Source organism: Asanoa siamensis (assembly GCF_016862555.1).
In the GTDB taxonomy this organism is placed as follows: Bacteria; Actinomycetota; Actinomycetes; order Mycobacteriales; family Micromonosporaceae; genus Asanoa; species Asanoa siamensis.
On sequence record NZ_BONE01000069.1, the window covers coordinates 1 to 41,595 of the forward strand.

Here is a 41,595-nt window from a genome sequence, read left to right on the forward strand (position 1 = left end):
GCCGACCGGCCGCGGACGTCGGTGACCCGGATGCTGAACGGGCCGTCGCCGATGCCGCTGTCGATCAGCCAGTAGTTGTAGTCCTCGCGGTGCGCGGCGCGGAAGCTGCCGCCCGAACCCTTGGCCTCGACGGAACGCAACGCGTTGCCGGTGTTGTCGACGAGCACGGCGAACCAGTACGCGGACGCACCCTCCTTGACGCGGAACGTCAGGTTGGCGGTGCGCGGGCTGGCCACGGTCGTGTAGGTGACCGGGATGATCCCGTCGACCGGGTCACCGATCTTCGCGAACGCCTCGCGGCTCAGGTCGATGTGGCCGGCCTCGCACGGCGGGCAGCTGTCGACGACCTTCACGCGGACGCTGCCGCTGGGGCCTTTCACGTCGAGGTAACCCCCGCACTGCGCGCCGTCGGCGTACTCGGCGGGTGACAGGGCCACGAACAGCCGGTCGGCGGGTGGGCTCGGGTAGGAGCAGTTGCCGCCGTTGTCGGTGTAGAAGGTGGCCTTGCCGCTGCGGGCCTGGGCCTGGGCCTGCTCTGCCGCGCAGGCGCTGCCGGCACCGCGCAGCGCGAACACCGCCGTCACGGCGGCCGCCAGGGCGACCACCCCGGCCACCACCCACCACCGCCGTTGCCATGCTCCGGTCACGGCGACCGATCCTTCCCTACGCCGGTGCGACCCGCCAGCGCCGTGGTCAGCCTCCCGGCTTAGGCCGCGCGGGTGCGATCGTCGGGCCGGACGGCCGTCAACCGCGGGGCTTAGGCCGGCCGGCGCGATCGACCCCGGTCATGCGGACGTTTCCGGTCCGGATCCCGGCGCGCCTGCTTGCGGCGGGCAGGCGGTGCGGGGTGCGCGGAGACGCGTGACCACGGCGCGCACCGCACTGGACGGGGTGCACCCGGCCGCGCTGTCGAGCATCCGCGTCTCCGCCCGCACGAGCCGTTCGGCGTGCCCCGTGCCGTGACGCGGGGTGTGTGCCGCGACGGCGCAAGCGAAGAGGGGCCCGGCCGCCGGCCGAACCCCCCTCGTGCTTCATCGGTATCAGTGCATCGCGACCGGAACGGCGAGCGCCTCGTCCGGCGTGCCGCCCTCGGCCTTCTCGATCCGCCTGCGCGGCAGCAGCAGCGCCGGCACGAGGCAGAGCGCGAGCAGCACGACCGCGACCAGCCAGGTGTTGCCGAACGCGCCGGCCAGCGAGGACTGGCCCGCGGTGAGCACCTCGCGCGGCACGTCGCCGGCCTGCACGCGGCCCTGGGTCACCGCGCTGTAGGCGGTGGCCTCGGGGCTGTCGAGCACCTGGTTGGTGAGGATCACCGACATCACCGCGGTGCCGATCGAGCCGGCCGTCTGCTGGATGATGTTCATCATCGTCGAGCCGCGGGCGACCTGCTGGTGGGTCAGGGACGCGAGTGCCGCCGACATGATCGGCATCATCGTCATGCCCATGCCGAGACCGCTGACGAACAGGGCGCCGAGCAGCAGCGGGTAGTTCGACTCCGGCGTCACCATCGTGAACGGCGCCATGCCGAGCGCGATCAGCACGAGGCCGGGCAGCACCAGCTTGCCGGGGCCGATCTTGTCGGTGAGTCGGCCCGCGATGGGCATGGTGACCATGGCGCCCAGGCCCTGCGGCGCGAGCAGCAGGCCGGCGGTGAGCGTCGACTCGCCCCGTACCTGCAGGAAGTAGCTCGGGAACAGCAGCATCGCGCCCATGAACGCGACCGTGAACAGCGTCAGCGTGACCGTCGAGACGGTCAGGTTGCGGTTCTTGAACAGGCCCAGGTCGATCAGCGCGTGCTGCTTACGCAGCGCGTGCAGCACGAACGCGACGAGCAGCACCAGGCCGACGATCGCCGGGATCAGCACCCGGGTCGCGGCGACCGTGCCCTTCTCGGGGATCGAGGAGACGCCGAAGAGGAACAGCGCCAGGCCCGGCGAGAGCAGCAGCATGCCGAGGAAGTCGAACGACTCGGAGGGCTGCGGCTGGTCCTTGGGCAGGATCCGGGCGGAGAGGACGAAGGCGACGATGCCGATCGGCACGTTGATCAGGAAGATCCAGTGCCAGCTCTGCGCGTCGACCAGCCAGCCGCCGAGGATCGGGCCACCGATCGGGCCGAGCAGCATCGGCACGCCGAGCACGGCCATCACGCGGCCGACCCGGTCAGGCCCGGCGGCCCGCGTCATGATCGTCATGCCGAGCGGCATCAGCATGCCGCCACCGAGACCCTGCAGCGCGCGGAATACGATCAGCGGGCCGATGTCCCAGGCGACGGCGCACAGAGCCGAGCCGCCGACGAAGAGCACCAGCGATAGCAGGTAGAGCCGCTTGGTGCCGAACCGGTCGGCCGCCCACCCGGTGATCGGGATGACGGTCGCCAGGGCCAGCGTGTACGCGGTCATCGTCCAGGCGACGTCGGCGTAGCTGGCGTTGAACTCGCGCTGGAACGTAGGCAGCGCCACGCTCACCACGGTGATGTCGAGAATCGACATGATGGCGCCGAGCACCACCACGCCGGCGACCTTCAGCACACCGCTGTCGAGCTTGTCTGACCCAGCCGCGGGAGCGGCCTGCGTCGTCATGCGCGATCATCCCCCCTCGATCGACGCCCCCGGATCGAGGCGACGATGATGGTCCCAGACAGGCGTACGAATGCTGAAACGAATTTCACGTTGGGTGACGGTGCTCACGTTTGCGACGCCGGGTGCGTCCACAATTGACGGCATTGCCCTTGTTACTCACTGTCATCGATACGACGTCCGGGTGCGGACACGGCCCGCTGTGGTGCCGGTACCCTGTGTCGATGACCGACCTGATCCACATCCGGATCGACGTCTCCGCCGACGCGGACGACGACCGGCTGGCCCGGATGTCCCGCGACCTGCGCGCCGAACTCCTCGAGGGCGACGTCGAGTCGGTCACCCGCCCGTCGGGCCCGCCGCCGGCCGGGGCGAAGTCGGCGGAGGCGCTGACGGCGGGCGCGCTGCTGCTCGCGGTCGCGCCACCGTTCGTCGAGGGAGCGGTCGCGGTGGTGGCGTCGTGGCTGTCGCGGCAGGCCCGCGACGTGACTGTCGAGATCGACGGCCAGACGTTCTCGGGCCCGGTCACCCGCCAACAGCGCGACGCCCTGGTCCAGGCGTACCTGGCCCGGGTCGCGACGGAGCCGGCCGCCGACTAGCGACTGGTCGCGGCGGCCAGTTCCGGCTCGTGGGTGTCCGCGTCGAGGTGGCGGCGGAGCTTGGCGCCTTCCAGGTCGACGTCGGGCAGCGCGCGGTCCAGCCAGCGCGGTAGCCACCAGGCCGACCGCCCCAGCAGCGACATCACCGCCGGCACCAGCGTCATCCGGACCACGAACGCGTCGATCGCCACGCCGACCGCGAGCGCGAAGCCCATCGACTTGATCACCGGGTCGTCGAGCAGGATGAAGCCCGCGAACACGGCGGTCATGATCAGGGCCGCGGCGGTGACCACGCGGGCGCCGTGGCCCATGCCGTTGATCGTGGCGCGGGTCGGTGGGTCGCCGTGCACGAAGTCCTCGCGCATCCGCGACACCAGGAAGACCTCGTAGTCCATCGCCAGCCCGAACAGGATGCCGATCAGCAGGATCGGCAGGAAGCTGACCAGCGGCCCGGGCGTGTCGAGGCCGACCAGCCCGGCGAGGTGCCCCTGCTGGAACACCAGCGTCGTCAGCCCGAACGTCGCGCCGACGGTGAGCAGGAAGCCCAGCGCCGCCTTGACCGGCACCAGGATCGACCGGAACACCACCGCCAGGAGAAGGACCGAGAGACCGACGACCAGCAACAGGTACGTGGGCAGCGCGCGCGACAACTTCTCCGACACGTCGATACCGACCGCGGTCTGCCCGGTCAACGCGACGTCGGCCCCGGCCACGCCGTGCACCTTGTCGCGGACGTCGTGCACCAGCGTCTCGGTGGCGGGGTCCGTCGGCCCGGTCCGTGGCAGCACCCCGAGCAGAGCGGTCCGCCCGTCCTGGCTGAGGTTGGGCGGCGTCACGGCGAGCAGGTTCTCGGTGCCCGCCAGCCGATCCCTGACCTGCTCCACCGCGGCGCTGGTGGCGGCCTTGTCGTCGGTGCTGACGACCAGGGCCAGACGCCCGGTGAAGCCGGGCCCGAACCCTTCGGTGATCAGGTCATTGGCCGCCCGAACCGGACTCCCGACGGGCGCGGCACTCGCGTCGGGCAGGGCAAGCCGCATATCCAACGCGGGCGCGGCCAGGGCTCCGAGCCCGAGGACCCCGACCACCAGCAACAGCACCCGCCGCCGAACCACACCGCGAGCCCACCGAAACCCGAACGGCTCCCGCGCCGCCCCATCGCCCGCCCGGCGCAACATCCCCCGCCGGCCTGGCGCGGCGACGTGCCGGCCTCCGCCCATCAGCCCATGCCGACCCGACCCTGCCGCGTCCCGGCCCTCGCCCGACAGCCCCTGCCGACCCAGCCCAGCCGTCTCCCGGTCCTCGCCCAATAGCGCCGACCCCGGTCCGCCCGACCCCACCGCCTGCGGGGCGTCCTGCGGCAGCGGCCGCGCACCGAGCCTGGCCGCGAGGCGGGCCTTGCGGGGTAGCACCCGCCTGCCCGCGAAGCCGAGCAGCGCCGGCAGCAGCGTGACCGCGACCAGGACCGAGACCGCGACCGTGCCCGCGGCCGCCAGGCCCATCACCGTCAGGAACGGGATGCCTACCAGCGACAGGCCCGCCAGGGCGATGACCACCGTGCCGCCGGCGAAGAGGACCGCCGAGCCCGCGGTGCCCAGCGCGCGGCCCGCCGCGTCGTCGGGTGCGACGCCGTCCCGGACGTGCTGGCGGTACGCGACGTGATGAACAGCGAGTAGTCGATACCGACCGCCAGACCCAGCATCAGCGCCAGGATCGGGGCGGTGCTGGTCAACCCGACCACGCCGCTGAGGGCGAACAGGCCCGCCATGCCGGCGCCGACGCCGATCAGTGCGGTCGCCATCGTCATCCCGGCGGCGACCAGCGAGCCGAGCGTGACCACCAAGACGGCCAGCGCGACCAGCACGCCGATGCCCTCCGTGCCGCCCATCTCCGGCTCGTTGTGCATCACCTCGCCGCCGTGCTCGACCCGCAGGCCGGCCTGTTCGGCGGCGGTGCCCGAGTGCGCGTACGCCTCCCGTTGCGCGTCCGTGATCGCGTCGTCCCGGGCCGCGAACTGCACCTGGACCAGCGCGTGACGGCCATCCGGGGAGACTGCCCCACTTGCGTACGGGTCGACCGCGCCCACGGCGCCCGGCAGTGCGCCCGCCTCCCGGACGACCGCCGAGACCGCCGTGCGGGCGGCCGGTTCGGCCAGCGTGCGACCCGGCGGCGCGGCGATCACGATCGTCCCCGTCGACCCGCTCGCCTCGGGGAACTCCCGGGCCAGGGCGTCGATCGCCCGCTGCGACTCCGTACCCGGCATGGTGAAGTCGCTGGACGTCGGCTTCATGAAAGCCGCCGCCGCCCCACCGAGGGCGACCAGCGCGACCAGCCAGAGCGCGACCACGAGCCGGCGGCGCCGGAACGCGCCGCGGCCCAGGCGGTAGAGGACAGTTGCCATGTCTCCTCGATCAACGGGGTGGCATGCAACATGCCCGACGAAGCTGATTATCGGCTCCCAGCTTGTGTGGGTTGTGAGGAACGTCCTAATCGACCGGTGCCCGTACGTGATCATCTGAATACCGAAAGATCGCTCGGAAAACCGATAAATCATGCCAAACTGGCGCGGTGCGACCGGTGCCTTGGTGGGCCGTGATCTCGGCGATCCTGGCCCCGTTCTTCCTGCTCGGTGGCTTGCTCCTGGCCACCGCACGGCAGTCCGCCAGCTACAACTCGACCCGCGACACGATCAGCGCCCTGGGCGGCCTCGGCGCCACCGACCGATGGATCATGGTCATCGGCTTCACCTGCATGGGCATCAGCTTCATCGTGTTCGGCATCGGCCTGCGCCCGGCCCACATGGCCGGCCGCGTCGTGATCGTCTTCGGCGGCTTCGTCTCGTTGCTGTCCGCGTTCTTCCCGCAGCCGGTGGTCGGCCAGTCCCAGGCCCACGGCCTGGTCGCCGGCGCGGGCTTCGTCGCGCTCGCGATCTGGCCGGCGTTCGCCTTCCGTACGGAACGCGCCGCACCGTGGTCCTTACGCCCGACCGCGTCCCTGTTGGTGACCGCGCTGATGGTCGTGTTGATGTTCTGGTTCGCCACGGAGCTGTTCAACCGGGGAGACCAGATCGGCATCACCGAACGCTTCCTGGCCGCGGTGGAAGCACTCTGGCCCGCGGTCGTGGCCGTCAACGCCCGCCAACTCAACCCGGCCTTCGCGGCCCAGGCCCAGGCGATCGCCGACAAACCACACTGACCCCGCCGACGAGCCCACCTGATCGCCGAAGCACCTTCCGCGCCCGGCGGTTCCCCGTCGAAGCCGCACCGACCCACGCTCTAGCCGGCAAGCCGCACCGATTGGCGCCGGCAGCCGCGCCCAGGCCGGTAGCGTCAGGCGGCATGACGTTTCGCGACCTGCACGACGGCGCGCTCCCCCTCCTGCTCCCCAACGCCTGGGATGTCGCCTCGGCCATCGCGTTCGTCGAGGCCGGCTTTCCCGCCATCGGCACCACCAGCTTCGGCGTGGCGGCCGCCGCCGGCGTACCCGACGGTCACGGCAACACCCGGGACGCCACCCGCCTCCTCGCCCACGCCCTCGCGCCCCTGCCGGTCTTCGTCTCCGTCGACGTCGAGGACGGCTACTCGGCCGAGCCCGACGAGGTCGCCGACTACGTCGCGACGCTGGGCGTCGCCGGCATCAACCTGGAGGACAGCACCGACGGCCGCCTCGTCGAGCCGTCGGCCCACGCCGCCAAGATCGCTGCGGTCAAGACCCGCAACCCCGACGTGTACGTCAATGCCCGCGCCGACACCTACTGGCTCGGTCAGGACGCCACCCTCTCGGCGACGCTGGAGCGTGCGGCGGCCTACGTCGAGGCCGGCGCGGACGGCGTCTTCGTACCCGGCGTGACCAAGCCGCCCGAGCTGCGCGAGCTGGCCGTCAACCTGCCGGTCCCCGTCAACGTGCTGGTAATACCCGGGCTGTCCCTGCCGCACCTGGCCGATCTCGGTATCCGCCGCGTCAGCACGGGCTCGCTCCCCTACCGCGCCGCCCTGGACGCGGCCCTCGCGGTCGCCATCGCGGTCCGCGACGGGCAGGAGCCCCCGGCGGCCACGCCCTACGCGGTCCACCAGGAGCGCCTGCGGCGCCTGAAATCGGATAATTAGGACGGTCCGCACGGTACGTTCAGCGCCATGGGCATGTCGCGTCTGCTGCGGCGGAGGACGGCCGCGGACCTCGTCACGGCGTCAGCCGGTCTGGGACGAGCGCGATGACGGTCCGGGTGCTGGTCGGGTTCGACGACTCCCCCGCGGCCGGCGCGGCGATCCAGGCCGCCGCGCGGCTGTTCCCGCGGGCCCACGCGACGGTCGCCCACCTCTGGTCGCCACCGTTCGCCAGCGCGACCCTGCGGCAGCGCCTGTGGAGCAACACCCGCCGCGTCGACGATCTCGTCGAGGCGGTCGAGCGCGAGGGCGAACGCGAAGCCGCCTGGATCGCCGACCGCGGCGTCACCCTCGCCCGGGCCGCCGGATGGGACGCCGAGCCGCGCGTGGTGCGCGGCTACGGCGGCGAGGGACTCGTGCTCAGCGAGCTCGCGGAGCGGCTCGAGCCCGACGTGGTCGTGGTCGGCTCGCGCGGGCTCGGCGGCACCCGGGCGGTGCTCGGCAGCGTGTCCGACCTGGTCGCGCACTACTCGCCACGGCCGGTCCTCGTCGTCGGGCACCCGGCCGCGGCGGACGACGCCCTCGCCACCGGGCCGGTCGTGGTCGGCACCGACGAGTCACCCGGCGCCCAAACGGCCCTCGCCGCCACCGCCCGGCTGTTCCCGGGGAGACGACTGCTGACCGTCACCGTCGACGACGGCGGCTGGCAGCCGGCGACCCCACCGCGCGCCGTCGACTCCTCCGCGCTGCTGCGCGTCGCGCGCGGCCCGGGCCCGCCGGGCCGGGCGATCGCCGGCGCCCTGGTCGAGTGCGCGCGCAACCAGTCGGCCGCGGTCCTCGTGGTCGGCTCCCGCGGCCGCGCGGCGGTACGCGAGATCCTCCTGGGCAGCGTGGCCAAGGCGACGCTGCACCACGCCGACCGCCCGGTCCTGGTCGTACCCGCCGCGGACTGAGCGCGCGACAGGGCGAGCGCGCACGGTCCACAATGACCCGCATGAGTGTCCGGTACGACGACGTGCTCGGCCCCTTGCGCACCGCCTACGACGCGCGCGCGGCCTGGCGGGACGGCCTGGCCAAGGAGCCGTGGAAGCTGGTCGAGCGGCAGGCGTTCCGAGAGCGGCTGGCGCCGGGCGCCCGGCTGCTGGAGATCGGCGCCGGCAGCGGCCAGGACAGCGCCTGGTTCCAGGCGGAAGGCCTGTCCGTCGTCGCCGTCGACCTGTCGGCGGCCATGGTCGCGCACTGCCGGGCCAAGGGCGTCGAGGCCCACGTCATGGACTTCCTGCACCTCGACTTCCCGGCCGGCTCCTTCGACGCGGTCTACGCGCTCAGCTGCCTGCTGCACGTGCCCAACCACGATCTGCCCGCCGTCCTCGCGGCGGTCCGCGCCGTGCTGCGCCCGGGCGGGTTGCTCTTCGTCGGCGTGTACGGCGGCGACGAGAGCGCCGAAGGGCCGATCGACGGCGACGAGCACGTGCCGCCGCGGTTCTTCTCCTGGCGCACCGACGAGCAGTTGCTCGGCTTCGCCACCGACGCCGGGTTCGAGGTCGTCGACTTCCACCCGGTGGCGCTCGACGACGGCCACCGGTTCCAGTCGCTGACGCTGCGCGCGCCGGGTCGCTAGAAGCGGTCGGGGCGGCAACCCGCCAGCGCCGGGTCGGCGACGCCGTCGACCACCTCGCGCGCGACCAGGCGACCCATGGCCGGCGCGAGCGTGACCGCCGAGTGCATCACCGCCAGGTAGAGGCCGGGCACGTCCGCGACCGGGCCGACGATGGGCTCGCCGTCGGCCGGCATGGGGCGCGCGCCGAGTCGGCTGCCGAGCAACTCGACACCCGCGGCGCCGCGGAAGGTGGCGCGCACGGCGGCGAGGGCCCGCTCCGGCGAGTCCGCGGCGGCGATCAGCCGGTCCGGGGCGACCTGGCGCAGGTCGAAGTCGTCGGTGTTGACCACGGTCCGGACCAGACCCGCCGGCGCCCGGAACCGGGCGAGCGGGCACGGTGACGGCTCGACCGCGACGCGTACGCCGACCGACGCGCCCAACGCGGCCGTGGCCACACCGGCCGCGAGCACCACGGTCGTACCCGGGAGGGGTCCTGCCGGCGTCTCGACCCCCGCGACCCGGCCCGCCGCGTCCCGACGGACCGCGCTGACCACGGTGTCCAGGTGGATCCGGGCGCCGTGGTCGCGCGCGCCCGCCACCAGCCGCGCGGTGACGCCGACCGGGTCGACGGCGCCGTCGCCGGCCGCCCAGACGGCCCACTCCGGTGGCTGCCGGACGTGGGGTTCGAGCGCCAGCACCCGGCCCGCGTCCACGATCTCCTGCCCGGGCCCGGCCGCCGGCGCGTCGCCCGCCGCACGCCAGGCCAGGGAGCCGGACCAGGTCACGGGCAGTCCCGGCAACTCGGCCTCGACGCGGCGGTACTCGTCCATCGCACTGACCCGGATCCCGGCCGCCGGACCGGTACGCACGCCGGAGGCGCCGATCCAGGCGAACGAGTCCGCGGTCACGCCGGCGCCCGGCTGCCCGGCGTCGACCAGCGTCACGGCGGCGCCGGCCCGCGCGACGTGGTAGGCCACCGACGCGCCGACGATGCCTGCCCCGACGACGATCACCGTCACGCCGCCGAGCCTACGGCCCGCCGGGTCGACGCGCCGACCGTCAGTCGGTGGCCAGCCGGGCGTGCAGGTGCATGTCGTGCCACCCGTCGGCGTGCAGGGCCTCGGACCGCTTGGTGCCTTCGAGCAGGAACCCCGCCCGCCGCGCGACCGCGCACGACGCCGGGTTCAGGGTCGAGTGCATGACCTCGATCCGGTGCAGCCCCAGCTTGCCGAAGGCCCACCCGGTCAGCGCGTCCAGCGCCCGCCCCGCGACACCGCCGCCGCGGGCGCCGGGCAGCACCCAGTAGGACACCTCGCCCAGCCCGTCGGCGAGATCGATCCTGCGCAGGCTGATCTGCCCGACCACCGCGCCGTCGCGGGCGATCGCGAACCCGGCGCCGCTCTCCCCGCTCCACCGCCCGGACCACGACGCGATCCACGCGTCGGCCTCGAGCGGGGTCATCGAACGGCAGTGCCAGCGCTGCACGTCGGGGTCGGCGTAGCCGGCGAGCACCACCGCGCGGTCATCCGGACGCCAGGGCCGCAACCGGACACCGTCGCCGTCGATCTCGGGCTGTCGGCTGGCGGCCATCGCACCGGGCGGCACGGCGGGACTGGCGAGAGAAGGCACCCGGTGACCTTATCCGCAGGTCGGAGGACCCGCGGCGGCGCGATCGAAGTGGGGGGTATGAAGCCGGGCGACCGTGGGTATGGGCGCGATATACGGCACGACGAGCGGGTGTGTACGGAGGCGATGGCCGTGCTCAGTCAGGGCGACCGGCAGCGCTTGGCCGAGATCGAACGCTACCTGGCGGCCGAGGATCCGCGGTTCGCGAGACGGATGCGCGGGAAGAGCCGGCAGTGGACCCGGCTCGTGGTTCCGATCGTGATCATCGTCGCGCTGGTCGCGCTCACGCCGCTGTTCCTGATCACCTGGGACCGGCCCGGGGTGGCCGCGCTCGGGGTGTGCGCCGCGCTCGCCACGTTGACCTGGATGGTCGGCCGCACCGCCGGACCGCGCTGGCGACGACGGTCCTGACCGTGCCGTCGACCCCGCGCGAGAAGCTGGCGCCGTACCGGCGCAAACGTGACTTCGCCCGGACGCCCGAGCCGTCCGGCGCCGCGAAACGCGGGGGCCGGAACGAGCGGCGGTTCGTCGTGCAGCGCCACCGCGCCCGCAACCTGCACTACGACGTGCGGCTCGAGGTCGACGGGGTGCTGGTGAGCTGGGCGGTGCCCAAGGGACCGACGCTCACACCCGGCGTGCGCCGCGGTGCGTACCACGTCGAGGACCACCCCATGGAGTACATCGACTTCGAGGGGGTCATCCCGGCCGGCGAGTACGGCGGTGGCGACGTGATCGTCTGGGACACCGGCACCTGGGAGCCGGCGGAGGGCGAGGATCCGGCCCGCGCGATCGAAGCCGGTGAGCTGCACGCCGACCTGCACGGCGAGAAGCTCAACGGCCGCTTCGTGTTCGTGCGTACGCGCGCCGACGACTGGATTCTGCTCCACAAGAAGGACGCGTACGCGAAGCCGAACTGGGATCCGGAGAAGCATCCCCGCTCCGTGCTGTCGGGGCGTACCAACGACGAGGTCAAGGCCGACCCCGACCGGTTGTGGCGGTCGGACCTGCCGGCCGACCGCGCCAGCCTGGCCCTCAAGCCCGACGCGCTCGAAGCCGACCCGGCCGAGGTGAAGGCGCTGGACAAGCTGAAGACCCAGGGCACCTGGCACGTCTTCGGCCGCGACCTGAAGGTGACCAACCTCGACAAGGTGCTCTTTCCCGGGAAAGGGCGCGGGCGGCCGGTCACGAAGCGCGACCTCCTGCGCTACACGGCCGAGATCGCGCCGACGATCCTGCCGTACCTGACCCGGCGGCCGCTCAACCTGCACCGCTATCCCGACGGCGCCGGCACGCGGGGCTTCTGGCAGAAGGAACTGCCCGCCCACGCGCCGGACTGGCTCGCCCGGTGGGACAACCCGGACGCGAATCCCGGCGAGTCGCGGACCTATCTGGTGGTCGACGAGCCCGCCGCGTTGCTGTGGGCCGCCAACTTCGGCGGGCTGGAGTGGCACGCCTGGACGTCCCAGGTGGACAAGCCGGACAAGCCCACGTACGCGCTGATCGACCTGGATCCGGGCACGAAGACGTCGTGGGCAGACCTGGTGGCGCTGGCCCGCCTGCACCGCGACGCGCTCGACCACCTCGGGCTGGTGTCCCGGGCCAAGCTCACCGGCAAGCGCGGCATCCAGATCTGGATCCCGATCGCCCGGGGCCCGTCGTACGCGAGCACCCGCGCCTGGGTCGAGAAGCTGTCCCGCTCGGTCGGCGACGTCGCGCCCGAGCTGGTGAGCTGGAAGTGGGAGAAGTCGGCGCGCGAGGGCCTGGCGAGGCTCGACTACACGCAGAACGCGATCGGGAACACGCTGGTCGCCCCGTACAGCCCGCGCCCCGCCGCCGGTGCCCCGGTGTCGGCGCCGATCCACTGGGACGAGCTGGACGACCCGAAGCTGCGGCCCGACAGGTTCACCGTCAGGACGATCCTCGAGCGGCTGGCCACCGAGGGCGACCCGTTCCACGACGTGCTGCTCAACCGGCAGAAGCTGCCGCGTCTGCGCTGATGTAGTTTTTCGCCGTGCTGATCGCCGTAACCGGCGATTATTGACGAGTTCACGATCCATGGAGATACTTCCATCCGTCAATGTTTACCCCCGACTTTGACGGGAGGCGCTGTGATGCGCCGTGTCCTCACCAGGGTTCTCGCCGCACTGTCGTTGCTGGTCGCGTCGACGACCGTCGGCCTGGTCACCACCGCCGGGGCCGCACAGGCCGACGGCTGCTACACCTGGGGCCGCACGCTGTCCCAGGGCATGTCCGGCGAAGACGTTCGCCAGCTCCAGATCCGGGTCGCCGGCTACCCCGGCACCGGTGCCGTGCTCGGGATCGACGGTGCCTTCGGCCCCGCGACCCGCTCCGCGGTCATCCGGTTCCAGTCGGCGTACGGCCTCGCCGCCGACGGCATCGCCGGCCCCAACACCTTCAACCGGCTGTACGCGCTGCAGGACGACGACTGCACACCGGTCAACTTCTCGTACGCGGAGCTGAACAACTGCAACAGCACGTGGGCCGGCGGCAACGTCTCGGCGGCCACGGCCCGCGCCAACGCGCTGGTCACGATGTGGAAACTGCAGGCGATGCGGCACGCGCTGGGCGACCAGCAGATCCGCGTCACGAGCGGCTTCCGCAGCCAGGCCTGCAACTCGGCGGTCGGCGGCGCGAGCAGCAGCCGGCACCTCTACGGCGACGCGGCCGACCTGGGTGCTGGTCCGCACACGCTGTGCCGCCTCGCGCAGGCGGCCCGCAACCACGGCTTCGCCGGCATCCTCGGCCCGGGCTACCCGGACCACAACGACCACACGCACGTCGACGGCCGCCCGAGCCGCTTCTGGTCGGCCCCGAACTGCGGCGTCGGCGGGCGCGGCATGAAGGACCCGCTGGACGACAACTGACCCCCTTCCGCATCCGGGGGTGTCGCGGCGACGCGGCACCCCCTTTTCGGTGCCCAGAAGAACGGGGCGACCATCTCCGCCTTGCCGCGCGGGGTGGCGGCCGTGCCCGACCGTGCGGCACAGTCGGCGCGTGGCAGCCGACGCGTACCCGGATCCCGCCGACCTCTTCCCCGACGTGGCCGCGGCCGGCGGCCTGGCCGACGTACTGCGGGCCGCCGCCCGCGCGCGCGGCCTCGACCTCGACGTCGTCGGCGACGAGATCGCCCACGCCGAGGTGCCGACCGAGGCCGGTGGCCGCGCTCCCCTGCGGGTGTCCGCGTACACCTGGGAGCGGACCTGGTCCATGAGCGGCAGCGGCCGTGGCGGCGGCACGAAGAGCCGGCTCCTGCTCACGGGAGCGACCGGCGACCTCGGTTCGATCGCGGTCGTCGCGCACGCGTGGCAGCGGGGTCGATCCCTGGCCGAGATCGCCTCGCTGGCGCCGTTCGTCGCGCTCACCGGCCATCTGGAGGTGCCGGACGGGAGCGTGGCGCAGGCGATCGCGTCGCAGTGGGCGTACCTGCGCGCGGGCGCGGAACGGTCCGACTGGCCCGAGTACCGGGAGCTGATCGAGACCGCGTTCGCCCGACCGGAGCTGCGCGCCCTCTACGCGTTCACCAGTCACTGGACCCTGCGGCTGCAGGCCGACGACACGCTGGAGCAGTTCGACCTGGTCTGCCTCGACGCGCCGCACGACGGTGGGCCGTTCACGGTGCGCACCCGGTGGAGCGGCGCGCTCGTCGGCGAGACCGCCACCGCCGCGGAGGCGGTCGCGGTCGCCGTCGCCCACCTGCCCGCCGCGCAACTGGTCAGGTTTCGAGAAGCCGCCGCCGGCGACGGTTCATAGGCTGAGAATCAAGCCCATCACGAACGGTTTGCGGAGGATTCACAGCCATGCCCACGAAGAAGACCACCGGCGCCAAGCAGAACAACTTCACCGCCGAGGAGCGCGCGGCGATGAAGGAGCGGGCGAAGGAGGCCAAGTCCGCCGGCGGCGAGGCCGAGCTGCTCGCCAAGGTCGCCGAGATGGACGACGCGGACCGCGTCCTCGCCGAGCGGATCCACGAGATCGTCACGAAGAACGCGCCGGAGCTGACGCCGCGGACCTACTACGGCATGCCGGCGTACGCCAAGGACGGCAAGGTGCTCGTCTTCTTCCAGTCGGCGGGCAAGTTCAAGTCGCGGTACGCGACGCTGGGCTTCAACGACGGCGCGAACCTGGACGAGGGCAACATGTGGGCGACGTCGTACGGGCTCACGAAGCTGACGGCCGCCGACGAGAAGCGGATCGCCGCCCTCGTCAAGCAGGCCGTCAGCTAGGTGGTCAGTGCCAGTCGCTGATGCGCAGGTCGTCGGGGGCCGGCCGGCCACGGCCGGTCTCGACGAGCTCCTTGAGGCTCAGCAGGAACGCGGCCCACTTCGTGCCGTTTCGGTGGTCCATCAGTCGGCGATGCCCTCCGGCGTCGCCACGGCCTGGTAGACGTCGTCCAACGGTGCCACGACACCGATGCGGTGCAGGATGTCGACCATCGCTCTTCTCCTTTCCGATTCACGTCAGTCGGTCGCGCAGCGCGGCCAGCGGCCCGTCCCAGTCGCGGGCCAGTGCCGCGAGGAACTGCTGTGCGATCGTCATGGGTGCGGAGTCCAGCCGGTAGCGGACCCGGCGCCGCTCCCCCGGCTCGGCGACCACCAGGCCCGCCTCGGCCAGCAGGGCGAGGTGCTTGGCGATCGCCTGGCGGGTGATCGGCAGCCGGGCGGCCAGGTCGGTCGCGGTGGCGGGGCCGCCGGCCGCGAGCGCGGCCAGGATGCCGCGCCGGCTCGGGTCCGCGAGGGCGGCGAAGACCTCCTGGGCCACCGCCTCCGCGTCAGGCCTGTCCATCGAGGTACGCGACCAGCTCGCCGAGCTTGCTGGTCCAGCCCTCCGTGTTGCCGCGGTAGGCCGACTTGTGCTCGCCGTCGTCGGGCACCTGCGCGAAGCCGGTCTCGACCACGGTCAGGGTGGTGCCGGTGGCCGTCGGCTCCAGCGTGAACTCGACGTAGGTGCGGCGCGGGTCGCCGGCCGGCAGGCCATAGATGGGCCAGGTGTAGGCGAAGATGCGCGGCGGCTCGATCCGCTCGATCGTCAGCGTGGCGGTGCCGCCGCTGTCCCAGGAAAGCGTGGCCTGGCCGCCGACCCGCAGGTCGACCTCGGCGCGCTGCCCGAACCAGGTGCCCAGGCCCTCGGCGGTGGTCAGCGCGGCCCAGACGCGCTCCGGTCGGTGGGCGAGCTCCAAGGTGCGCTCGATCCGGTCGGGAAATGCCATCACGATCTCCTTATAGCAACCATTCGGTTGCCACCAACGCTATAGCAACCTTTTGGTTGCGTCAACCCGTCAACCCGTCAGCTCGTCGCTACGGGCAGCGTGGTGTAGCCGCGCAGCACGAGCCGGTCCCGGCGCTCGGGCTCGCCGGCCAGGCGCAGGTCGGGCCGCATGGCGAGCAGCAGCGGGAAGGCGACCTGCGCCTCCAAGCGGGCCAGCGGTGCGCCGAGGCAGTAGTGGGCGCCGCCACCGAACGAGACCGGCTGGATGCCGGGCCGATCGGGGTCGAACCGGTGCGGGTCCGGATAGCGGGCCGGGTCGCGGTTGGCGGCTCCCAGCAGCAGGGTCAGCTCACTCCCCGGCTTGATCCGCACGCCGTCGACGTCCAGCGGCGCGGCCGCGAACCGGGCGGCGAGCTGCACGGGTGAGTCGTAGCGAAGGATCTCCTCGACGAACGCGGGCGCGAGCTCCGGGCCGGCGCGCAGCCGGGCGGCCTGCTCGGGCCGCTCCAGCAGGATCCGCAGGCCGGTGCCGAGCAGGTTGGTGGTGGTCTCGAACCCGGCGACGAGCAGCAGCACGAGGTTGGCGAGCAGTTCGGCGCCGGTCAGGTCGCCGTTCTCGGCGAGCGCGCTGGTCAGATCCTCGCGGGGCGCCCGTCGACGCGCGGCGACGAGCCCGGTGAAGTAGTCCTCGAGCTCCCGCCCGGCCACGTCGGCGAGCCGCATCTCCTCCTCGGTGCTGATCGGCTCGAGCACGACGGTCAGGTCGGCGGCGCGCTGCCGGAACCACGGCCGGTCCGCGTCGGGGATGCCGAGCAGAGCGCAGATCACCCCGATGGGCAAGGGGTACGCGAACGCGCTCATGAAGTCGGCCCGCGCCGGCATACTCTCGATCAGCTCGGTGGCCTGCGCGGCGATGACGTCCCGCATACCGGCGACCCGCCGCGCGGTGAAGGTGGCGGCCGCGGCCCGGCGTACCCGCGTGTGGTCCGGCGGGTTGGTCTGCAACATGGACAGCACGATGGACGCGACACCACGGTTCTCCCGCCAGCCGGGCCAGAACCCGTCGTAGTCGGCGGCGTCCGCGGCCCGCAGCCCGGGCTCGCGCAGCAGGCGGCTGACCAGCTCGTGGGAGGTGACGAACCATCGCCCGTCCAGGGCCTGGAAGAAGGGAGCGTGGGCCCGGATCACGTCGTACGCCGGATAGGGATCATCCCGCCCCTCAGGCGTGAACAACGACCCGAGCGCCGTCTGATAATCCATCGTCATGTCCTCCCCGTCTGGCTTCGCTCTCCGCATCATGCCCGCGCGGGATGATCGCCGCCGTCCGTCGCGACGCGCGCCGGCCCGGGCCACCGGGTACGGAGCCCGAGCCGGCACGCGCGGGAAGCTAACGGGGGTCGCGCCACATCGGGTAGAGCGACGGGCCACCCTCCGGCAGGTCGATCGTCGTGTCCAGGCGCTGGAAGCCGAGCCGCTCGTAGAGGGCGGCGTTGCGCAGCGTGCTGGCCTCGAGGTACGCGGGCGTGCCGGTCGCGTCGAGCTCGGCGAGCCGGTGCTTGAGCAGCACGGAGCCCACGCCGGTGCCCTGGTGGTCGGGGTGCACGGCGATGAACGGCAGGTACGCGTGGCTGCGATCGTGCGGGTGCCCGGCGGTCATCAGGTCGTCCAGCACGCCGACGCGCTTGAGCGTCTCCGGGTCCAGCCCGGCCTCGAACGCGGCGCCCATCCCACCGTCGTCCGGCTGCGCCGCGTCGACGTCCACGTCGAGCCAGAGCGTGAGTCCCTTGTGACCGTCGACGGTGTGCGCCTGGCCGCCGGCCAGCGCCAGGTCCACGAAGGCGCCGAAGAAGACCAGGTGCTCGGCGTACCGCCGGGCCTCGTCCCGGAAGATCCAGTCAGCGATCGGGTCGGCCATGAACGCCTCCGCGATCACCGACTTGAGCGCCGGCACGTCGGCGTCGGTGGCAGTGCGTACACGAGGGGTCGTCGACACAAAGTCTCCTGTGGGTCCTGGATGGAACGTCGCCGGGCCCGGTCCGGGCCCGGCTGTCGAGTCTGGACCATCACGCCACGGCTTGGCGACCGGCCCCCGGTGTGCGGCGGCTCACTTCTACGGCTTACCGCTGACGAGGAGGCACCATGGCACCGCAGTAGTTTCGGTCACTGCCCGCAGCCGACTGCGCCTTGCGCTGCGCATCGGGGTGTGTGGAGAACCACCAGTGGTACGGCCGGTGCACGTGCGCGACACCGGCCGTACCTGCCCCGGAGAGGACGAAAATCAGGCTAGAGGCCTACCATTTCACTTCACTTTCACACTCAGGCTGTGATGCCGCCCCAGGGTTGGTCGTGCTCCGGCTTCCCATGTCGCCACCGCGGCGTCGAAGTCGACTTGCAGCAGCAGGACCCAGCGCCGGGCTTCGAGTTGCCACAACGGGCTCTCGGGAGCGAGCCGCTCGCCAAGGACAGCACCCACCACCTGCGATACGACGTCGCCCTGACAGGTCATTGGGTATCCGCCGATCTGATGACGGACGCAAAGTCCAGCGAGCGCGATGGCGGCGTCGCCCACCGCGCCGAACGCGTCCGGAAAGTCCGCGAAGACGGCCCACCACACCGGCTGCTCCCACGTCGCCGCTGAGGCCGCCTGCCGGGCCCGCAACGGAACCTCGTCGTACGGCCGTAACGGCGCAAGCGCCGATAACCGCTCGGTCGGGGTGCTCGCCGGCACGTAGATGATCCGGGCACCGGCCTGAGTCGATGGATGGTCGAGGTCGATGAAGAGGTCGCCATCGACCTGACCGTCGTAACAGAAGAACAGCAGTTGACCGTCCTCGGGCAGAGTCAGGCCGACATCCGCAGCCCGGACCGTCGAGCACTCGATGGCCGCAAGGAAACTGAGTGGTCCGACGCCGTCCCATTCTGGCCACGGCATCCCCCGCGGCACGAGCGGGTCGCCACCGAGCCTGCCCACCACGAACCCATCGGCGTCGTCACCTGCGCGCAGATGAAGGGCGGGGAGCAACAACCCGTCCCAGACAGTGGCCACCTCGGCCGGCAACACGGCCCGGGCCTGTGCGAGATGCTGGTCATCGACTGACAAATGCGAAGGTCCTAACCGGTCTGCGGCATGGCCACCCAACCAGCCGGCTCGGTTGCCGCCTCGTCCATCGTCGCCGCCCCAGCCGGAACCACGGCGACAACGTCAGGCCTAGCGTCGGCACTGACAAACGCCTTTCACCTCGCGGCGCGGAAGAACCCTCGGCCGGCCTCCTCGCGACGCCGACCGAGTGACGGAGCTGGGAGCAGGGGAAGGTCGAAAGCCTGGCGGCTCAGGCGGCCGCCATTCTTGTGATGGCCGCCTCCAGAATCTCCGCGCTCGTGCCGAAGTTGAGGCGGACGTAGCCGCTGCCTTCCGTGCCGAAGCGCGGGCCCGGCTCCAAGGCCACGCGAGCCCGCTCGTAGAACAGCTCGTGGGGCTCCGTCCCCGCGCCAAGCGCTGTGCAGTCGAGCCACGCCAGGAACGTCGCCTCTGGTGCGCGCCAGGCGACGGTCGGAAGGCGCTCGACCAACAGGCGACCGAGCAGCGCGCGCCGGTCGTCGAGCGTGGCGAGGAGCAGATCCAACCACGACACACCCTCGGTGTACGCGGCGACGCTGGCCAGCACCCCGAAGTGCCCGATCCGCCACGGGCTGTCCGGCGGCAGGCGGTCGACGACGGCGGCCATCTCCGGCGACGCGGTGACGATCGTGCCGCACTTGAGGCCGGCCAGGTTCCAGGCCTTGCTGGTGGAGACGAGGCTGACCGCCACGGCCGCCGCGCCCGGGACGGTGAGGATCGGGGTGAAGGTGGCGCCGGGCAGCACCAGCGGCGCGTGGATCTCGTCGCTCAACACCGGGACGGCGTGAGCCGTGGCCAGGCGCACGACCTCGGCCAACTCGTCGGGGGTGTGCACGCGGCCGACGGGGTTGTGCGGGTTGCACAGCAGGAACGCGGCGGGCCGGGTGGCGAACGCGCGCTCGAGGCCGGGCAGGTCGAGCCGCCCGTCGACCAGCGGCACCTCGTGCAGCCGCGCGCCGGCCTCGGGCACCCAGTCGAAGAACGGCGGGTAGACCGGCGGGCAGATCACCACGGGGTCGCCGGGTCGGGCGAGGGCGCGCAGGATCTCGACGACACCCACGCCGACGTCGGTCACGGCGGTCACGCCGGCGGGGTCGATCTCCCAGCCCCACCGCCGGCCGGCGAACTCCTTCAGCGCTTCGGCGAGCACCGGCACCGGCGCGGGATAGCCGGCGTCGGACCGCTCGACCGCGTCATGCAGCGCGGCCTGGATCGGCGGCGCGAGGTCGAAGTCCATCTCGGCGACGGGCAGCGGCAGCATGTCGTCGGCGTGGTAGCGCCACTTCGCGCTGCGCCGCTTCCGCAGCGTCTCGATCGGGGCGACAGGCAGGAGATCCATGGTGGCCAGGGTGCCAGGATCGGCCGTACGCCGCAGGGGTGGACCGGGCTTTGTAGGGTTCGTGATCATGGTGTTCCTGTTGCTGCTGCTCGCCTCCCTGGTCGGTGCGGTCGTGGCGGTGGTGCTCACGGTGCGTGGGGTCCGCGGGCTCGACCGGCGCCTGCGCGGGATCGCGCTGCTGGCCGCGGCGGGGGCGGTCGCGGTCTACACGTGGGGGCTGCTGCACGTGACCTACGCGGTCCTGCGGGCCGAGGACGGGGGCACGGGCTCGTCGCCGGTCGAGCCCTGCCGCAAGGCCGGATCGCAGCGGGCCGACCACGTCATCGGGTACGGCGTCAGCTATGTCCCACTCGACGTCACGTGCCACCTGAGCGACGGCGGTTCCTATCGGGCGTCATCGGTGCCGGGCTGGGTGAACCCGGCGGCGGGAGTGCTCGCCCTGACCTCGGCCGCGACGGGCATCGCCGCGAGCACCCGAACGCGCGCCCACACAGGATGAACGCACCGTGGGTCAGGGTGTCGCAGGTGGGGTCAGGTCGCGTGAGGCGCGGGCTATCACCGCGATCGCGGTGCGGCGTGGGAGCAGGCGGGACATCAGCGCCGAGGAGACCCGCATTCCCAGACCGGGGACCACGCGCGGGCCGCGGCCCAGGCCGCGTAACGCTGCTTTCGCCACCTGGTCCGGGGTCTGGGTGCCCGGTGCTCGGCGGGTCTTCGCGCCCGCGAGGTTCGGGGTGGAGACCGCGCCGGCCAGGCAGGTGAGGACGTCGACGCCCGTGCCGCGGAGTTCCGCCCAGAGGCCCTCGGCGAGGATGGTGCCGAATGCCTTCGTCGCGGCGTACACGCTGATCGGTGGGGAGCCCTGCAGCCCCGCCAGCGATGACATGACGACGAAGCCGCCGCGGCCGCGGCTCACCATCGGTGGCAGGAACTGGTGGGCCAGCGCCAACGGCATCCAGCAGTTGAGGTCGACGGCGCGGCGGGTGCCGGTCGGGTCCATGTCGACGAAGCGGCCGATCGGGGAATATGCCGCGTTCGCCACCACCAGGCCGATCTCGAGCGCGGCGGTCGCGTCCGTCAGCGCCCGCAAGCCGTCCTCGGTCGAGAGGTCGGCGGCGACCGTCACGGTCGAGGTCGGCAGCGTCGCGGCGAGTGCCTTCAGCGGCTCCGGCCGGCGGGCGGCGAGGACCACGTTCAGGCCGCTCGCGGCGAGGTGGTGCGCGAAGGCCGCGCCGAGGCCCTCCGACGCGCCGGCGACCAGCGCCCACGGGCCGTAGCGGGCCGCGAAGCCGCGCCTCACGCCGGCACCGCCGGCTCGGTCGGCCCCGCCGGCTCGGTCGGCCCCGCCGGCTCGGTCGGCCCCGCCGGCTGCGTTGGCTTCCTCGGCTCCGCAAGCCTCGTGAACGGGCGCTCGCGCCGCATCCGCCACATCATCAGGAACGGGGTGATCAGCCACGCGGCGTTCGCGGCCAGCACGATCGCGAAGTTGGGCGCCGGCGTGACGCCGTACCTCTCGTCCATCAGAATGATCAGCACGTTGGCGAGCATCGTGCCCGACCAGACCAGCGCCGGCACCTTGATCCAGTCGCGCCCGCGGACGAAGGCGTACAGGGCGAAGAAGTAGAACGGGCCGAAGAAGATCAGATCGATCCAGATCGTCATCTGCCAGAACGGCGGCCGGGCGAGCAGCAGCGGGTCGAAGTTCTCGCCCCACCAGTGCACGAGGTCGATCGCCGGCGCCGGCGGCCAGATCGGATAGTCGAAGTTGGCCGGGTCGGCGACCACGATCTGCTCCAGGTCGACGATGTACGTGATGACGGTCGCGTTGACCGCGAAGAACGCGATGAAGAAGATGTCGTACGGGCGCTGGCGCAGCGGCACGCTCATGCGACCGATCCTGGCCGCGCGGGCCGGATGCGACAAGATCTATGCGTCCAGATCCTTGGCGAGATCCGCGGGCGCCCGCATGCGCCACGCGTCGGTGACGAGCTCGGCCAGCCGGGCGGGAGTCGCCCGGGCGAGACGGAGCATGACCAGCGGCAGCCCATCGTACTCCGGCGTCGTGAAGAACAGGTCCGGCTCCCCCAGCAGAAGCGCCTGCTTCTCGGCCTCGTCGCCGACGAACAGCACTGCGACGTCGGTACGGATGACGCGCCGCCGGCCCGGCTCGCGCTCGGGATAGGACCAGACGAAGCCCTTGTCGCCGACCCGGAAGTCGAAGCCCTCGCTGTCGATCTCGACGACGTGCGGCAAGGCCAGCGCCAGCGCACGCACATCGTCGGCGTCAGCCACGGCGGGGCCTTCGTTGTCGCATGTGGACACTGTACGGGTCGCCCTGTCGTCGGGCGCGTCGCCCTACCGGTAGCCTGCCGTCCGTGTCGACGGATCTCGAGATCACCCTGAACGCCCGCCTCCGCCCGACGGATCGCGGGGAGCGCTACGAGGACGCCCTCGCCGCGGCGCTGGACGAGCGACGCATCCGCCACGACTTCACCGGCGGTGGCACGCTGCTCTCGCCGGACCGGGAGCCGACGTACTGCGACATCACCCTGACGATCCGCGGCGACGTGGAGGCGGCGGTCGCCCTGGCCGTCGCGACGCTGGAGAAGGCAGGCGCCCCCAAGGGATCACGCATCCAGGTGGAGGAGTCGGACACCCGCGAGTTCGGCACGACGGAAGGGGTCGCGGTCTACCTCAACGGCACGGACCTACCGGACGAGGTGTACGAGAACAACGACGTCAACGAGCTCATCGCCCGCCTGCTCGGCCGGCTGGGCACCGACGGCCACATGCAGTCCTGGTGGCAAGGGCCGCGGGAAACGGCGCTCTACCTGTACGGCCCGTCCGCCCCCCGCATCGAGGCACTGTCCCGCGAGCTCCTGGCCGACTTCCCCCTGGCGCAGCGCTGCCGGATCGTGCCGCTCTCGACGACACTCCCGCCCCGCGGCTGACGCGCCCGGCTAGACCCCCGAAAGGGACCAACCACCGATTTGACCTGGGCTCCTCCACGCGGGCAAGGTGAGCGGGGCAGTTCAGCAGAAGCAAAAGGGGAACCCGTGGGCGCATTCAAGCCGTGGCATCTTGCCGTGTTGTCCATCTGCTGCCTCGGCTCGACAGCCATCATCGCCGGCGTGGCCCTCCTGGTCGTCCGCCGCCGAAAGTAATGTAGTCGGGGAGCCGCGGTCTGCGATGGCGGCCTAGTCGGGGAGGTCTTCGATGCCCAGGGCGTCGGCGAGGGCGACGATCCCGTCGCCGAACGGGCCCGGGCTTTCCTCGATCGCGGCCGCCAGGCGGGCGCGGTTCGCGGTGAGGCCCGCTCGGCCCGCCCAGGCCAGCAGGCCGGGTAGGGCCTTCGCGTTGAGTGGCTCGAAGATGTCGTCGTCGACGAGCGTCAGCAGGACCTCCTCGTTGAGGTAGAACTCGACCGCCCCGCCGGTGGGGTCGGCTGCCGTCGCGAAGGCGCAGTCGCTGTCCAGGACCGACAACGCGATGGCCGGTGCCGAGGTCTCCAGGGCGAGGTCCTTGGCCAGGCCGTCGAGTGACGTGTCGTCGACGGGGCCGAGGAAACCGATCCGCCAGCCGCCCGCGCGGACGTTCTCGGTTACGGAGACGAACAGGTCCTCGATGCAGGCCAGCTCGTCGAGGCCCGTGTCGCCGGTACGCGCTATCACCACATAACCCGAGTAACCCACGATCATCCCTTCAGTTCGGTGCGGCGCCGGTCGGCGAGGGCGAGGACGTCGGCGGCCAGTTCCTCGCCGCCGTTCCAGGTCGCGGTCTCCGCCCCCGCGGCGGCCACGTCACCGCGTTGCGCGTGCGCGTAGGCGCGGATGGCCCGGTCGTGCCAGCGTCCCTGGGGAAAGCGGCCGGCCTCGCGCCGCGGGTCCGCGAGCCGTGCGGCGTGGGCCCGGGCGAACTCCTCCCGGTGGTGCTCGACTGCCTCGATCATCGCGTCGGCGTCGCCCAGCCAGGTCTTCATGCGGGGGAGGTTCGTCGCCAGCCAGGTACGCACGACGGTGGCGGCCCGGTCGGCGTCGGCATCCGTGGACAGCTCGAACGTGTGGTCCGGCAGCTCCGCGGTGTCGTCGGTCGCCACGAGACGGTAGTGCCAGACGCTGTGGTGCGGCATCGCGTGCCGGTGCGGGTCCTTCCGGCCCAGGTAGTAGCGCAGGTGCGGCCCGAGCAGCACCCCGACGTTGACGAAGAACGCCACCTCCGCCCGCAACGCGACGGTGCGCTGGATGTCGAACGCGATCCCGTCGCCCCCGGCATCGAAGTAGCGAAAGACCGGCCCACGGCGCGTGAAGCCGGCAGCCCGCGCATCGGCCTCGACGAGCCCGACAAACCGCCGCAGCAAAGCGTTCACGAGACCGCCCCACATCCAGCCGGAGACAGCATGTTGTCGTGGCTCATGGGCGGCCGGCCGCCGACCAGGCTTCGTGGGACGTGCGGACGCGGTCCCACAGGGCCGTGCGTTCCGCTTGCGTCACGTCGTCGATGCCCAGGCCGAACAGGCCCGTGAGCATGCCCCACCATTCCTCGTCGTTGGTGACCTCGCGTTTGGCCACGCCCGTCGCTGTCACCGTCGTCAGGGTCAGGCCCCGGAGGATGTCGGCGCCGGCCGGGTGGCGGCGTTGCGCGGTCAGCGTGCGGACGAAGCCCGACGTCGGCGACGTCGACAGCTCCGTGTGCATCGCACTGAAGTCGGTTGGACCTGCCTCCTTGGAGCTGAAGTCCATGCCTTCGAAAGCGCCGACCGGGTCGTGGGTCAGGCGCCAGCCGTCGGGCTCCACAGTGGACCGCGCCAGGTCGAAGCCGTAAGGTCCCTGCCGGAACGGGCCCGGCGTCAGCGGGACCGGCTCGTGGAGGCCGTCGCCCAGGCCGACGTCGACGAACCAGACCCCGGTCGGGCAACGCGGGGTCGGTAGGCCGTGGACCGTGAGCACCAGGTGGTTGCCGTTGGCGCCGACCGGCTCGGGGACGCCCCGACCCTGGACGCCGCCGACGTGCCAGCGCACGTCATAGCCCAGGTCGGTGAGCAGCGCGGAGAGCGCGCCGTTGAGGTGGTAGCAGTAGCCACCGCGGCCTAGTCGGGCGACGCGGTCGGCGGACTCCTGCGGGTCGACGGTGGTGGTGCGCCCGAGGTGGATGTCGAAGGTGGTGTAGGCGATGCGCTCCGCGTGGGCGCGGTGCAGCGCGGCCAGTGCTGCGGCGCTCGGCGGCTCGGCGGGCAGACCGAGACGCCGGAGGTAGGTGGGAACGTCGACCATGCGGAGACCGTACAACCGGGGTCTGACGATTTTCCGGCCCTGCCACGGGTAACCGCTACGGATGAAGGGCCGGCTGTACGCCCGGCTGACGGCGGCGCTCGGCGGGCCGGTCCGGACCCGGGTGATCATCCTGCTGGCGCTGGTGCTCGCCCTGAACTCCGCCGACAGCGGCACGATCGGCGCCGTCGCCGCTCCCCTCGAGGCCGATCTCGGGATCTCGCACGCCGGGCTCGGACTGTTCGCGACCGTCTCGTCCGGGGTCGGCGCGCTGGCGGCGCCCTACGCCGGGGTGCTGGCGGACCGGACAGCCCGGGTACGCCTGCTGGCGCTCACGATCGCCGTCTGGGGCGCGTCGATGGTCGTCGGGGGTCTGGCGCCGGACTACCTGTGGCTGCTGCTCTCCCGGATCACCCTGGGCGCGGCCGTCGCCGCCTCGGGCCCGATCGTCGCGTCGCTGATCGGCGACCTGTTCGCACCCGGCGAACGGGCGAAGATCTACGGCTGGGTCCTCACCGGCGAGCTCGTCGGGGCGGGCCTCGCCCTGCTGATCGGTGGCGACGTGGCCGCCTGGCTCACCTGGCGCGCGCCCTTCCTCGGACTCGCGGTGATCAGCCTCGGCCTGGCGGCGGCGCTCTGGCGGCTGATGCCCGAACCCCGCCGCGGCGGCGCGAGCCGCCTGCCGCCGGTCGACCCACGCCACCGGTACGGCGCCCACCCGCCGTCGCCCACACCCGGCCGCGACACCAGCCGGCACCACGAAGCCGGCCGCGACCATGACGATGATCACGGGGAACGCAGAGCGCCACCCAACCCGGCCGCGCCGCGGCCGGGCGCGAGCCCGGTCGGAGACCAGGCCCGCGCCACGATCATCGAGGAGGGCGTGCCCCCCGACGAGGGCCGCGTGTTGCGCGGCGACCCCGACCGGATGAGCTTCTGGCAGGCCGCCGTCTTCGTCCTGCGCATTCCCACCAACCGCACGTTGATCATCGCGACCGCCGTCGGCTACTTCTTCTTCGCCGGCCTGCGCACGTTCGCCCTGCTCTTCGCCCTCGACCGGTACGACCTCCCGCAAGGCATCGTCAGCCTGGTGATCATCCCGATCGGGCTCGGCGCCGTGGCCGGCACCATCTTCGGCGGCCGGCTGACCGACCGGGCCGTCCGCCGGCGCCGCACCAAGGCCCGGGTCACCGTGCCCGCGGTCGCCTACTCCGCGGCCGCCCTCTTCTTTCTCCCCGGCCTCGTCGTCGCCGACATCTGGGTGTCACTGGTCTTCTTCACCCTCGGTGCCTGCTGCCTCGCCGGCGCCAACGCCCCCCTCGGCGCCGCCCGCCTCGACATCGTCCCGGCCGCTCTCTGGGGCCGCGCGGAGAGCGTCCGCACCGTCCTGCAACTCGCCGCCGAAGCCGGTGGCCCCATCGCCTTCGGCTTCGTCGCCGACGAGTTCGGTGGCATGAGCGGCCGCGGCTCCGGCCTCGGCGACGCCTTCCTCGTCATGCTCGTGCCCCTCCTGCTCAACGGCCTGGTCCTCCTCCGCGCCCGGCGCACCTACCGCACCGACGTCGCCACGGCCGCCGCCGCCCACACCACAACCGTCAGCCCGCCACCAGGTGCGGCCGGCGGATCAGGCGCCGCGCCTTGAGCAGCAGGTCGAGAAGGCTCACCGCGACGATCACCGCGATCGCGAACTTGACGGTCGAGTCCGCCGCGGCCCCCAGGTAGACAGGCCCGGCGAACAGCACCCGGATCAGCGCGGCACACGTCAACAGCCCGAGCGCCACGTCGACGTGGCGGGTCAGCGGGCGCCAGCGGCCGTGGACGGTCACGGTCAGGTACAGCGCGAGCTCCGCGACCAGCAGGGCGAGCACGACCGGCCCCGTGAAGCGCACGAAGTCAGGGTCGAACGTCAGCGCCCGCACCGCCTCCGGCGCGGCACCGAGCCGCTCCAGCAACCAGGCCGCGCTGACCAGCACGACCGTGCCGAGCACCCAGAAGGCGAAGGCGGCGACCCGACCCGGCCGGTTGACCAGGCCCGCCGCCGACTTCCGCGGCCGCCACAGGAATCGCGCGGGCCAGCGGCGCCGCGCGAAGCCGGCAAGACCGAAACACACGACGAGGAAACCGGGCCACCACAACGCCGCGAGTCCGTACGACCGGTACCAGTCGAGCGGGTCGGTGGCGGCGAGCCCGCCGAGCAGCCAGATCACCACGACGCCGACGACGCTCCACCGCACGAAGCGGCGCCCGTCGGACGGGTCGACGACGGTCGCGGGCTGACCGTACCGGGCGGCCACGTCCCCCGGCAGGCCGAACGCCCGCAGCCGGGCCAGCGGATCGTCGCTGCCCGCCAGCTCCTCACGTAGCAGCGCCCGCAGCTCCGCCGCGACGTCCGCGCGCTGGGCGCGCGGCAGCAGCCTCGCCACGTCGGCGACGTACGCGTCGATGAGTTCTTCGGTGGTGAGCATCTAGTCGTCACCTTCTGTCAGTCGTCGCACGGCGTCGTTGAGGTCGCTCCACGAGTGGCGCAGCCGTGCGTAGAGCTCTTTCCCCGCGGTGCTGAGCCGGTAGTAGCGCCGCGGCTGCCCGTCGGTGCGCCACTCGCTGCTCAGCACGCCCTGACTCTCCAGCCGCCGCAGGAGCGGATAGAGCGTGCCCTCCTCGATCGGAAGACCGTTGTCGGCCAGCGACTGCCGCAGCTCGTAGCCGTAACGGAACTCGCGGAGCTGCGAGAGCACCGCCAGCACCACGACGCCGCGGCGCAGCTCGAGCTCCAGCTTGTCGCCAACCATGCGGCACACAGTACTGTGTGCCGCACAGCCCGTCAAAGGGCAACCCGGACCGCCTCCCCCAGCCGGTCGAGGGCGACCACGAAATCCGCCGCCGGCAGGTGGCCGAAACCCACCCGGAACACGCGGTCGGACTCGAAGAACCACGACCCGCGCCCGACCCGCACCTCCAGCGCCGGCAACGCCGCGTAGAACCGCCGCACGCCGTCGTCCGGGACCATGTCCGGTCGCAGGCGTACGCAGCAGAGCGCCCCCGCGTCGGGCCGTAGCACCTCGACGGCCTGCTGGCCGGCGGCCCACGCGGTCAGCGTCGACAGCCCCTCCCGCAGCGCCGCCCGCCGCGGACCCAGCACCTCGGCGCGCCGCCGGAGCACCTCGGCCGCCAGCACCTCGTCGACCCCGGATCCACCCAGCAGCGTCGTGAACTTGGCCAGCCGCAGACGCGCGTACAGCTTCGGATCGACAGCCGTCAGCCAGCCCACCCGCAACCCCGGCGTCCCGTACGCCTTGGACAGTGACGAGCACGTCACCACCGACGGCCCCAGCGCCGCGGCGGACGGCGCCACCGCCCCGTCGTAGGTCGCGTCCCGGTACGTCTCGTCGACCAGCACGACCGCCGCCGGCGCCACCGCCGAAACGCCGGCGACCAGGTCGGCCAGGTCGCGCGCGGCCAGGCGTACCCCCGACGGGTTCTGGGGTGACGCGACCGAGACCAGCCGCGTCGACGGCCGCACGGCAGCCAGGACGGCCGCCACGTCGAGCCGGTACCCGGCGTCGAACGACAGCGGCACCGGGGTCACCTCCGCACCCACCGCGACGAGCTGCGACCGGGCCGGCGGGAAGCAGGGCGTGGTCACCACCGCGTGGTCGCCGGCGCCGCACGTGACCAGGGCCACGAGGAACATCCCGGCGATCCCGCCGGGCGTCAGCAGCACCCGCTCGGGCGGGACCGACAGGTCCGCGGCCACCAGCGAGCGCAACCCCTCGGAGCCCTGCGTCGTCCCGTACCCGACGGACAACTCGGACATCACGCCGAGTACGCCGGGCGTGAGGAGGGTGCCGAGCGTCAACGGCGGGCTGGTGCTCTCCCCGAGGTCGTAGCGGCACGGTGAGTCGACGAGATCCGACATCGGCGCGGGCATGAAACGGTCCATACGCCGATGATCGCCACGACGCCGCAGCCCACGGCAGGGCCAATCGGGTCCGGGTGGCTCGACCGGTGAACGACCCGCCCCGACCGCCCACCGCGTCCAAACCGCCGCTCGCTTCGAAATGCGGGTCATTCATGATCGTCTTACGATCGAAACGGTTCAAGCGGCAGGAGGCACCCCCATGGCCCTGTTATCCGCCCTCGATCGTGAGCACACCGTCGCGCCGCCGGGGTTCAGCCGATGGCTGATACCGCCCGCCGCGCTCGCCGTGCACCTGTGCATCGGCCAGGCGTACGCCACCAGCGTCTACAAGAACTCGTTCGTCGCGCACTTCGGGACGAGCCAGACCGCGATCGGCATCATCTTCAGCATCGCGATCGTCATGCTCGGCCTGTCGGCGGCCGTCGCCGGCACCTGGGTCGAGAACAACGGGCCGCGCAAGGCGATGTTCGTCTCCGCCTCGTTCTGGGGTGCCGGCTTCCTCGTCAGCGCGCTCGGCATCGCGACCGAACAACTCTGGCTCGTCTATCTCGGGTACGGCGTGATCGGCGGCATCGGGCTCGGCATCGGCTACATCTCGCCGGTGTCGACCCTGATCAAGTGGTTCCCGGACCGCCCCGGCCTGGCCACCGGGCTCGCCATCATGGGCTTCGGCGGCGGCGCCCTGATCGCCGGCCCCGCCTCGCGACAGCTGCTGAGCTTCTACGACAGCGGCTACGACCCCAACGTCAGCACCTCGGTCGCGAGCGGCGGCGCGCTGGTCGCGCTCTTCCTGACCCTCGGCATCGGCTACTTCCTGATCATGATGTTCGGGGTCTTCAACGTCCGGGTTCCCGCGGACGGCTGGAAGCCCGAGGGCTTCGACCCCGCCACCGTCGCCGCCAAGCCGCTGGTCACCACCGGCAGCGTGAGCGCGGCCAACGCGATCAGGACGCGCGCGTTCTGGCTGCTCTGGATCGTGCTGTTCTGCAACGTGACCGCCGGCATCGGCATCCTCGAGCAGGCCAGCCCGATGATCCAGGACTTCTTCCGGGACGGTACGACCTCGACCGTCGCGGTCTCGGCCGCGGCCGGCTTCGTCGGTGTCCTGTCGCTGTTCAACATGGCCGGCCGGTTCGCCTGGTCGTCCACCTCGGACCTGATCGGGCGCAAGCCGATCTACATGATCTACCTCGGCGTCGGCATGGTCCTCTACTTCCTGCTCGCCTCGGTCGGGCACACCGCGACCGCGCTGTTCGTGCTGCTCGCCGGCGTGATCCTGTCGTTCTACGGCGGCGGCTTCGCGACCGTGCCCGCCTACCTGCGGGACCTCTTCGGGACCTACCAGGTCGGCGCGATCCACGGCCGGCTGCTGACCGCCTGGTCGGCCGCGGGCGTCGCCGGCCCACTGATCATCAACGGCTTCCTCGACGCGCAGGGCAAGCCGGGTTCGCTGACCGCCGAGGCGTACCGGCCGGCGCTGTTCACGATGGTCGGCGTGCTGGCCATCGGGTTCCTGGCGAACCTGCTGATCCGCCCGGTCCCGGAGCGCTTCCACGAACCGGCCTCCGGCGGACCCACCGTGCCGGCACAATCGAAACCGGCCGAGCCGGTGAAGGGGGCGACCTCATGAGTACGAGGCTTGTGGTGTCGTGGGCGTTGATCGGGGTTCTGCTCGGCTACGGCGTGGTGGAGACCGTGATCACCGCGGTCAAGCTGTTCGGCTGACCGTCGGCGGCGGCGTCGGTCTGGGCGGGAGATAGCGGCCGCGGGCGACCGCGACCAGCGTGCGCAGGAAGACGCCGCCGACCAGCAGCGTGATCGCGCCGATCACCAGCCAGCTCAGCGCGAAGTGCCCGGTCGGCCGACCCATGTTGATCCAGATCAGCGCCGCAGCCGCGACCGCCGCGTAGGCGAAGGTGAACGCCCAGAACGCCGGGCTGAACGTCAGCCGCAGGTACGCCGGCAGGAAACGCACCTGGGCGACCACCAGCAGCACGCCGTAGCCGGCGAGGATGGCCGCGAACACGTCGATCCGGAAGCCGTTGAGCGCGAAGTAGGCGATGCTGGCCACCGGCGCCGGCGCCACCTCGATGGCCAGCGTGGGGAACAGCGGCGGCGGGAGCACCGGGCTGACGAACAGCCGGTTCATGATGATCGACCCGAGCACGAGCCAGCAGATCAGGCCGAGGCCGAACATGAACTCGCCGAGACGACGCTGCCCCACGTTGGTGGCGGCGGCCGAAGCGACCAGCCCACCGGCGACGGTCGGCAGGAAGAACCCCGGATGGATCTTCGCCGGGTCCAGCGCGGCGTAGATCCACTGGCCGGTCAGGACGCCGCCGTAGAGGATCGTGAGCACGATGAAGACGTCGACCAGCACGACCGCGGCGTCGTGCGCGTGGGGCTCCAGTCCCAGGGCGGCGATCAGCATGGGGACGATCAACGCCACCGAGATGAACGGCGCCCCGATGTTGTCGAGCAGGTCGGCGCGCACGTCCCGCCACCGCGCGAAATAGAGCACGCAGGAGACCAGCCAGACGGCGGCGGCCAGGATCATCAGCGCGTCGGTGACGCCGGCCGGGGTGATGCCGTACCTCTCGCCGAACGCCCAAACCTCAGCCAGCCCCGCCAGTCCGAACGAGGCGCTGAACACGTTTGGTGGCACTCTGCCCAGTTTGGCCACAAAATGGACGTTACCGGGCGGGGGTTCCCTCGGGGGCGTGCATCCGGCATCCTCGATCCATGGGTGAGGTCTACCCGTTCCCGGGAGTTGGCGACACCTTCGACGACGTACGCGACGGCGGACGCACCATGCGGGTCAGCGTGCACGCCGACCGCGACATGGTCGTGCTCTCGCTCTGGTCCGGTGTGTTCTGCCGGGCGTCCTTCCGCCTGGCCGCCGCCGACGCCGAGCGCCTGCGAGCCGTGCTCGAACAAGCCGAACGGCCGGCCGCGACCGAACCCGAACCCCCGGTCAGCGCTTGCGGATGAGCGTCACCCCGTCGCGTACGGGCAGCATGACGACACTGACGCGCGGGTCGGCCACGACCTGGTCGTTGATCGCCCGGATCGCGAGGTCGGCCTCCCCGGTCGCGGTCGGGTCGACCACCCGCCCGCCGCGCAGCACGTTGTCGAGCACGATCAGGCCACCGCGGCGCAGCCGGGTGACGATCTCCGCGTAGTAGGCCGCGTACCCGGTCTTGTCGGCGTCGATGAACGCGAAGTCGATCGTCTCCTCCGCCGGCAGCGCGCGCAGCGTCTCGACGGCCGGCGCGATCCGCAGGTCGATCCGGTCGGCCACGCCGGCCCGGTCCCAGTAGCGCCGCGCGACCGAGGTCCACTCGTCGCTGACGTCGCAGGCCAGCAGCGTGCCGCCCGGCGCCAGGCCGCGGGCGATGCAGATCGACGAGTAGCCGGTGAACACCCCGACCTCGACTGCCTGGGTGGCGCCGACGAGCTGGACCAGCATGGTCAACAGCTCACCCTCGTCGTGCGAGATCTGCATGCCGGCCGCGTCGGGGAACGCGCGCGCGGTCTCGATCGCGAGCTCGCGGAGCAACGGGTCGGAGGGCGTCGAGTGGGCGAGCAGGTAGTCGCTGATCGCGGCGCTGGTGATGTCGGGCATGATCACCAGCCTATCCAGGAGCTGCCGGGGCGTTGAACGCATGGCAGGATGAGAACGTTATGAAGATCAACGTTGAACAGGTCACCGACCGGCTCGCCGGGCACGGTGAGGGTCCGGCGTGGGACGCCGCGACCGGCCGGCTGCACTGGGTCGACATGCTCGCCGGCGACATGCTCTCGCTGGACCCGGCCGACGGCGCGGTCACGCGTACCCCCGTCTCGTCCGTGGTCTGCGCGATCCGGCCTCGCCGCGCCGGCGGCCTGGTGCTGGCCGTGGAGCGGGGCTTCGCGCTGCTCGACCCGGGCGGGGAACGGCCGCGGCTCCTGCCGGAGCTGTGGCCCGCGGGGACCGTCCGGATGAACGACGGCGCGGCCGACCCGCGAGGCCGGTTCTACTGCGGCTCGATGGCGACCGACGACCGCCCGGGCGCGGGCTCGCTCTACCGGCTCGACGCCGCCGACCTGAGCGTGACGGTCGTGCTGGAGGGCGTCGGCATCTCCAACGGGCTGGCCTGGTCGCGCGACGGCGGCACCGCCTACTACGTCGACTCGCTGACCCAGCGGATCGACCTGTTCGGCGTGGACGCGGCCGGTGAGCTCGTCGACCGGCGACCGTTCGTGACCGTGCCAGCCGAGGTCGGCACGCCCGACGGCCTGTGCCTCGACGCCGAGGGTGGCGTCTGGGTGGCGCTCTGGGACGGTGGCGCGGTGCACCGCTACGGTCCGGACGGCAGTCTCGACGCGGTCATCGAGATGCCGGTCGACCGGCCGACCGCGTGCACGTTCGGCGGGCCCGACCTCGCCGACCTCTACATCACCACGTCCCGGCCGTCCGACGACGACCCGAAGCCGAGCGGGGCGCTGTTCCGTGCCCGACCTGGCGTGACCGGCTTCGCCGACTGGGAGTTCGCGGGATGACCGACCACCTCGGCGACTGGGGTCGCCCGCACGGCACCGTGCCGCCGCGCGCCGCCCTGCACACCGACGCGCCCGTGATCGACCTGTCCGGCGCCTGGCGGTTCCGGCTCTCGCCGACCGCCGCCGCGGCCGAGTTCTGGGACCCGGCCTACGACGACTCCGGCTGGGACGTGCTGCCGGTGCCGTCGAGCTGGCCCATGCACGGGTACGGGCGGCCCGCGTACACGAACATCACGTACCCGTTCCCGCTCGACCCGCCGTTCGTACCCACGGAGAACCCGACCGGTGACCACCGCCGGACCGTCGCGGTGCCCGCGGACTGGGCCGGGCAGCGGGTGCTGCTGCGGTTCGAGGGCGTCGACTCGCTCGGGCGGGTCTGGGTCAACGGCGTCGAGGTCGGCAGCACCCAGGGAAGCCGGCTGACGCACGAGTTCGACGTGACCGCGCACCTGCGGCCGGGCGCCGACAACGTGATCGCGGTGCGGGTGCACCAGTGGTCGGCCGGCAGCTATCTCGAAGACCAGGACATGTGGTGGCTGCCGGGCATCTTCCGCGCGGTCACGCTGGAGGTCCGGCCGGCCGGCGGGCTCGACGACGTGTTCGTCCACGCCGGTTTCGCCGAGGGGCGGGGCACGCTGCGGGTCGACGCGCCCGACGGCGCGCTGCTCTCGGTGCCCGCGCTGGGTCTGCACGACGTCGCCGTCAACACCGCGCACGCGGTCGAGGTCGCCGCCTGGACACCCGAGACACCCACGTTGTACGACGCCCGGGTGTCGACGCCCACCGAGACCGTGACGCTGCGGATCGGCTTCCGCACGGTCGCGGTCGTCGACGGTCTGCTCACGGCCAACGGGCAACGCATCTTCTTCCGCGGCGTCAACCGGCACGAGTTCCACCCCGACCTCGGCCGGGTCGTGCCCCTCGACGTGGTCCGCGCCGAGCTCGAGCTGATGAAGGCCCACCACGTCAACGCGATCCGCACCAGCCACTACCCGCCGCACGCCGCGCTGCTCGACCTCTGCGACGAGCTGGGCTTCTGGGTGATCGTGGAGAACGACTACGAGACGCACGGCTTCGAGCAGAACGGCTGGCGGGACAACCCCACCGACGATCCACGGTGGACGGACGCGCTGGTCGACCGGATGCGTCGCACGGTGTCCCGCGACAAGAACCACGCCTGCGTGGTGATGTGGTCACTGGGCAACGAGGCGGGTGTGGGCCGCAACCTGGCTTCGATGGCGGCGGTCGCGCGGTCGATCGACCCCGACCGGCCGTTGCACTACGAGGGCGACCGGTCGAGCGCGCACACCGACGTCTACAGCCGGATGTACGCGTCGCCCGCCGAGGTCGCCGAGATCGGCGCGGCGCCCGACGGGCTGCCGTTCGTGCTCTGCGAGTACGCCCACGCGATGGGCAACGGCCCGGGCCTGCTGACCGACTACCGGGAGCTGTTCGAGCGCTACCCGCGCTGCCAGGGCGGCTTCATCTGGGAATGGCTCGACCACGGCATCCGCGTCGGTGACCACTTCGCGTACGGCGGCGACTTCGGCGAGCCCGTGCACGACGGCAACTTCGTCATCGACGGCCTCGTGTTCCCGGACCGCACGCCCTCACCGGGCCTGACCGAGCTGGGCGCCGTCTTCGCGCCGGTCCGGCTCGAACCCGAGGGCGAGAACCTGACCATCCGCAACGCGTACGACCACCGCGACCTGTCGGACGTCGTGCTCGACTGGGTCGTCACGGTCGACGGCGAGCCCGTCGCCACCGGCACGGAACCGGCCCCGGCGCTGGCGCCGGGCGAGTCGGCCCGCCTGTCGGTGCCGAGCGGCGCGGTCGCACCGCCCAGCGACAACGAGGCGTGGCTGACGATGACGGCCCGGCTGCTCGGCGGTCGGCAGGTGGGTGCCGGGCAGCTCCTGCTGCACGAGGCGGCACCCCGGCCGCGCGGGACGCGGCGGCGGATCAGCGGCGACACGCTCGGCGTCGCCCGGTTCGGCGCCGACGGGCGGCTCGTCGCGATCGGCGACATGCCGGTGAGCGGGCCGCGGCTCGACGTGTGGCGCGCGCCGATCGACAACGACGAGTTCGGCGACGACCCGCTCGCCCGGCGCTGGCGGGCGGCCGGCCTGCACCGGATGACGCACAGGGTCGTCGAGGTGGCGGGCACGCTGGGCGGGTGGACCGTGCAGACCCGGGTCGCGGCGGCCGGGGTCGACCGGGCACTGCTGGCGACGTACCGGTGGAGCGCCGAGGATGACACCGTGACGCTGCGCCTCGACGTCGAGCCGACCGGCGACTGGGACGTGCCGCTCCCCCGGGCCGGCGTGTCGATGGCCGTGCCCGGACGGCTCGGCGCGGTGACCTGGTTCGGCGGCGGGCCGGGCGAGGCCTATGTGGACTCGCACAGCGCGGCGCTGGTGGGCCGCTACGAGTCCACGGTGGACGCGATGCAGACGCCGTACGTGCGGCCGCAGGAGAACGGCAACCGGACGAAGGTGCGCTGGGCCCGGCTGACCGACACCGCCGGCGCCGGGCTCGAGATCCTGGGCCACCCGACGTTCGAGCTGACCGCCCGCCGGTGGAGCACGGCCGCGCTGACGGCGGCGCGGCACACCGACGACCTGGTGCCGGGCCGGGACATCCACCTCCATCTCGACCACGCCCACCAGGGGCTCGGCACCGCGGCCTGCGGCCCGCCGGCCGCACCCGAGGCCTGGCTGCCCGCCGAGCCGTTCGAGCTGGAGGTGACCTTCCGCGCCGTTTGAGGTGCCCGCCGGGGCCCGGCGGGCGCAGAATGACGGTGGACTGGGAGGTCGCCATGGCCGACGACGACGAGCGCGTGGTCTTCACCGACGAGGAGGCCGCCTTCCTGCGGCACGTCCGGTTCGGCGAGCTGCCACCCCGGGTGCTTCCCGACGAGCTGGTCGAGCTGCACGAGACCGACCACCGGCCGGGCATCCCGGAGAACCACCTCGACGACCGCGACTGGCGCGGCAGCGCCTGAGCCTGGACGCCCGCGACTGGCGCGGGACCGTCTAGACCACCTTGTCGAGGAAGCGGGTGACCTCGGCCGCGTAGGCCGGCGGGTCGACGTTCCACGAAGCCACGTGGCCGCCGTCGCGGGTCGCGACCAGGGTGACCAGGTCCGGCCGTTGCGCGGCGTACGCGTGCGCCGGGCCGGTGCGGACGCGCAAGTCGGCCTCGTCGACGAAGAACAGCGCCGGCACGGTCAGCTCGCCCGGGTGCTGGTCCAGCAGCGACAGGTCGAGCCGGGCCCGCCACTGCGTGAACCGCTTCGCCGACCACGTGATCGGTGCCGGTACGCGCCGCAGGTCGGCCTGGTAGTCGATCACCCCGGCCCAGGAGAGCACCGGGCTGTCCAGCACCACGCCGCGGATCACGGCGGCGTCCGCGACCGGCAGCCGGCGCAGCGCGGTCAGCACGATGCCGCCGCCCATCGACCAGCCGAACAGCACGATCTCGGTGGCCCCGTGCTCGCGCGCGTACCGGATCGCGGCCGCCAGGTCGCGCCACTCGGTGTCGCCCATGTGGTAGTAGCCGTCCGGGCTGGCCGGCGCGTCCGGGTCGTTGCGGTAACCGATCACCAGCGTGGTCAGCCCTTTGCCGACGACGTCGGGCAGCACCCGCAGCGCCTCGTGGCGGCTGCCGCCCCGGCCGTGCACGGCGATCGCCCAGGCGCCGGGCCGCTGCGCGCCCGGCGGCGGCACCAGCCAGGCCGGCATGTCGCCGAGCTCGCCCGGCACCGGGACGGTCGAGAAGTCCAAACCGAACGCTTCCTTCGGGTCGGTGCCGTATACGTTGTAGTCGACCTCGACCATGAGCCCGGGGAACAGCCCGTCGATGCCGCCGGCCACCACGCGGCGCACCACGGCGTCGCCCTCGACGCGGACGTCGGCCGAGAGCCGGACGGTGCCGCCCGGCCAGATCAGGCCGACCGGGATCGGCTTCACGGTGTCGTCGTCGCGACTGAGCGTGACCTCGTCGCCGGCCATGTCGAGCACCCGCACCAGCAGGTCGGCGGTGCGCACGACGCGCAGCACCTCGCCCGAGAAGTAGTAGCCGGCCGCCGCGGTGCTGATCACGCTGACCACACTGGTCACCGCGGCGGTCACGGCACCGCCGACCAGCCCCCGTCGGTTCACGATCACACCGGCAACGACATCACAAAACCCAAGATCATGCGACGGTACGGTGACCGAGCTAATAGCGCCGGCGGCGGACCAGCACGACGACGGCGGTCGGAATGATCACCGCGAGCACGGCGAGCGCGACCTGCGAGACCATCGGCCAGGTGCCCGGGTCGGGCGGCGCGGGGCGAGCCTTGCCCTCCGCGGAGGGCGCGAAGAACAACACGGTGACGACGATGACGGCGACCGCGATGGCGCCGGCGCGCAGCAGCCGGCGGAGCACCACGGTGCGCTCGCTTGGCTGTGACACGGCGAGCCTTCCGGTGGGCGTCCGGGTTGGTACGCCCACACGGTAGCGAAGCGGCCGGGAGATCGACGCTCATTTAACGGTCATCTAATCCAACCTTGCGAATGCCCTATGCCGCCGCTCCGCCGCCGTCTAGAACTCCTCCCAGGTGCGGGGGTCCTGCTTCACGGGCTTGCCGACGTCGACGGCTGTGACGGCCGCGACGTCGGCGGGCTCGAGCGAGAAGCCGAAGATGTCGGCGTTGAGCCGCTGGCGTTCCGGGTTGGTCGACGCCGGCACGGTGGTGATGCCGCGCTCGACCAGCCAGCGCAGCACGACCTGCGACGGCGCCACGCCCAGGCGGGCGGCGATCGCGGTCACCGTCGGGTGCTCCAGGATCCCGCTGTTGCGCTCCAGCGGGCTCCACGCCTGCACGACGGTGCCGTGCCGGGACACCTCGTCGACGACGCCGACCTGGGCGTGCGTCGGCGAGACCTGCAACTGGTCGACGGCCGGCACGACGCTGGTCGCATCGACCACCGCGCGGATGTGCTCGTCGAGGAAGTTCGACACCCCGATCGAGCGGATCAGGCCCTCCTCACGAAGGGCGACCATCTCCGCGTACGACTCGACGTAGCGGCCCACCCGCGGCAGCGGCCAGTGGATCAGGTACAGGTCGACGTAGTCGAGGCCCAGCCGGTCCAGCGAGGCGGTGAAGCCCTCCCGCACGTACGGCTTGCCCTGATGGCGACCGGCCAGCTTGCTGGTGACGAAGAACTCCTCGCGCGGCAGCCCGCTCTCCCGGATCGCGGTGCCGACCGCGTCCTCGTTCCCGTAGTTGTAGGCGGTGTCGAGCAGCCGGTAGCCGGTCTCGACCGCGGCGAGGATCGCGTCGACAAGCTGTCGACCCTTGGCCGGGTAGGTGCCGAGCCCGAGCCAGGGCATCTCGTGACCGTCGTTGAGCGTACGGGTGGGAATGGAGATCGGTGCCATGATCCCCACCCTAGATGCGGTCCAGCCATTCCCCGAGAAGCACCTGCTCGGCCGGGCTGAACCGGTCGGCGACGGCGGGCAGCGCGGCCTTCAACGACTGGGCGCGGGCCGCGACGGTCTCGGGGCCCGCCTGCGTCAGCACCGCGGCCATGACCGCGTCGCGGAGCGTGCGGGACAGGTCCGTGTGGGCGTCGAGGGTGCCGTCGCTCTGTGCGGCGATCAGCGCCAGCGTCACGCCGACACTGGCCGCGTACACCATGGGAACGGCGGTCTCGACCGGGACGCGCAACCGGCCCGCGGCGGCGACCCGGCGCATGATGCCGGTGAGCAGGTCGTGCCCCTCGCCGCTGACCGCCGACGGGTCGCCGGGGCGTGGGTCGCCGTAGATCAGCCGGTAGAGCGCCGGGTTGGCCAGCCCGAACTCGACGTGCAGGTCCCAGCCGGCGACGAGGTCCTCGACCGGGTCGTCGCGGCGCTCCCCCGCGCGCTTCTGCCGCAGGTAGCTGGCCCACGCCTCGTCGGCGACGGCGGCGAACAGGCCGGCCATGTCGCCGAACTGGCGGTAGATCGTCTGGGCCTGCACGCCGGCCGCGGCACTGACCGCCCGGGTCGAGACGGCGTCGCGACCGCCGGTGGCCAGGAGCTCCGCCGCCGCGTCGAGGATCCGCCGCCGAGGTGTTGTCACCACCACATGTTAGCACCGATAACGTTCTTGCGTTAGCAGTGCTAACGTGGCCGGCATGACGATCCCCACCCGCAAGCTCAGCGCTGCCGGCCCCGTCGTGGGCGCCCTCGGTCTCGGGGCCATGGGCATGTCCGACATGTACGGCCCGGCCGACGAGAGCCAGAGCATCGCCACCCTGCACGCGGCCCTCGACGCGGGCATGAACCTGATCGACACGGCCGACTTCTACGGCTCCGGCCACAACGAGTTGCTGATCTCCCGCGCCCTGCGCGAGCGGCGCCGCGACGAGGTCGTGCTCAGCGTCAAGTTCGGCAGCCGCAAGCACCCCGACGGCTCGTTCCAGCCGGCCCCCTACGACGTGTCGGCGGTCGCCGTCCGCGACCGGCTCGCCCAGTCGCTGCGCCGGCTGAACACCGACTACATCGACATCTACCGGCCGTCACGCCTCAACCCCGACGTGCCGATCGAGGAGACCGTCGGCGCGCTGCGCGAGATGCAGGAGGCCGGCTACATCCGCCACATCGGACTGTCCGAAGTGGGCGAGGAGAGCATCCGCCGGGCCGCGGCCGTCGCCACGATCAGCGACGTGCAGATCGAGTACTCGCTGCTGTCCCGTGGTCCGGAGCAGGCGTTGCTGCCCACGCTGCGCGAGCTCGGCATCGGGCTGACCGCGTACGGCGTGCTCTCCCGCGGCCTGCTCAGCGGCCACTGGACGGTGGACCGGGCCCTGGGCAGCAAGGATTTCCGTGCCGCCCTGCCCCGGTTCAACGGCGCGAACCTGGCCGCCAACCTGAAGCTGGTCGAGGAGCTCGGCCGGGTCGCGCGCGAGCTCGCGGCGACCACGAGCCAGGTCGCGATCGCCTGGGTCGCGGCGCAGGGCGACGACATCGTGCCGCTGGTCGGCGCCCGCCGGGTCGACCGGCTGGAGGAGTCCCTCGGCGCCCTCGATGTGCGGCTCACGCCGGAGCACCTCACCCGGATCGAGGCCGCGATCCCGGCCGGCGCGGCCGCCGGCGGTCGCTACATGGACCAGCAGTTGCACCTGCTGGACAGCGAGCGGTGACCGCCGTCACCGCCGCGGTGCGGGAGTAGCCTGGGCGAATGCCCAAGATCGCAACTGCCGACCGGGTCGACCGCGACCAGCTCGTCGAGTTCGTCCGCACCCGCCACCGGCTGACCCTGGTGACCTTCCGCCGCGACGGCCGCCCCCAGCTGTCGCCGGTGGCGGGCGGCGTCGACGAGGCCGGCCGCATCGTGATCTCCACGTACCCGGACCGCGCCAAGTCCGTCAACGCCCGCCGCAACCCGGCCGTCAGCGTGCTGGTGCACTCCGACGACTGGAACGACCCGTACGTCCAGGTCGACGGGACGGCCGAGGTCCTCGACATGCCGTCCGCGGAGACGGAGGACGCGCTGGTCGAGTACTTCCGCTGCATCGCCGGCGAACATCCGGACTGGACGGAGTACCGCGAGGCGATGCGCCGCCAGGGCAAGTCCCTGATCCGCGTCACGATCGACTCCTGGGGCCCGATCGCCACGGGCGGCTTCCCGCCGGACCGTGCCCCTGCGAG

General features: G+C 72.3%; 46 protein-coding genes and 2 pseudogenes. 21 read left to right on the forward strand and 27 right to left on the reverse strand.

Annotated features, from left to right (window positions below):
* Positions 1–647: expansin EXLX1 family cellulose-binding protein (locus Asi02nite_RS31275; protein ID WP_203717601.1), on the reverse strand; the 647-nt coding region annotated here is incomplete at its 3' end.
* Between the two features lie 393 nt (positions 648–1,040).
* Positions 1,041–2,579, reverse strand: a complete 1,539-nt coding sequence (locus tag Asi02nite_RS31280; protein WP_203717602.1) for a DHA2 family efflux MFS transporter permease subunit — start codon at positions 2,577–2,579, stop codon at positions 1,041–1,043.
* Positions 2,580–2,800: 221 nt separating this feature from the next.
* Between Asi02nite_RS31280 and Asi02nite_RS31285 the strand changes: the two genes are divergently transcribed.
* Complete coding sequence (locus Asi02nite_RS31285) at positions 2,801–3,175, forward strand: hypothetical protein (RefSeq protein ID WP_203717603.1); 375 nt, start codon at positions 2,801–2,803, stop codon at positions 3,173–3,175.
* Here the strand turns inward: Asi02nite_RS31285 and Asi02nite_RS41950 are convergent.
* Together Asi02nite_RS41950 and Asi02nite_RS42600 are read right to left on the reverse strand one after the other, a co-directional pair.
* Positions 3,172–4,311, reverse strand: a pseudogene (locus tag Asi02nite_RS41950) (MMPL family transporter); the annotation flags it as partial. The gene Asi02nite_RS31285 and the pseudogene Asi02nite_RS41950 overlap by 4 nt on opposite strands.
* A gap of 306 nt (positions 4,312–4,617) precedes the next feature.
* Positions 4,618–5,726: pseudogene (locus Asi02nite_RS42600) on the reverse strand (MMPL family transporter); the annotation flags it as partial.
* Positions 5,727–5,740: 14 nt separating this feature from the next.
* Here Asi02nite_RS42600 and Asi02nite_RS31300 point away from each other — a divergent pair.
* From Asi02nite_RS31300 to Asi02nite_RS31315, 4 genes are all read left to right on the forward strand, one after another.
* Positions 5,741–6,367, forward strand: coding sequence for a DUF998 domain-containing protein (locus tag Asi02nite_RS31300; RefSeq protein ID WP_203717605.1), 627 nt, complete (start codon positions 5,741–5,743; stop codon positions 6,365–6,367).
* A 143-nt stretch (positions 6,368–6,510) separates the two neighbouring features.
* On the forward strand, positions 6,511–7,278 hold the full coding sequence (locus Asi02nite_RS31305) for an isocitrate lyase/PEP mutase family protein (RefSeq protein WP_203717606.1): 768 nt from the start codon (positions 6,511–6,513) through the stop codon (positions 7,276–7,278).
* 104 nt (positions 7,279–7,382) lie between these two features.
* Positions 7,383–8,228, forward strand: a complete 846-nt coding sequence (locus Asi02nite_RS31310; protein ID WP_203717607.1) for a universal stress protein — start codon at positions 7,383–7,385, stop codon at positions 8,226–8,228.
* Positions 8,229–8,260: 32 nt separating this feature from the next.
* Entirely contained in the window at positions 8,261–8,896 is a 636-nt protein-coding gene (locus Asi02nite_RS31315) for a class I SAM-dependent methyltransferase (RefSeq protein WP_203717608.1), read from the forward strand.
* On the opposite strand, the gene Asi02nite_RS31320 is transcribed toward Asi02nite_RS31315, so the two are convergent.
* Both Asi02nite_RS31320 and Asi02nite_RS31325 read right to left on the reverse strand, forming a co-directional pair.
* Entirely contained in the window at positions 8,893–9,894 is a 1,002-nt protein-coding gene (locus tag Asi02nite_RS31320; RefSeq protein ID WP_203717609.1) for an NAD(P)/FAD-dependent oxidoreductase, read from the reverse strand. The genes Asi02nite_RS31315 and Asi02nite_RS31320 overlap by 4 nt on opposite strands.
* Before the next feature lie 40 nt (positions 9,895–9,934).
* Positions 9,935–10,504, reverse strand: coding sequence for a GNAT family N-acetyltransferase (locus Asi02nite_RS31325; RefSeq protein WP_239127288.1), 570 nt, complete (start codon positions 10,502–10,504; stop codon positions 9,935–9,937).
* Between the two features lie 123 nt (positions 10,505–10,627).
* Between Asi02nite_RS31325 and Asi02nite_RS31330 the strand changes: the two genes are divergently transcribed.
* From Asi02nite_RS31330 to Asi02nite_RS31350, 5 genes are all read left to right on the forward strand, one after another.
* Entirely contained in the window at positions 10,628–10,912 is a 285-nt protein-coding gene (locus Asi02nite_RS31330) for a DUF3040 domain-containing protein (protein ID WP_203717610.1), read from the forward strand.
* A gap of 2 nt (positions 10,913–10,914) precedes the next feature.
* A complete protein-coding gene (gene ligD, locus Asi02nite_RS31335) occupies positions 10,915–12,498 on the forward strand; it encodes a non-homologous end-joining DNA ligase (RefSeq protein WP_203717611.1) in 1,584 nt (527 codons plus the stop codon).
* A gap of 114 nt (positions 12,499–12,612) precedes the next feature.
* A complete protein-coding gene (locus tag Asi02nite_RS31340; RefSeq protein WP_203717612.1) occupies positions 12,613–13,386 on the forward strand; it encodes a D-Ala-D-Ala carboxypeptidase family metallohydrolase in 774 nt (257 codons plus the stop codon).
* Positions 13,387–13,516: 130 nt separating this feature from the next.
* Positions 13,517–14,272: a DUF6193 family natural product biosynthesis protein gene (locus tag Asi02nite_RS31345; RefSeq protein ID WP_203717613.1), complete on the forward strand. Its 756-nt coding sequence runs from the start codon at positions 13,517–13,519 to the stop codon at positions 14,270–14,272.
* A gap of 47 nt (positions 14,273–14,319) precedes the next feature.
* Positions 14,320–14,745: an iron chaperone gene (locus Asi02nite_RS31350; protein WP_203717614.1), complete on the forward strand. Its 426-nt coding sequence runs from the start codon at positions 14,320–14,322 to the stop codon at positions 14,743–14,745.
* A gap of 229 nt (positions 14,746–14,974) precedes the next feature.
* Here the strand turns inward: Asi02nite_RS31350 and Asi02nite_RS31360 are convergent, their stop codons facing one another.
* From Asi02nite_RS31360 to Asi02nite_RS31385, 6 genes are all read right to left on the reverse strand, one after another.
* On the reverse strand, positions 14,975–15,304 hold the full coding sequence (locus tag Asi02nite_RS31360; RefSeq protein WP_203717615.1) for an ArsR/SmtB family transcription factor: 330 nt from the start codon (positions 15,302–15,304) through the stop codon (positions 14,975–14,977).
* Positions 15,291–15,728: an SRPBCC family protein gene (locus Asi02nite_RS31365; RefSeq protein WP_203717616.1), complete on the reverse strand. Its 438-nt coding sequence runs from the start codon at positions 15,726–15,728 to the stop codon at positions 15,291–15,293. Before Asi02nite_RS31365 ends, Asi02nite_RS31360 begins: the two co-directional genes overlap by 14 nt.
* Positions 15,729–15,805: 77 nt before the next feature.
* Positions 15,806–16,987: a cytochrome P450 gene (locus Asi02nite_RS31370; RefSeq protein ID WP_239127290.1), complete on the reverse strand. Its 1,182-nt coding sequence runs from the start codon at positions 16,985–16,987 to the stop codon at positions 15,806–15,808.
* Between the two features lie 127 nt (positions 16,988–17,114).
* Entirely contained in the window at positions 17,115–17,720 is a 606-nt protein-coding gene (locus tag Asi02nite_RS31375; protein ID WP_239127292.1) for a GNAT family N-acetyltransferase, read from the reverse strand.
* A 306-nt stretch (positions 17,721–18,026) separates the two neighbouring features.
* Positions 18,027–18,827 carry a DUF1963 domain-containing protein gene (locus Asi02nite_RS31380; RefSeq protein ID WP_203717617.1) on the reverse strand — a complete coding sequence of 267 codons (801 nt, stop codon included), beginning with the start codon at positions 18,825–18,827 and terminating at the stop codon, positions 18,027–18,029.
* A 229-nt stretch (positions 18,828–19,056) separates the two neighbouring features.
* Complete coding sequence (locus Asi02nite_RS31385) at positions 19,057–20,184, reverse strand: MalY/PatB family protein (protein ID WP_203717618.1); 1,128 nt, start codon at positions 20,182–20,184, stop codon at positions 19,057–19,059.
* Between the two features lie 67 nt (positions 20,185–20,251).
* Between Asi02nite_RS31385 and Asi02nite_RS31390 the strand changes: the two genes are divergently transcribed.
* On the forward strand, positions 20,252–20,683 hold the full coding sequence (locus tag Asi02nite_RS31390) for a hypothetical protein (RefSeq protein ID WP_203717619.1): 432 nt from the start codon (positions 20,252–20,254) through the stop codon (positions 20,681–20,683).
* A 12-nt stretch (positions 20,684–20,695) separates the two neighbouring features.
* On the opposite strand, the gene Asi02nite_RS31395 is transcribed toward Asi02nite_RS31390, so the two are convergent.
* Genes Asi02nite_RS31395 through Asi02nite_RS31405 form a run of 3 tightly spaced genes read right to left on the reverse strand, consistent with a single transcriptional unit; the run spans position 20,696 to position 22,476 of the window.
* Positions 20,696–21,484, reverse strand: a complete 789-nt coding sequence (locus Asi02nite_RS31395) for an SDR family NAD(P)-dependent oxidoreductase (RefSeq protein WP_203717620.1) — start codon at positions 21,482–21,484, stop codon at positions 20,696–20,698.
* Complete coding sequence (locus tag Asi02nite_RS31400) at positions 21,481–22,071, reverse strand: EXPERA domain-containing protein (RefSeq protein ID WP_203717621.1); 591 nt, start codon at positions 22,069–22,071, stop codon at positions 21,481–21,483. The genes Asi02nite_RS31395 and Asi02nite_RS31400 overlap by 4 nt, the downstream gene beginning before the upstream one ends.
* Positions 22,072–22,110: 39 nt before the next feature.
* Positions 22,111–22,476 (reverse strand): MmcQ/YjbR family DNA-binding protein, encoded by a 366-nt coding sequence (locus Asi02nite_RS31405; protein ID WP_203717622.1) that lies wholly within the window; start codon positions 22,474–22,476, stop codon positions 22,111–22,113.
* Between the two features lie 83 nt (positions 22,477–22,559).
* On the opposite strand from Asi02nite_RS31405, the gene Asi02nite_RS31410 reads away from it, so the two are divergent.
* Positions 22,560–23,135 carry a hypothetical protein gene (locus Asi02nite_RS31410; protein ID WP_203717623.1) on the forward strand — a complete coding sequence of 192 codons (576 nt, stop codon included), beginning with the start codon at positions 22,560–22,562 and terminating at the stop codon, positions 23,133–23,135.
* 246 nt (positions 23,136–23,381) lie between these two features.
* On the opposite strand, the gene Asi02nite_RS31415 is transcribed toward Asi02nite_RS31410, so the two are convergent.
* From Asi02nite_RS31415 to Asi02nite_RS31425, 3 genes are read right to left on the reverse strand one after another with little or no spacing between them, the layout of a single operon-like run.
* A complete protein-coding gene (locus tag Asi02nite_RS31415; protein WP_203717624.1) occupies positions 23,382–23,876 on the reverse strand; it encodes a hypothetical protein in 495 nt (164 codons plus the stop codon).
* A 2-nt stretch (positions 23,877–23,878) separates the two neighbouring features.
* Positions 23,879–24,550, reverse strand: a complete 672-nt coding sequence (locus Asi02nite_RS31420) for a hypothetical protein (protein ID WP_203717625.1) — start codon at positions 24,548–24,550, stop codon at positions 23,879–23,881.
* 43 nt (positions 24,551–24,593) lie between these two features.
* Positions 24,594–25,454: an arylamine N-acetyltransferase family protein gene (locus tag Asi02nite_RS31425; RefSeq protein WP_203717626.1), complete on the reverse strand. Its 861-nt coding sequence runs from the start codon at positions 25,452–25,454 to the stop codon at positions 24,594–24,596.
* Between the two features lie 61 nt (positions 25,455–25,515).
* On the opposite strand from Asi02nite_RS31425, the gene Asi02nite_RS31430 reads away from it, so the two are divergent.
* Positions 25,516–27,093 (forward strand): MFS transporter, encoded by a 1,578-nt coding sequence (locus Asi02nite_RS31430; RefSeq protein WP_203717627.1) that lies wholly within the window; start codon positions 25,516–25,518, stop codon positions 27,091–27,093.
* Here the strand turns inward: Asi02nite_RS31430 and Asi02nite_RS31435 are convergent.
* Genes Asi02nite_RS31435 through Asi02nite_RS31445 form a run of 3 tightly spaced genes read right to left on the reverse strand, consistent with a single transcriptional unit; the run spans position 27,047 to position 29,391 of the window.
* Complete coding sequence (locus Asi02nite_RS31435) at positions 27,047–27,916, reverse strand: hypothetical protein (protein ID WP_203717628.1); 870 nt, start codon at positions 27,914–27,916, stop codon at positions 27,047–27,049. The genes Asi02nite_RS31430 and Asi02nite_RS31435 overlap by 47 nt on opposite strands.
* Positions 27,917–28,240 carry a PadR family transcriptional regulator gene (locus Asi02nite_RS31440; protein WP_203717629.1) on the reverse strand — a complete coding sequence of 108 codons (324 nt, stop codon included), beginning with the start codon at positions 28,238–28,240 and terminating at the stop codon, positions 27,917–27,919. It lies immediately after the preceding gene.
* A 32-nt stretch (positions 28,241–28,272) separates the two neighbouring features.
* Positions 28,273–29,391, reverse strand: a complete 1,119-nt coding sequence (locus tag Asi02nite_RS31445) for a pyridoxal phosphate-dependent aminotransferase (RefSeq protein ID WP_203717630.1) — start codon at positions 29,389–29,391, stop codon at positions 28,273–28,275.
* Positions 29,392–29,569: 178 nt separating this feature from the next.
* Here Asi02nite_RS31445 and Asi02nite_RS31450 point away from each other — a divergent pair, with 178 nt between their 5' ends.
* Positions 29,570–31,000, forward strand: coding sequence for an OFA family MFS transporter (locus Asi02nite_RS31450; protein ID WP_203717631.1), 1,431 nt, complete (start codon positions 29,570–29,572; stop codon positions 30,998–31,000).
* A complete protein-coding gene (locus tag Asi02nite_RS43005) occupies positions 30,997–31,095 on the forward strand; it encodes an MFS transporter small subunit (RefSeq protein WP_444541781.1) in 99 nt (32 codons plus the stop codon). Before Asi02nite_RS31450 ends, Asi02nite_RS43005 begins: the two co-directional genes overlap by 4 nt.
* Here the strand turns inward: Asi02nite_RS43005 and Asi02nite_RS31455 are convergent.
* Entirely contained in the window at positions 31,079–32,035 is a 957-nt protein-coding gene (locus Asi02nite_RS31455) for an SLAC1 family transporter (protein ID WP_203717632.1), read from the reverse strand. The two genes, Asi02nite_RS43005 and Asi02nite_RS31455, sit on opposite strands and share 17 nt — an antisense overlap.
* 77 nt (positions 32,036–32,112) lie before the next feature.
* Between Asi02nite_RS31455 and Asi02nite_RS31460 the strand changes: the two genes are divergently transcribed.
* Positions 32,113–32,361 carry a hypothetical protein gene (locus Asi02nite_RS31460; protein WP_203717633.1) on the forward strand — a complete coding sequence of 83 codons (249 nt, stop codon included), beginning with the start codon at positions 32,113–32,115 and terminating at the stop codon, positions 32,359–32,361.
* Here Asi02nite_RS31460 and Asi02nite_RS31465 read toward each other — a convergent pair.
* The gene (locus Asi02nite_RS31465) at positions 32,345–32,995 is read right to left on the reverse strand and encodes an O-methyltransferase (RefSeq protein ID WP_203717634.1); all 651 of its coding nucleotides are present in this window, start codon (positions 32,993–32,995) and stop codon (positions 32,345–32,347) included. The genes Asi02nite_RS31460 and Asi02nite_RS31465 overlap by 17 nt on opposite strands.
* A gap of 59 nt (positions 32,996–33,054) precedes the next feature.
* Between Asi02nite_RS31465 and Asi02nite_RS31470 the strand changes: the two genes are divergently transcribed.
* The 3 genes from Asi02nite_RS31470 to Asi02nite_RS31480 are packed head-to-tail and all read left to right on the forward strand — an operon-like array spanning position 33,055 to position 36,916.
* Entirely contained in the window at positions 33,055–33,912 is an 858-nt protein-coding gene (locus Asi02nite_RS31470; protein WP_203717635.1) for an SMP-30/gluconolactonase/LRE family protein, read from the forward strand.
* The gene (locus Asi02nite_RS31475; protein ID WP_203717636.1) at positions 33,909–36,677 is read left to right on the forward strand and encodes a glycoside hydrolase family 2 TIM barrel-domain containing protein; all 2,769 of its coding nucleotides are present in this window, start codon (positions 33,909–33,911) and stop codon (positions 36,675–36,677) included. Before Asi02nite_RS31470 ends, Asi02nite_RS31475 begins: the two co-directional genes overlap by 4 nt.
* Before the next feature lie 29 nt (positions 36,678–36,706).
* Entirely contained in the window at positions 36,707–36,916 is a 210-nt protein-coding gene (locus tag Asi02nite_RS31480) for a hypothetical protein (protein ID WP_203717637.1), read from the forward strand.
* A 31-nt stretch (positions 36,917–36,947) separates the two neighbouring features.
* Here Asi02nite_RS31480 and Asi02nite_RS31485 read toward each other — a convergent pair whose 3' ends face one another.
* The 4 genes from Asi02nite_RS31485 to Asi02nite_RS31500 all read right to left on the reverse strand — a co-directional run bounded on the left by Asi02nite_RS31485 (position 36,948) and on the right by Asi02nite_RS31500 (position 40,024).
* On the reverse strand, positions 36,948–38,075 hold the full coding sequence (locus Asi02nite_RS31485) for an alpha/beta hydrolase family protein (protein WP_203717638.1): 1,128 nt from the start codon (positions 38,073–38,075) through the stop codon (positions 36,948–36,950).
* 58 nt (positions 38,076–38,133) lie between these two features.
* On the reverse strand, positions 38,134–38,370 hold the full coding sequence (locus Asi02nite_RS31490; RefSeq protein WP_203717639.1) for a hypothetical protein: 237 nt from the start codon (positions 38,368–38,370) through the stop codon (positions 38,134–38,136).
* 129 nt (positions 38,371–38,499) lie between these two features.
* Positions 38,500–39,339: an aldo/keto reductase gene (locus Asi02nite_RS31495; RefSeq protein WP_203717640.1), complete on the reverse strand. Its 840-nt coding sequence runs from the start codon at positions 39,337–39,339 to the stop codon at positions 38,500–38,502.
* Between the two features lie 10 nt (positions 39,340–39,349).
* Positions 39,350–40,024, reverse strand: coding sequence for a TetR/AcrR family transcriptional regulator (locus tag Asi02nite_RS31500; protein WP_239127293.1), 675 nt, complete (start codon positions 40,022–40,024; stop codon positions 39,350–39,352).
* 55 nt (positions 40,025–40,079) lie between these two features.
* Here Asi02nite_RS31500 and Asi02nite_RS31505 point away from each other — a divergent pair, with 55 nt between their 5' ends.
* Together Asi02nite_RS31505 and Asi02nite_RS31510 are read left to right on the forward strand one after the other, a co-directional pair.
* Positions 40,080–41,087, forward strand: coding sequence for an aldo/keto reductase (locus tag Asi02nite_RS31505; protein ID WP_203717642.1), 1,008 nt, complete (start codon positions 40,080–40,082; stop codon positions 41,085–41,087).
* 38 nt (positions 41,088–41,125) lie between these two features.
* Positions 41,126–41,595: PPOX class F420-dependent oxidoreductase (locus Asi02nite_RS31510; RefSeq protein ID WP_203717643.1), on the forward strand; the 470-nt coding region annotated here is incomplete at its 3' end.

Coding starts and splice junctions, on each gene's coding strand:
- Asi02nite_RS31440 (WP_203717629.1), bottom strand. CDS start 28,240: ATGGTTGGCGACAAGCTGGAGCTCGAGCTGCGCCGCGGCGTCGTGGTG.
- Asi02nite_RS31340 (WP_203717612.1), top strand. CDS start 12,613: ATGCGCCGTGTCCTCACCAGGGTTCTCGCCGCACTGTCGTTGCTGGTC.
- Asi02nite_RS31365 (WP_203717616.1), bottom strand. CDS start 15,728: ATGGCATTTCCCGACCGGATCGAGCGCACCTTGGAGCTCGCCCACCGA.
- Asi02nite_RS31360 (WP_203717615.1), bottom strand. CDS start 15,304: ATGGACAGGCCTGACGCGGAGGCGGTGGCCCAGGAGGTCTTCGCCGCC.
- Asi02nite_RS31430 (WP_203717627.1), top strand. CDS start 25,516: ATGAAGGGCCGGCTGTACGCCCGGCTGACGGCGGCGCTCGGCGGGCCG.
- Asi02nite_RS31285 (WP_203717603.1), top strand. CDS start 2,801: ATGACCGACCTGATCCACATCCGGATCGACGTCTCCGCCGACGCGGAC.
- Asi02nite_RS31305 (WP_203717606.1), top strand. CDS start 6,511: ATGACGTTTCGCGACCTGCACGACGGCGCGCTCCCCCTCCTGCTCCCC.
- Asi02nite_RS31460 (WP_203717633.1), top strand. CDS start 32,113: ATGGGTGAGGTCTACCCGTTCCCGGGAGTTGGCGACACCTTCGACGAC.
- Asi02nite_RS31445 (WP_203717630.1), bottom strand. CDS start 29,391: ATGGACCGTTTCATGCCCGCGCCGATGTCGGATCTCGTCGACTCACCG.
- Asi02nite_RS31450 (WP_203717631.1), top strand. CDS start 29,570: ATGGCCCTGTTATCCGCCCTCGATCGTGAGCACACCGTCGCGCCGCCG.
- Asi02nite_RS31480 (WP_203717637.1), top strand. CDS start 36,707: ATGACGGTGGACTGGGAGGTCGCCATGGCCGACGACGACGAGCGCGTG.
- Asi02nite_RS31315 (WP_203717608.1), top strand. CDS start 8,261: ATGACCCGCATGAGTGTCCGGTACGACGACGTGCTCGGCCCCTTGCGC.
- Asi02nite_RS31470 (WP_203717635.1), top strand. CDS start 33,055: ATGAAGATCAACGTTGAACAGGTCACCGACCGGCTCGCCGGGCACGGT.
- Asi02nite_RS31330 (WP_203717610.1), top strand. CDS start 10,628: ATGGCCGTGCTCAGTCAGGGCGACCGGCAGCGCTTGGCCGAGATCGAA.
- Asi02nite_RS31385 (WP_203717618.1), bottom strand. CDS start 20,184: ATGGATCTCCTGCCTGTCGCCCCGATCGAGACGCTGCGGAAGCGGCGC.
- Asi02nite_RS31465 (WP_203717634.1), bottom strand. CDS start 32,995: ATGCCCGACATCACCAGCGCCGCGATCAGCGACTACCTGCTCGCCCAC.
- Asi02nite_RS43005 (WP_444541781.1), top strand. CDS start 30,997: ATGAGTACGAGGCTTGTGGTGTCGTGGGCGTTGATCGGGGTTCTGCTC.
- Asi02nite_RS31505 (WP_203717642.1), top strand. CDS start 40,080: ATGACGATCCCCACCCGCAAGCTCAGCGCTGCCGGCCCCGTCGTGGGC.
- Asi02nite_RS31280 (WP_203717602.1), bottom strand. CDS start 2,579: ATGACGACGCAGGCCGCTCCCGCGGCTGGGTCAGACAAGCTCGACAGC.
- Asi02nite_RS31350 (WP_203717614.1), top strand. CDS start 14,320: ATGCCCACGAAGAAGACCACCGGCGCCAAGCAGAACAACTTCACCGCC.
- Asi02nite_RS31435 (WP_203717628.1), bottom strand. CDS start 27,916: ATGCTCACCACCGAAGAACTCATCGACGCGTACGTCGCCGACGTGGCG.
- Asi02nite_RS31400 (WP_203717621.1), bottom strand. CDS start 22,071: ATGAGCGTGCCGCTGCGCCAGCGCCCGTACGACATCTTCTTCATCGCG.
- Asi02nite_RS31495 (WP_203717640.1), bottom strand. CDS start 39,339: ATGGCACCGATCTCCATTCCCACCCGTACGCTCAACGACGGTCACGAG.
- Asi02nite_RS31475 (WP_203717636.1), top strand. CDS start 33,909: ATGACCGACCACCTCGGCGACTGGGGTCGCCCGCACGGCACCGTGCCG.
- Asi02nite_RS31390 (WP_203717619.1), top strand. CDS start 20,252: ATGGTGTTCCTGTTGCTGCTGCTCGCCTCCCTGGTCGGTGCGGTCGTG.
- Asi02nite_RS31370 (WP_239127290.1), bottom strand. CDS start 16,987: ATGGATTATCAGACGGCGCTCGGGTCGTTGTTCACGCCTGAGGGGCGG.
- Asi02nite_RS31310 (WP_203717607.1), top strand. CDS start 7,383: ATGACGGTCCGGGTGCTGGTCGGGTTCGACGACTCCCCCGCGGCCGGC.
- Asi02nite_RS31425 (WP_203717626.1), bottom strand. CDS start 25,454: ATGGTCGACGTTCCCACCTACCTCCGGCGTCTCGGTCTGCCCGCCGAG.